Origin of the sequence: Plantibacter sp. CFBP 8798 (genome assembly GCF_014841195.1) — a bacterium.
GTDB classification, from domain to species: Bacteria; Actinomycetota; Actinomycetes; order Actinomycetales; family Microbacteriaceae; genus Plantibacter; species Plantibacter auratus.
Genome location: NZ_JACYTS010000002.1, coordinates 1,023,146 through 1,080,458, shown reverse-complemented (window position 1 = coordinate 1,080,458; position 57,313 = coordinate 1,023,146). Strand labels below are relative to the sequence as shown.

Annotated in this window: 49 protein-coding genes, 1 tRNA gene and 1 riboswitch (2 of these 51 cut by a window edge); of the genes, 32 read left to right on the top strand and 18 right to left on the bottom strand. The window is 68.9% G+C overall.

The features are described from left to right. Positions 1-21 carry the end of a sulfurtransferase gene (locus IFU30_RS12105; RefSeq protein WP_192005310.1) on the top strand. 831 nt of this gene lie to the left of the window's left edge, so 21 of the gene's 852 nt are visible here — the last part of the coding sequence; the start codon falls outside the window, past its left edge; the stop codon is at positions 19-21. Between the two features lie 66 nt (positions 22-87). On the opposite strand, the gene hrpA is transcribed toward IFU30_RS12105, so the two are convergent. After that, entirely contained in the window at positions 88-3,963 is a 3,876-nt protein-coding gene (gene hrpA / locus IFU30_RS12100; RefSeq protein WP_192005309.1) for an ATP-dependent RNA helicase HrpA, read from the bottom strand. A gap of 189 nt (positions 3,964-4,152) precedes the next feature. On the opposite strand from hrpA, the gene IFU30_RS12095 reads away from it, so the two are divergent. The 12 genes from IFU30_RS12095 to IFU30_RS12040 all read left to right on the top strand — a co-directional run bounded on the left by IFU30_RS12095 (position 4,153) and on the right by IFU30_RS12040 (position 16,591). Continuing rightward, a complete protein-coding gene (locus tag IFU30_RS12095; RefSeq protein ID WP_192005308.1) occupies positions 4,153-5,424 on the top strand; it encodes an HNH endonuclease signature motif containing protein in 1,272 nt (423 codons plus the stop codon). 340 nt (positions 5,425-5,764) lie between these two features. Then, complete coding sequence (locus IFU30_RS12090; RefSeq protein ID WP_124768930.1) at positions 5,765-6,427, top strand: hypothetical protein; 663 nt, start codon at positions 5,765-5,767, stop codon at positions 6,425-6,427. A 3-nt stretch (positions 6,428-6,430) separates the two neighbouring features. Next, the gene (locus IFU30_RS12085; protein ID WP_064296516.1) at positions 6,431-6,742 is read left to right on the top strand and encodes a transcriptional regulator; all 312 of its coding nucleotides are present in this window, start codon (positions 6,431-6,433) and stop codon (positions 6,740-6,742) included. Next, positions 6,739-7,650 carry an ABC transporter ATP-binding protein gene (locus IFU30_RS12080; RefSeq protein ID WP_192005307.1) on the top strand — a complete coding sequence of 304 codons (912 nt, stop codon included), beginning with the start codon at positions 6,739-6,741 and terminating at the stop codon, positions 7,648-7,650. Before IFU30_RS12085 ends, IFU30_RS12080 begins: the two co-directional genes overlap by 4 nt. Further along, positions 7,650-8,405: an ABC transporter permease gene (locus tag IFU30_RS12075; RefSeq protein WP_137242035.1), complete on the top strand. Its 756-nt coding sequence runs from the start codon at positions 7,650-7,652 to the stop codon at positions 8,403-8,405. Before IFU30_RS12080 ends, IFU30_RS12075 begins: the two co-directional genes overlap by 1 nt. A 199-nt stretch (positions 8,406-8,604) precedes the next feature. Continuing rightward, positions 8,605-10,104, top strand: a complete 1,500-nt coding sequence (locus IFU30_RS12070) for an aromatic amino acid lyase (protein WP_192005306.1) — start codon at positions 8,605-8,607, stop codon at positions 10,102-10,104. A gap of 217 nt (positions 10,105-10,321) precedes the next feature. Beyond that, positions 10,322-11,191: an ABC transporter ATP-binding protein gene (locus tag IFU30_RS12065; RefSeq protein WP_192005305.1), complete on the top strand. Its 870-nt coding sequence runs from the start codon at positions 10,322-10,324 to the stop codon at positions 11,189-11,191. After that, positions 11,188-11,898, top strand: a complete 711-nt coding sequence (locus IFU30_RS12060; RefSeq protein ID WP_079705429.1) for an ABC transporter permease — start codon at positions 11,188-11,190, stop codon at positions 11,896-11,898. Before IFU30_RS12065 ends, IFU30_RS12060 begins: the two co-directional genes overlap by 4 nt. Further along, positions 11,895-12,701, top strand: coding sequence for an ABC transporter permease (locus IFU30_RS12055; protein ID WP_192005304.1), 807 nt, complete (start codon positions 11,895-11,897; stop codon positions 12,699-12,701). The genes IFU30_RS12060 and IFU30_RS12055 overlap by 4 nt, the downstream gene beginning before the upstream one ends. 89 nt (positions 12,702-12,790) lie before the next feature. Then, positions 12,791-13,726, top strand: coding sequence for an ABC transporter substrate-binding protein (locus tag IFU30_RS12050; protein WP_079705431.1), 936 nt, complete (start codon positions 12,791-12,793; stop codon positions 13,724-13,726). Between the two features lie 132 nt (positions 13,727-13,858). Beyond that, complete coding sequence (locus tag IFU30_RS12045; protein ID WP_192005303.1) at positions 13,859-14,638, top strand: DUF1684 domain-containing protein; 780 nt, start codon at positions 13,859-13,861, stop codon at positions 14,636-14,638. A 21-nt stretch (positions 14,639-14,659) separates the two neighbouring features. Then, entirely contained in the window at positions 14,660-16,591 is a 1,932-nt protein-coding gene (locus IFU30_RS12040; RefSeq protein WP_192005302.1) for a thioredoxin domain-containing protein, read from the top strand. Positions 16,592-16,625: 34 nt separating this feature from the next. Here the strand turns inward: IFU30_RS12040 and IFU30_RS12035 are convergent, their stop codons facing one another. Both IFU30_RS12035 and IFU30_RS12030 read right to left on the bottom strand, forming a co-directional pair. Continuing rightward, complete coding sequence (locus IFU30_RS12035; RefSeq protein ID WP_192005301.1) at positions 16,626-17,087, bottom strand: rhodanese-like domain-containing protein; 462 nt, start codon at positions 17,085-17,087, stop codon at positions 16,626-16,628. 72 nt (positions 17,088-17,159) lie between these two features. Then, entirely contained in the window at positions 17,160-18,533 is a 1,374-nt protein-coding gene (locus IFU30_RS12030; RefSeq protein ID WP_192005300.1) for an L-serine ammonia-lyase, read from the bottom strand. A 179-nt stretch (positions 18,534-18,712) separates the two neighbouring features. Here IFU30_RS12030 and IFU30_RS12025 point away from each other — a divergent pair, with 179 nt between their 5' ends. Beyond that, on the top strand, positions 18,713-19,726 hold the full coding sequence (locus IFU30_RS12025) for an ATP-binding cassette domain-containing protein (RefSeq protein ID WP_085510429.1): 1,014 nt from the start codon (positions 18,713-18,715) through the stop codon (positions 19,724-19,726). Further along, a complete protein-coding gene (locus tag IFU30_RS12020) occupies positions 19,723-20,538 on the top strand; it encodes an ABC transporter permease (protein ID WP_064296503.1) in 816 nt (271 codons plus the stop codon). The genes IFU30_RS12025 and IFU30_RS12020 overlap by 4 nt, the downstream gene beginning before the upstream one ends. Positions 20,539-20,562: 24 nt before the next feature. Here the strand turns inward: IFU30_RS12020 and IFU30_RS12015 are convergent, their stop codons facing one another. The 3 genes from IFU30_RS12015 to IFU30_RS12005 all read right to left on the bottom strand — a co-directional run bounded on the left by IFU30_RS12015 (position 20,563) and on the right by IFU30_RS12005 (position 25,860). Then, positions 20,563-23,838 (bottom strand): BTAD domain-containing putative transcriptional regulator, encoded by a 3,276-nt coding sequence (locus tag IFU30_RS12015; RefSeq protein WP_192005299.1) that lies wholly within the window; start codon positions 23,836-23,838, stop codon positions 20,563-20,565. Between the two features lie 62 nt (positions 23,839-23,900). After that, the gene (locus IFU30_RS12010) at positions 23,901-24,419 is read right to left on the bottom strand and encodes a CoA-binding protein (protein WP_228501818.1); all 519 of its coding nucleotides are present in this window, start codon (positions 24,417-24,419) and stop codon (positions 23,901-23,903) included. Between the two features lie 151 nt (positions 24,420-24,570). Next, on the bottom strand, positions 24,571-25,860 hold the full coding sequence (locus tag IFU30_RS12005; RefSeq protein ID WP_079705440.1) for an O-acetylhomoserine aminocarboxypropyltransferase/cysteine synthase family protein: 1,290 nt from the start codon (positions 25,858-25,860) through the stop codon (positions 24,571-24,573). A gap of 108 nt (positions 25,861-25,968) precedes the next feature. Beyond that, positions 25,969-26,032, top strand: a riboswitch (guanidine-III (ykkC-III) riboswitch). Between the two features lie 14 nt (positions 26,033-26,046). Here IFU30_RS12005 and IFU30_RS12000 point away from each other — a divergent pair. Continuing rightward, positions 26,047-26,370, top strand: coding sequence for a DMT family transporter (locus tag IFU30_RS12000; RefSeq protein WP_192005297.1), 324 nt, complete (start codon positions 26,047-26,049; stop codon positions 26,368-26,370). Between the two features lie 28 nt (positions 26,371-26,398). Here IFU30_RS12000 and IFU30_RS11995 read toward each other — a convergent pair whose 3' ends face one another. Continuing rightward, positions 26,399-27,418: a YeiH family protein gene (locus tag IFU30_RS11995; protein ID WP_192005296.1), complete on the bottom strand. Its 1,020-nt coding sequence runs from the start codon at positions 27,416-27,418 to the stop codon at positions 26,399-26,401. A 13-nt stretch (positions 27,419-27,431) separates the two neighbouring features. After that, positions 27,432-28,994 (bottom strand): dolichyl-phosphate-mannose--protein mannosyltransferase, encoded by a 1,563-nt coding sequence (locus IFU30_RS11990; protein WP_342450856.1) that lies wholly within the window; start codon positions 28,992-28,994, stop codon positions 27,432-27,434. 68 nt (positions 28,995-29,062) lie between these two features. On the opposite strand from IFU30_RS11990, the gene rsmI reads away from it, so the two are divergent. The 6 genes from rsmI to IFU30_RS11960 all read left to right on the top strand — a co-directional run bounded on the left by rsmI (position 29,063) and on the right by IFU30_RS11960 (position 35,427). After that, positions 29,063-29,920, top strand: coding sequence for a 16S rRNA (cytidine(1402)-2'-O)-methyltransferase (rsmI, locus tag IFU30_RS11985; RefSeq protein ID WP_124768941.1), 858 nt, complete (start codon positions 29,063-29,065; stop codon positions 29,918-29,920). 41 nt (positions 29,921-29,961) lie between these two features. After that, positions 29,962-31,542: a methionine--tRNA ligase gene (metG, locus tag IFU30_RS11980; RefSeq protein WP_192005295.1), complete on the top strand. Its 1,581-nt coding sequence runs from the start codon at positions 29,962-29,964 to the stop codon at positions 31,540-31,542. Continuing rightward, positions 31,539-32,444 (top strand): TatD family hydrolase, encoded by a 906-nt coding sequence (locus tag IFU30_RS11975; RefSeq protein ID WP_192005294.1) that lies wholly within the window; start codon positions 31,539-31,541, stop codon positions 32,442-32,444. Before metG ends, IFU30_RS11975 begins: the two co-directional genes overlap by 4 nt. Before the next feature lie 75 nt (positions 32,445-32,519). Next, positions 32,520-33,371, top strand: a complete 852-nt coding sequence (gene rsmA / locus IFU30_RS11970) for a 16S rRNA (adenine(1518)-N(6)/adenine(1519)-N(6))-dimethyltransferase RsmA (protein WP_192005293.1) — start codon at positions 32,520-32,522, stop codon at positions 33,369-33,371. A 9-nt stretch (positions 33,372-33,380) separates the two neighbouring features. After that, positions 33,381-34,448 (top strand): L-glyceraldehyde 3-phosphate reductase, encoded by a 1,068-nt coding sequence (mgrA, locus tag IFU30_RS11965; protein WP_124768944.1) that lies wholly within the window; start codon positions 33,381-33,383, stop codon positions 34,446-34,448. A 40-nt stretch (positions 34,449-34,488) separates the two neighbouring features. Continuing rightward, positions 34,489-35,427 (top strand): 4-(cytidine 5'-diphospho)-2-C-methyl-D-erythritol kinase, encoded by a 939-nt coding sequence (locus IFU30_RS11960; protein ID WP_191940737.1) that lies wholly within the window; start codon positions 34,489-34,491, stop codon positions 35,425-35,427. Between the two features lie 123 nt (positions 35,428-35,550). Here the strand turns inward: IFU30_RS11960 and drt3b are convergent, their stop codons facing one another. The 5 genes from drt3b to IFU30_RS11935 all read right to left on the bottom strand — a co-directional run bounded on the left by drt3b (position 35,551) and on the right by IFU30_RS11935 (position 43,089). Further along, on the bottom strand, positions 35,551-37,617 hold the full coding sequence (gene drt3b / locus IFU30_RS11955; protein WP_342450855.1) for an antiviral reverse transcriptase Drt3b: 2,067 nt from the start codon (positions 37,615-37,617) through the stop codon (positions 35,551-35,553). Then, positions 37,610-38,944: an antiviral reverse transcriptase Drt3a gene (drt3a, locus tag IFU30_RS11950; RefSeq protein WP_192005291.1), complete on the bottom strand. Its 1,335-nt coding sequence runs from the start codon at positions 38,942-38,944 to the stop codon at positions 37,610-37,612. The genes drt3b and drt3a overlap by 8 nt, the downstream gene beginning before the upstream one ends. 65 nt (positions 38,945-39,009) lie before the next feature. Then, complete coding sequence (locus tag IFU30_RS11945) at positions 39,010-39,804, bottom strand: hypothetical protein (protein WP_079705450.1); 795 nt, start codon at positions 39,802-39,804, stop codon at positions 39,010-39,012. Beyond that, on the bottom strand, positions 39,794-42,190 hold the full coding sequence (locus IFU30_RS11940; protein ID WP_192005290.1) for an SDR family oxidoreductase: 2,397 nt from the start codon (positions 42,188-42,190) through the stop codon (positions 39,794-39,796). Before IFU30_RS11940 ends, IFU30_RS11945 begins: the two co-directional genes overlap by 11 nt. Beyond that, the gene (locus IFU30_RS11935) at positions 42,187-43,089 is read right to left on the bottom strand and encodes a hypothetical protein (protein ID WP_249404756.1); all 903 of its coding nucleotides are present in this window, start codon (positions 43,087-43,089) and stop codon (positions 42,187-42,189) included. The genes IFU30_RS11940 and IFU30_RS11935 overlap by 4 nt, the downstream gene beginning before the upstream one ends. A 79-nt stretch (positions 43,090-43,168) precedes the next feature. Here IFU30_RS11935 and IFU30_RS11930 point away from each other — a divergent pair, with 79 nt between their 5' ends. Genes IFU30_RS11930 through IFU30_RS11920 form a run of 3 tightly spaced genes read left to right on the top strand, consistent with a single transcriptional unit; the run spans position 43,169 to position 46,328 of the window. Further along, positions 43,169-43,966 carry an SDR family NAD(P)-dependent oxidoreductase gene (locus tag IFU30_RS11930; protein ID WP_159878143.1) on the top strand — a complete coding sequence of 266 codons (798 nt, stop codon included), beginning with the start codon at positions 43,169-43,171 and terminating at the stop codon, positions 43,964-43,966. Further along, the gene (locus tag IFU30_RS11925; RefSeq protein ID WP_192005289.1) at positions 43,963-44,667 is read left to right on the top strand and encodes a lysophospholipid acyltransferase family protein; all 705 of its coding nucleotides are present in this window, start codon (positions 43,963-43,965) and stop codon (positions 44,665-44,667) included. Before IFU30_RS11930 ends, IFU30_RS11925 begins: the two co-directional genes overlap by 4 nt. Beyond that, on the top strand, positions 44,664-46,328 hold the full coding sequence (locus IFU30_RS11920; protein WP_192005288.1) for an FAD-binding oxidoreductase: 1,665 nt from the start codon (positions 44,664-44,666) through the stop codon (positions 46,326-46,328). Before IFU30_RS11925 ends, IFU30_RS11920 begins: the two co-directional genes overlap by 4 nt. 76 nt (positions 46,329-46,404) lie before the next feature. Here the strand turns inward: IFU30_RS11920 and IFU30_RS11915 are convergent, their stop codons facing one another. The 3 genes from IFU30_RS11915 to IFU30_RS11905 form a co-directional block, all read right to left on the bottom strand. Beyond that, positions 46,405-47,436 (bottom strand): diacylglycerol/lipid kinase family protein, encoded by a 1,032-nt coding sequence (locus tag IFU30_RS11915; RefSeq protein ID WP_192005287.1) that lies wholly within the window; start codon positions 47,434-47,436, stop codon positions 46,405-46,407. Next, on the bottom strand, positions 47,433-47,963 hold the full coding sequence (locus IFU30_RS11910; protein ID WP_192005286.1) for a TetR/AcrR family transcriptional regulator: 531 nt from the start codon (positions 47,961-47,963) through the stop codon (positions 47,433-47,435). The genes IFU30_RS11915 and IFU30_RS11910 overlap by 4 nt, the downstream gene beginning before the upstream one ends. A 134-nt stretch (positions 47,964-48,097) precedes the next feature. Beyond that, positions 48,098-48,973, bottom strand: coding sequence for a fused MFS/spermidine synthase (locus tag IFU30_RS11905; RefSeq protein ID WP_192005285.1), 876 nt, complete (start codon positions 48,971-48,973; stop codon positions 48,098-48,100). Between the two features lie 61 nt (positions 48,974-49,034). Here IFU30_RS11905 and IFU30_RS11900 point away from each other — a divergent pair, with 61 nt between their 5' ends. From IFU30_RS11900 to IFU30_RS11885, 4 genes are all read left to right on the top strand, one after another. Next, positions 49,035-50,834, top strand: a complete 1,800-nt coding sequence (locus IFU30_RS11900; protein ID WP_192005284.1) for an ABC-F family ATP-binding cassette domain-containing protein — start codon at positions 49,035-49,037, stop codon at positions 50,832-50,834. Positions 50,835-50,972: 138 nt separating this feature from the next. Further along, positions 50,973-51,881: a MetQ/NlpA family ABC transporter substrate-binding protein gene (locus IFU30_RS11895; protein ID WP_192005283.1), complete on the top strand. Its 909-nt coding sequence runs from the start codon at positions 50,973-50,975 to the stop codon at positions 51,879-51,881. Between the two features lie 103 nt (positions 51,882-51,984). Continuing rightward, positions 51,985-53,013, top strand: a complete 1,029-nt coding sequence (locus IFU30_RS11890; RefSeq protein WP_079705461.1) for a methionine ABC transporter ATP-binding protein — start codon at positions 51,985-51,987, stop codon at positions 53,011-53,013. 1 nt (position 53,014) lies between these two features. Continuing rightward, positions 53,015-53,674 (top strand): methionine ABC transporter permease, encoded by a 660-nt coding sequence (locus tag IFU30_RS11885; protein WP_064296483.1) that lies wholly within the window; start codon positions 53,015-53,017, stop codon positions 53,672-53,674. 102 nt (positions 53,675-53,776) lie between these two features. On the opposite strand, the gene IFU30_RS11880 is transcribed toward IFU30_RS11885, so the two are convergent. After that, positions 53,777-54,271: a MarR family winged helix-turn-helix transcriptional regulator gene (locus IFU30_RS11880; RefSeq protein ID WP_064296482.1), complete on the bottom strand. Its 495-nt coding sequence runs from the start codon at positions 54,269-54,271 to the stop codon at positions 53,777-53,779. A 112-nt stretch (positions 54,272-54,383) separates the two neighbouring features. Here IFU30_RS11880 and IFU30_RS11875 point away from each other — a divergent pair. From IFU30_RS11875 to IFU30_RS11865, 3 genes are all read left to right on the top strand, one after another. Further along, a tRNA-Gln gene (locus tag IFU30_RS11875) sits at positions 54,384-54,455 on the top strand. Positions 54,456-54,502: 47 nt separating this feature from the next. Then, on the top strand, positions 54,503-55,984 hold the full coding sequence (gene glmU / locus IFU30_RS11870) for a bifunctional UDP-N-acetylglucosamine diphosphorylase/glucosamine-1-phosphate N-acetyltransferase GlmU (protein ID WP_124768955.1): 1,482 nt from the start codon (positions 54,503-54,505) through the stop codon (positions 55,982-55,984). Positions 55,985-56,019: 35 nt separating this feature from the next. Then, positions 56,020-56,997: a ribose-phosphate diphosphokinase gene (locus IFU30_RS11865; RefSeq protein WP_079705464.1), complete on the top strand. Its 978-nt coding sequence runs from the start codon at positions 56,020-56,022 to the stop codon at positions 56,995-56,997. Between the two features lie 76 nt (positions 56,998-57,073). Here the strand turns inward: IFU30_RS11865 and gndA are convergent, their stop codons facing one another. Next, positions 57,074-57,313, bottom strand: partial view of an NADP-dependent phosphogluconate dehydrogenase gene (gndA, locus tag IFU30_RS11860; RefSeq protein WP_079001993.1) — the 3' end only. Its footprint extends 1,221 nt past the window's final position; only the last 240 of its 1,461 coding nucleotides appear in the window; its start codon lies off the right edge, out of view — the gene reads right to left on this strand; it ends in the stop codon at positions 57,074-57,076.

The following is a 57,313-nucleotide window of genomic DNA, read 5'->3' as shown; positions in this document are numbered from 1 at the left end:
GCGACAGGACCCGGGGCCTGAATCACCGACTCCGGACATCGAGCTTGTCGAGATGCGCCCTTCGACAAGCTCAGGGACCGGGGATCGCTAGCCCGCGAGGACCTTCTGCAGGCGCTGCAACGACACCGACTCGGCCGTGCCCAGCTGCTGGGCGAACAGGCTGATCCGGAGCTCCTCGAGCATCCACCGGGCCTTCACGAGGTGCTCCGGAGCCTCGGCGGGCAGTGGGATCGTGCCGCCGGCGGCCTCGAACCGCGCCGACGCCGTCTGCGCCTCCGTCATCCACACCCGGTCGCGGTTCGGGTTGTCCGTCAGTCGCTCGGCGCGGTAACGGATGCCGGCGAGGTAGCGGGGCAGATGTTCGAGTCGTGCTGAGCCCGTCCGGGAGACGAAGCCCGGGAAGACCAGTCCGTCGAGCTGGCCCCGCATGTCGGTGAGCGCCGCGAGCAGCGTCATGCTCGTCGCCGCCTTCATGGCCTTCTCCGTGTCGCGCGCGGCCTGCAGGATGCGGGCGACGATGGCGACCGTCTGGAACATCCGGTCCATGACCGAGGCGGACACGCGGTCGCGCAGCGTCTCGTACTGCAGTCGGGAGAACACCTGTCCGTCGGGCACCACACGGAACAGGACGTCGTCGATGCAGGCGGCGAGGCAGTCCTCGAACAACGCCGGCGTCGACCGGTAGGGGCTCGTCGCGAGCGCGAGCTTCTCGTTGGCCTTGAGGTGCTGCTGCACGTAGGCCGTCGGGGACGGGATCGCGAGCAGGAGGAGGCGGCGCACCCCCGCGGGCATGGCGCGGGCCTGGTCGGCCTCCGTGCTCATGATCCGGATCGACACGCTCGTGCCGTCGTCGACGATCGCGGGGTAGCCGCGGATCACGCCGTCCTCTTGGCGGATGTCGATGAAGCGGGGGAGGTCGTCGAAGTCCCACCTGGTGAACCCGGAGCGCTCGATGGCGTTGGGCACTCTGGCGGCCGCGACCTTGGCGACGCTCGCCCGCGTGCGCTGCTTGAGGCGCTGCTGCAGCTCGACGAGGTCCTTGCCGCCGGCGAGCGTCCGGCCGCGCTCGTCGATGACCCGGAAGGTCACGAGCAGGTGCTCGGGGACGCGTTCCATCTCGAAGTCCGAGGCGGTGATGTCCATGTAGGAGAGCCGCTTGATCGCGTTCGCGAGACGGGTGGCGAACGAGTCCTCGGCGGCCGGACTGCCGGGGGCGACCGCCGGGACGTCGGCGGGGAGCTCGGCGAGCAGCTTCGCCGCCCAGTCGGCCGCAGGCACGATGTTTCGACGCAGGGCCTTCGGGAGCGCTTTGATCATCGCCGTGATGAGGTCCCGACGGAGACCGGGGACCTGCCAGTCGAAGCCCGCGGGCGAGAGCCGGTCGAGCAGGGCGAGCGGGACGATGACCGTCACGCCGTCGTCGTCGCTTCCGGGCTCGAAACGATAGCTGAGCTTCAACCGCTGGTCGGCCTGCACCCACTCGGCGGGGAAGCGGTCCTCATCCACCGCCGGAGCGTCCTCGGGAAGGAGGTCCTCCTGGCGCATCGTGAGCAGCTCGGGCTGGTCGACGCGCGTCTTGCGCCACCAGGACTCGAAGCCCCGCGTCGTCGAGATCTCGGCAGGGACGCGGGCGTCGTAGAAGTCGAAGACGGCTTCGTCGTCGAAGAGGATGTCGCGGCGTCGCGTCCGCTCCTCGAGCTCACTCAGCTCCTTGCGCAGCCGTCGGTTCGCGCGGTGGAAGTCGAACAGTTTGTCGCGACCGATGTCGTGGGTCCACTCGCCGTCGACGAGCGCGTGCCGCAGGAACAGTTCGCGGGCCTGCTCCTGGTCGATGCGACCGAACTGCACCCGGCGGCGCGGCACGATCGGCACGCCGAAGAGGGTCACCTTCTCGAAGGCGACGGCGGAGCCCTGGTTCTTCTCCCAGTGCGGCTCGCTGTACGAGCGCTTGCAGAGGTCGCCGGCGATCTGTTCCGCCCACGCCGGGTCGATCGAGGCGTTGGTGCGGGCGAACAGCCGACTCGTCTCCACGAGTTCCGCGCTCATCACGGCGTTCGGCTGCTTCTTCGCGAGCGCGGACCCGGGGAAGAGGACGAAGCGCGTCTGGCGGGCGCCGATGTAGTCGCCCTTCTTCGCGGTCTTCGTCGCCGGTGGAGCGTTCCGGCCCTTCACGACCGGAGCGACGGTCTGGTCCTTCAGTCCGATGTGCGAGAGGAGCCCCGCGAGGAGCGACTTGTGGATGCCGTCGGGGTTCACCGCCGGCTCGTTGATCGTCAGGCCGAGGGGCTTCGCGAGCTGGCGCAGCTGGCGGTAGACGTCGTGCCATTCGCGGACGCGGAGGTAGTTGAGGAACTCGTTCTTGCAGAGCCGACGGAACGCGCTCGACGACAGCTCGTCCTGTTTCTCCTCGAGGTAGTTCCAGAGGTTCAGGAGGGCGAGGAAGTCGCTCGTGGGGTCGACGAACCGGCGGTGCAGTTCGTCGGCCTTCTGCCGGTGCTCGAGCGGTCGTTCGCGTGGGTCCTGGATGGTGAGCGCCGCGACGATCGCGAGCACCTCCCGCGACACCCCGTGCTGCTTCGACTCCACGACCATGCGCGCGAACCGCGGATCGATCGGCAGGCGGCTGAGGTCGCGCCCCACCCGCGTGAGACGTGGACCGCCGCCGCGAGGTGAGCCGTCGGCGAAGGTGCGGGTCTCGATCGCGCCGAGTTCGGACAGCAGATCGACGCCGTCCTTGATACCGCGGGCGTCCGGCGGTTGGAGGAAGGGGAAGGCGGCGATGTCGCCGAGGCCGAGGGAGATCATCTGGAGGATCACCGCGGCGAGATTCGTTCGGAGGATCTCCGGTTCGGTGAACTCCGGGCGCTTCGCGAAGTCGTCCTCCGAGTAGAGCCGGATGGCGATGCCGTCGCTCGTGCGGCCGGATCGACCCGAACGCTGGTTCGCCGACGCCTGCGAGATCGCCTCGATGGGGAGCCGCTGCACCTTGGACCGCACGCTGTAGCGCGAGATGCGGGCGGTTCCGGCGTCGATGACGTACTTGATCCCGGGCACCGTGAGGCTCGTCTCGGCCACGTTCGTCGCGAGGATGATGCGCCTGCGGAGGCCTGCCACGGTCGACGGCTGGAACACGCGGTGCTGGTCGGCGGAGGAGAGCCGGCCGTAGAGCGGCAGCACCTCGGTGCCGGGCAGGTTGCGCCCGCGGATGGCGTCGGTGGCGTCGCGGATCTCCGTCTCACCGGACAGGAAGACGAGGACGTCGCCCATCGACTCGCGCGCCAGCTCGTCGAGGGCGGTGTTGATGCCTTCGAGGTAGTCGCGGTCGGCGGCCTCGGACTCGGGGGCGTCCTCATCGTCGTCCGTGGGCTCGTCGGCCACGAGCGGCCGGTAGCGGATCTCGACCGGGTACGTGCGGCCGGAGACCTCGACGATGGGCGCTCCGTCGAAGTGCTTCGAGAAGCTCTCCGGGTCGATCGTCGCGGACGTGATGATGACCTTGAGGTCAGGGCGCTGGGGGAGGAGCTGCTTGAGGTAGCCGAGCAGGAAGTCGATGTTGAGGCTGCGCTCGTGTGCCTCGTCGATGATGATCGTGTCGTACTTGCGCAGCATCCGGTCGCGGTGGATCTCGTTCAGCAGGATGCCGTCGGTCATCAGCTTGATCTTCGTCGCCTTCGACGCCTGATCGGTGAACCGGACCTGGTAGCCGACGACGCCACCGAGCTCCTGGCCGAGTTCCTCCGAGATGCGTTCGGCGATCGTGCGCGCGGCCAGTCGTCGGGGCTGCGTGTGCCCGATGGATTCGCGACCGAGCTCGAGGCAGATCTTCGGCAGCTGAGTGGTCTTGCCGGAACCCGTCGCTCCCGCGACGATGACGACCTGGTGCTCGCTGATGGCACGCGTGATGTCCGCGCGGGCGGCACTGACGGGCAGCTCGGGCGGGTAGGAGATTCGGAGGTCGGACATCAGCCCTCCATCGTATCGGGCTGGACCGGTCGTGCTGCCGCTCCGGGCCTCTTGATGCGGCGAACCCTTCCTCCGGTCCCTGAGTAACCTCCTTCGGTCCCTGAGCTTGTCGAAGGGCGCACGAGGAAACTTCCACAGTCACTTCGACTCGGCATCTGGAATGTCAGTGGTCCATGATGAACTTGTTCCATGACCGAGACCACGCCAGCCGCGATCCGCGTCGGCGACGAATACGCCGCGCAGCTGGCGGAGTTCTCGGACCAGTGGGCCGAGCTCCACCGGCAACAGGCCGTCCTGGACGCACGGAAGGCGCGCCTCCTGGCCCGCTCCGCCGCCTACGCCGACGCGTTCGCGGACGCCACGGTCCCGGCGATCTTCCCGCCGGCTGAACGTCAGGCGCTCTCACGCCGGTCGACGTGTGCGGCCCTCGCGATGGCGACCCGGATGCCGGAGCGGACGGTCCAGCTTGCGACGAACGACGCCGAACGTCTGGTGAATGACGCACCGGCCGTGCTGGCGTCGCTGGAGGCCGGCCACATCTCGGCGCGGCATGCGCAGGTGATCACCGACCAGCTCTGCGACGTCCCTGCTGCTGGACGGGCGGTGTTCCTCGACCGCGTCCTCGTCGTCGCCGAGCGCACCACGGCCGCTGGCCTCCGCACGAGCGCCCGCGTGCTGCGCGAGCGACTCCACCCCGAGTCGATCACCGCACGTGCAACCCGCTCCGAAGCCGACCGCCGGGTCGCGTTCGAACCCGAAGCCGACGGCATGGCATGGGTGCACCTCTTCACCACCGCACCCATCGCCCAGGGCATCATCGAGCGCGTCGAAGCAGCGGCCTCGGAATCTCGCGCAGCTGGCTACACCCGCACCTGCGCCCAGCTGCAGGCCGACGCCCTCGCAGCACTCGCGCTCACCGGCGTCACGCCCGAGGACGTGATGTCGAGCCCGGTGCTTCCGCATCCGATCGAGGTGCAGGAGCACATCAAGCCGACGGTGCAGATCACGGTGCCGGCGCTCAGCATGGCGGGCGTGAGCGATGCCCCGGCGATGCTCGACGGGTACGGCCCGATCGACCCCGAGACCGCGGCTCGCATCGCGGTGAACGCACCAAGCTTCACCAGGATCCTCGTCCAGCCGGAAACCGGCGCCGTCCTCTCCGTCGGGCGGAATCAATACCGGGTCCCGGCTGACCTGCAGCGCGCGGTCCGCTTGCGGGACGGCACCTGTCGCGCACCAGGCTGCGGCAGGCGAGCCCGGGCCTGCGACCTCGACCACTCGGTCGCGTGGGACGACGGCGGGACGACAGATGTCGGGAACCTCGCCTGTCTCTGTCGACATCACCACCGGATGAAGCACCTCCCCGGGTGGAACCTCGACCACAAACCGGGCGGGGTTCTCGAGTGGACGACACCTGACGGGAAACGCCACCGGACCGAACCGGACCCCGCACCGTTCTGACGCCCGCCGGTCTCTGAGCTGCGCCGCACTGAGCCTGTCGAAGGGGGTGGGTCCTCGTGGGCACTTCGACAAGCGCAGTGACCGGGAGAGGTGTGCCAGGGATGATGAGCCGTCCTCGTGGGCACTTCGACAGGCTCAGTGACCGGGAGAGGTTCGCCGGAGATGATCCGGTCCCTGAGCTTGTCGAAGGGTGGGTGGGAGAGGGGCGGCCGGATGAACCCGGTCCCTGAGCCTGTCGAAGGGCAGTCGGGCTGTGGCACCTCGGCGTGAAGCGGGCAGGTCTGAACGCTGTATGGCAAACAGGGTTGCTTAGCAGAGTGGTTTGCGTTACAAAGTAGATATGACTTCACCGATGGAACCCACCGACGGCTCGGATGCGCTCGACCCGGCCGCCATGCTCGCTCTGCAGGAGCGACAGGCGAGCCGTGTCGACGACATCTTCACGAGGCCCACCATCGCGATCGTGTACATCTGGGGTGTCGCGTGGACCGTCGGGTTCCTCGCGCTCTGGTCCGCGAGCGACGAGAACCCCTGGTTCACCACCCCGCCGGCGGTCGCCGGGTGGCTCTTCGGGATCCTGATGGTTGGCGGCATCGTCTCGTCGTCGATCATCGGCTCCCGCGTGTCTCGCGGGATCCAGGGAGCACAGCAGGTGCAGGGGACCATGTACGGCATCGCCTGGGCGATCGGGTGCACGGCAGCGGCGGTGTTCGGCGGCGCTCTGTTCGCTGCCGGGATGGCACCCGCACTCGCCGCCATCTTCTACCCGGCCATCTACAGCCTCGTGGTCGGTCTGCTGTACCTCGCAGGTGGAGCAGTCTGGCGCGACCGCCTCATGTACGGCATGGGCATCTGGATCATCGTGGTCGGCATGGCCGCGCCGTTCTTCGGCTCGCCTGGCAACGCGCTCATCATGGCCATCGCCGGCGGAGGTGGGTTCCTCGTGTACGCGACCTTCCTCGAGGCGACCCGCCGTCGGCGTGCCCACCGATCGGCGGCGTGACCGATGGACGAACTCGACCCCCTCATCCATGCCCAGGCCCGCCTGCGCATCATGTCGACGCTCGCGGCGATCGATGCGGACAGCAGCATGTCGTTCCCCCGCCTGCAGGAGATGCTCGACATGACCGCCGGGAACCTGTCCACACACCTGCGGAAACTCGAGGACGGCGCCTACGTCCTCGTCACGAAGACCCACCGGGGACGCACCCCGGTCACCTACCTGGAACTCACCACGCTCGGGCGCCGCGCGTTCGAGGACTACATGACCGGCCTCCGAGCGATGCTCGGCGGCGCGTCGGGAACGGGGACATCATGACGATCACATCACTGGCCACCCTCGAGGGCGTGACACGACGCTACGGCGAGGTGATCGCGCTGGACGACGTCGACCTCAGCATCGAGCCGGGCTCGCTCGTCGGGCTCCTCGGCCCCAACGGCGCCGGCAAGTCCACGGTGCTCTCCCTGCTGCAGGGCACCCGACGTCCGACGACCGGCACGGTGACGCTCTTCGGCGGCGATCCCGCCCAAGCGGTCAACCGCACCAGGCTCGGATCGACACCGCAGGAGACGGCACTGCCGCCCACGCTCCGGGCGGGAGAGGTCGTCGACTTCGTCGGACGGCACTTCGCAGACCGCGTGCCGACGGCCGCCCTGGCGGAGCAGTTCGGTTTCGGCGACCTCCTCCGACGCCAGACGGGCTCGCTCTCGGGCGGCCAGCAGCGCCGCCTCGCGGTCGCACTCGCGTTCGTCGGCAGACCGCGTCTCGTGCTCCTCGACGAGCCGACGACGGGCCTCGACGTCGACGCCCGCCGGACCCTCTGGGACGCGATCCGCCGGCAACACGAGCTCGGGGCGACGATCGTCCTCACCAGTCACTACCTCGAGGAGATCGAAGCGCTCGCCGAGCGCGTCGTGGTGCTGGGGGGTGGACGGGTCATCACCGATGCCCCACTGCGCGACGTGCTCGGGCTCGTCGGCATCCACCGGGTACGGCTCCGGACCACAGACCCCGGAGCGGTGGAGCGGCTCGCCGGGGTCGTCCAGGCGAGTCGTGACGGCGACGCCGTCGAACTGGACGTCCGCGACGCCGACGCGTTCGTGCGCGATCTCGTCCGGTCCGAGGTCCCGTTCACCGATCTCGCCGTGCGCGGAGCGACCCTCGAGGAGGCGTTCCTGACCCTCATCGCGGATGCCCGGGCGGACGTCGAACGGAGCGCCGCCTGATGGCCACCACACTCCAGCTCACCGCCCTGCACGCGCGGTACTCCCTGCTCGAGACCGTACGCGTCCCGATCGCGCTGATCGGCTCGCTCGTCTTCCCCGCGCTCTCGCTGCTGTTCTTCGTCGTCCCGCAGGCGCAGGTCGCCGGCGATCCGGTCATCGCGACCCAGGCCGTCATCTCCCTGATCGTCTTCGCGGTGCTCGCCAACTCCCTGTTCGGCTTCGGCCTGACCATCGCCCAGGCGAGGGAGCAGGCGTGGGATCCGTACCTCCGCACCCTTCCGGTGACAGGAGTCGCCCGTGTCCTCTCGCACCTGTGCTCGGTCGGTCTCCTCGGGTTCGCGGCCGTCATACCGGTCGTCGTGCTCGGTGCGCTCCTGACCGCCGCCACCACGACTCCGACAGGACTGCTCGGTGGCATCGTGGCGCTCCTGGTGGGTGCCCTGCCGTTCATGCTCCTGGGCACCGCGATCGGGTACGCCCTCCCCAGCAAGGCCGCGATCGCGGTGGTGCAGGTGGTCATGTTCTCGCTGGCCTTCGCCGGCGGACTGTTCATCCCACCGTTCCTCTTCGCCCCGTGGCTCGACCGGCTGTCGATGTTCCTCCCGAGCCGCCAGACCCGGGAGCTCGTCGTCTGGGCGGTCCAGGGTGGCGAGTTGCCGTGGTGGTCGTGGGTCGGCGTCCTGGCCTGGACCCTCGTCCTGACCGTCGTGGTCCTCGCTCTCTACCGCCGCGACGAGGGCCGCCGCTACCGCTGAGGTCGACGGACACCTCGCCGAGCACCGACCGTCCCCGTGTGCTGTCACACGTCGACACACACCGTGCACCGGCCGCCAGGCGCTCGTACGCTGACGTCCATCCCGGCCGGACCACGGCCCATGACGAGCGGATGGAGCGACCCGTGTCCAACAGTGCAGACCAGACGAACGCCGCCGACCGATCGACGGGCGCGCACTGATGGGAGCCCCGGTCGTGTTCGGCATCGGCCCGATCTCGGTCGACGACCTCGTGGCCGTGTCCCGCGACGACGCCATCGTCGTCCTCGACACCCCGGCGCTCGACCGCATCGGCGCCGGCCGGGCCGTCGTCGACCGGCAGACGACGCCGATCGGCGTCGGTGCGCCTGGTCCTCGGTCCCAGGGGCCACGGATCCCTGGTCCCGCCGGGGGACGAGCGGCTCCGCGCACCGCGACGCTCGATGCCTCGGCGGTGGAGGAGCGCGTCGTCCATGACCGCCGTGGCGGCATCGGACTGCCGCTCTCAGTGGACCGTGCTCGGGCGGTGGTCGCCGCCCGGCTCGCCGGATGGACCCGTGGCGCATCCGGGATCCGCCTCGAGACGGCCGTGTTCGTCGCGGAGCTCCTCAACCGTGGGGTGACCCCGGTGATCCCGTCCGTCGGCTCCCTCGGCGACGGCGACGAGACCCACCTGGCGTCCGTCGCGACGCTCGTGATCGGGCAGGGGGAAGCGGTCCTCGCGGGTGAGCGGCTCTCCGCCCAGGTCGCTCTGTCGCGGGTCGGGCTCGCACCGCTCGACCTCGCTGTGCACGAGGGCTTGGCGTTCGTCCACCACAACGCCTACTCCCTCGGCGTCGGTGCGCTCGCACTCCACCGGCTCGGCGCGCTCAGCCGACTGGCGGACACCACGAGCGCGCTCTCGTCGAGGGCCGCTGCGCGGTCCGGGCTCGGCGGGCGAGGACCGGCGTTCGACGCGAGGGTCCTCGCCGGCAGCCCGTCGGCGGGCACCCGGGCGAGCGGCGAGCGGATCTCCGAGTTGTTGGCGACGCCGGTCGGCCCGGAGGGTGCGCGCGGCGGACGGGACCGGGACGGACTGCGGCTCCGGGCGACCCCGCAGATCAACGGTGCGCTCGCCGACGAGGTCACGGCGGCCGTCCAGCTCGTGGAAGCGACGCTCGGAACGGCTTCGGAGGATCCACTCGTCGATCAGGCGTCGGGCGTCCTGCGGACGGGCGGGCTGCTGCATGGCGCGCGGCTCGCCCGCGCCTTCGACGGGCTCCGCGCGGCCATCGCGCACACCGCTGCTGCCGCCGAGCGACGGCTCGGACGCATCACCGGAGGCGGGGTCGACCCGCGGGGGACCGGGCACGGGCTCGTACCGGGTCGGCTCGGTCAGTCGGCGGCGGACCTCGTCGCTGAACTGCGCGTGCTCGCGACCCCGGTCGTCACCGCCGGCGTGCCGGACGAGGACTCGGACGACCCGGCCTCCTTCGCCGGGACCTCGTTGCGACTGCTGGAACGCTCGACCGCCCTCCTCGCGGACGTGCTGGCGGTCGAGGCGGTCGTCGCGGCGGACGCGCTCGGCCCGGCGGAGCACGACGGATGGTCGGTCGGGTTCTCCGTCGCCCACGCCGGCCTCCGGTCGGCGATCGAGCAGGAGCTGCACGGTCAGCAGCTCGTCACGGCGGCGCTCGCCGCGTTGGGCGTCGACCGATCCTGAGCGACGGCGGCCGGCCGGCGAACGTGCGCGGGCGCACCCACGTCGTCGCATGCCATGTATTTCGACACGTGTCGAGGGGGTGGGCGATGTCAGTGCCCTCCGGTAGGTTCGGACCACCGACCGAGAGACGTTCAGCGAGCCACCGACCGCGGCGGCGACGACCCTTGGAAGACGACCTGTCACGAACAGCCGTGCAGAGAAGAGGCATCGGTCCAGCATGATCTCCTTCGAACACGTCTCCAAGCGCTTCGACGACGGCACCCTCGCGGTCGACGACTTCTCCCTCACGATCCCGTCGCGGTCCACCACGGTCTTCGTCGGGTCCTCAGGCTGCGGCAAGACCACGCTCCTGCGGATGATCAACCGCATGGTCGATCCGAGCGAGGGACGCATCGTCATCGACGACGAGGTCGTCTCCGCCGTCGACCCGGTCCGTCTCCGTCGCCGCATCGGCTATGTCATGCAGAACTCCGGTCTCCTCCCGCACCGCACCGTGATCGACAACGTGGCCACGGTGCCCATGCTCACCGGCGTCAACAAGAAGCAGGCCCGGGCGGACGCCCTCACCCTCCTCGACACCGTCGGACTCGACCGCGCGCTGGCCGACCGGTACCCGAGTCAGTTGTCCGGCGGCCAGCAGCAGCGCGTCGGCGTGGCACGAGGCCTCGCGATCGACCCGAACATCCTGCTGATGGACGAGCCGTTCGGCGCCGTCGACCCGCTCGTGCGTGCCGAGCTCCAGCGGGAGCTGCTCCGACTGCAGCGCGACATCGCGAAGACGATCGTGTTCGTCACCCACGACATCGACGAGGCGTTCCTCCTCGGCGACCAGGTCGTCATCCTGCAGAAGGGTGGCCACATCGCCCAGGTCGGCACGCCGGCCGAGATCGTCGCCAACCCTGCCGACGACTTCGTCGCCCAGTTCATCGGCGCCGATCGTGGCCAGCGGACGCTCCACGTCGAGCGCGTCGACGGACGCGACGTGGTCGTCGACGAGTCGGGCCGCCCCGCCGGCGTCCTCGGAGCCTGGCCCGGCGCAGGCGACCGCCCCGGCCTGGACGTCCGGAAGGACGGCGCATCCACATGAGCTGGGTCATCGCGAACTGGGACATGATCTGGGACCTCACGCTCACTCATGTCCAGCTGAGCCTGCCCCCGATCATCCTGGGGTTCCTCATCTCCCTCCCCCTCGGCTGGCTCGCACACCGGTACCGGTGGTCGCGAGGCGTGCTGCTCACACTGAGCGGCATCCTCTACGCGATCCCGTCCCTCCCGCTGTTCGTCCTCATGCCGTCCCTCATCGGCACGAAGATCCTCGATCCGGCGAACGTCGTGATCGCGCTCACCATCTACGCCGTGGCCCTGCTCGTCCGAACGGTCGCCGACGCGCTCGACGCCGTCGACGCCGGGGTCCGGCAGTCGGCACAGGCCGTGGGGTTCTCCACCGGCCAGCGGTTCTGGAGGGTCGAGTTCCCGCTTGCGGGTCCGCTCATGCTCGCCGGCATCCGGGTGGTCTCCGCGAGCACGATCAGCCTGCTGAGCGTCGGCGCCCTCATCGGCGTCACGAACCTCGGCTACCTCTTCACCGACGGCTACAACCGGCAGTTCCCGATCGAGATCCTGACCGGCATCGTCGGGACGGTCGTGATCGCGATCGTGTTCGACGTCCTGCTGGTGCTCCTCGGCCGACTCCTCATGCCGTGGACGCGGATCAGCTCGAAAGGCGCGATCCGTCGTCGTCGCGCGGCCACCGAAGCCCGTGAGCTGGCGACCGCCGGGGGAGGAGCAGCATGATCAACTTCCTCGCCGCCTTCGCCTGGATCTTCGACCCCGCGCACTGGGAGGGCCCAGGCGGCATCCCCGTGCGGGTGCTCCAGCACCTGGCCGTGACCGGCCTGACCGTCCTCATCGCGTGCGTCATCGCGATCCCGCTCGGGCTCCTCATCGGGCACACCGGGAAGGGACGGGAGATCGCGGTCGCGATCACCGGCGCGCTCCGGGCGCTGCCGACCCTCGGTCTGCTCTCACTCCTCGCGCTCATCACGCTCGGGTGGGGCTTCTCCAGCACGAGTCTCGTCCCCGCGATCACGGCCCTCGTCGTGCTCGCCGTCCCGCCAGTCCTGGCCGGCGCGTACGGCGGGGTCGAGTCGATCGACCGCCAGACCATCGACGCCGCGCGTGCGGTCGGGATGAACGAGTGGCAGATCCTCGGCAAGGTGGAGATCCCGCTCGCCCTGCCACTCATGATCGGTGGCGTGCGCTCGGCGGTCCTGCAGACGATCGCGACCGCCACCGTCGTCGCGTTCCTCACCAACGGCCCCGGTCTCGGTCGCTACATCCTCGACGGCCTCCCGGTACGCGACTATGCGCAGATGCTCGCCGGCTCGATCATCATCATCGTGCTCGCCCTCCTCCTCGAGGGCGTCTTCTCGCTGCTGCAGCGCGCCGTCGTGCCGCGCGGTGTCCAGGCGACCCACGCGCGGGTCGACGAGACCCGGGGTCACGCCGCCACCGGCGGCGACCGCTCCACCGCACCAGACCCCGTCGTCGCAGAAGCGGAGGCGAACATGCAGACCGCGGCATACCGCAACAACTGACGCGTCCCGTCATCCCGGGTGACAGCACCGCCCGGCTCCCAGACCCACAACGGCACCACCGTTCTCGCCCATCACAGATAGGAAACACCATGTTCACAGTTCGACAGGGTCGACGCCTCGCCGTCGGCATCGCCGCGACCGCCGTCGCGGCCCTCGCGCTCAGCGCCTGCTCCGCAGGCGACCCGACCGCCGGGGAGACCGCGGCATCCGACACGATCACGGTCGGCTCCGCCGGATTCCCCGAGTCGGAGATCATCGCCCAGATCTACATCCAGGCGCTCGAGGCCAACGACATCAAGACGGCCGAGTCCCTCAACATCGGCGCGCGCGACGTCTACATCGCAGCGCTCGAAGACGGCTCGATCGACCTCGTCCCCGACTACAGCGGCAACCTGCTGCAGTTCTTCGACGACTCCGCCACGGCCACGTCGAGCGACGAGGTCTACTCCGCCCTCCAGGAGGCCACGCCGAAGGGCTACGAGGTCCTCGACCAGTCCAAGGCGGAGGACAAGGACTCCTACAACGTCACGAAGGAGTTCAGCGAGGCGAACAACGTCACGAGCCTCGCCGACCTCGCGGCCCTCACCATCCCGCTGGCCATCGGCGGCGCACCCGAGTTGGCCGAGCGTCCGTACGGCCCGAAGGGCCTGACCGAGGTGTACGGCGTCCCCGCCGACAAGCTCACCTTCGTCCCGATCAGCGACGGCGGCGGCGCACAGACCACCGCGGCCCTGCTCGACGGCACGGTCCAGCTCGCCGACATCTACACCACGACCCCGTCGATCACCGAGAACGACTTCGTCACGCTCGAGGACCCGGAGAACCTGATCCTCCCGCAGAACGTCCTGCCGCTGATCAACTCGGCCAAGGCCAGCGACAAGGTCAAGGAGGTCTTGAACGCCGTGTCCGCGGAGCTGACCACCGAGGACCTCATCGAGCTCAACGCCCGCAACCAGGGCGACGAGAAGGCCGCTCCGAAGACCCTCGCGGCCGACTGGCTGAAGGACAAGAAGCTCTTCAGCTGAGCAGCAGCCACACGTCGATGGCGTCGTCCGGTTCTCCGGGCGGCGCCATCGCGCTGTTCGCGGGGAGCGCATCCGGCTGCAGCCGGATGTCCAGGGGGTCTCCGACACCTGAGGAGTTGATAGCGTCAGGGTATGAGTTCCGAGACCCCCGCAGAGTTCATCGCGTCCTGGACCGCCTGGCACACCGCTCGCGAGCGTTCCGTCCGAGCACCCCACGGTATCGCCGCCCTCCGGTTCACCCACTGGCTGACCGAGGAGGCGACCGCTCTCGAGGGCGCGCCAGGCACCTGGCGTGCGGACGCGACCGGCATCGTCGGTGAGCGGCTCACGGGCACCGGACTGACCACGCCGAGTGGCGCGCAGATCATGACCGACCGCGTCGAGCTGGTCCACGGTGACGAACTGCACTTCGGCGACGCGCTCCTCCGAGGTATGGAGCGAGACGGCGTCTACGCCCTCCGCGTGCTCGACCCGGAGGCGCCGACGCGGACCTCGCTCGCGGGCATCAGCGCGTTCGCCCCCGACGTCGCCTGGATCCGGCCGGCGCGGTTCGTGCCGTCCCCGGACGTCACGGTCGAGACCGAGTCGATCGACGGCCACGTCACGACCGAGACCCCTGTCGGCCGGGTCGAGTTAGAGCTCGGTGATGAAGCGGTCTCGCTGACGGTCACGGGCGGCCCGAACGGACTCTGGGCGGTCTTCGCCGACGGCACGAGTGGCGACGAGAGCTACCGGTTCCGGTTCATCAGCATGCCGGCCCCGACCGCGGACGGCCACGTCCTCGTCGACTTCAATCGCGCGTACCTGCCTCCGTGCGCGTTCAGCGACCACTACGTGTGCCCGCTGCCTGCGCCGAACAACCGGCTCCGCACCCGGATCACGGCGGGCGAGCGACTGCCGCTCGGCCAGTAGGTCCCGGGCCACGGATCCCGCATGACGAACCGGCTCGCCGAGGCGATGAGCCCGTACCTCCGCTCGCACGCCGAGCAGCCGGTCGACTGGTACCCCTGGGGGCCGGAGGCCTTCGCCGAAGCGGCCCGTCGTGACGTCCCCCTGCTCGTCTCGATCGGCTACTCGACGTGTCACTGGTGTCACGTCATGGCACGCGAGTCGTTCTCGGACGAGCACATCGCCGAGCTCCTCCGCCGCGATTTCGTGGCGGTGAAGGTCGACCGCGAGGAACATCCCGACGTCGACGCCAGCTACCTCGCCGCCGCCGGCGCGTTCACCCGTGACCTGGGCTGGCCGCTGAACGTGTTCGTGACGCCGCGCGGACACGTCTTCCACGCGGGGACCTACTCGCCTCCCGTCCCGCTCCGCGGGCATCCCTCGTTCCCGCAGGTGCTCGAGGCCGTCCGCGTCGCGTGGGCCGAGCGACGGGAGCAGGTCGTCGCGAGTGCCGACGGACTCGCGCGGGCGATCGCCGAGACGATGTCGTCCACGGATGACGCCCCACTGCCGGAACCCGGAGACCTCGACGCGTCGATCGTGGCGGTCGAGGCGCTCGAGGACCAGGAGCTCGGCGGCTTCGGCACGGCTCCGAAGTTCCCGATGGCCCCGCTGTTCGACTTCCTGCTGACGCCGCGCGAGGGGGAGGTCGCCCGCCGCGGTGTCGACCTCGCGCAACGCACCCTCAGGACGATGGGGGCCTCAGCGCTCCGAGATCCGGTCGAAGGCGGGTTCTTCCGATACGCGGTCAATCGGGACTGGACCGAGCCGCACTACGAACGCATGCTGACCGACAATGCGCTCCTGCTCACCGCGTACACGCGGGCCTGGGCCGAGCGCCCGAGCTCGTGGGCGGCCAGTGTCGCCGCCGGGATCGCCGAGTTCCTCATCGGCACGCTGCAGCAGCCGAGCGGCGGCTTCGGGTCGGCGCAGGACTCCGAGAGCGTCGTCGACGGCATCGGATCCGAAGGTGGCTACTATCGACGCGATGCCGACGGCCGGGCGACGCTGACCCCGCCGGCCGTTGACCGCAAGGTGCTCACCGGTTGGAACGGGCTCGCGATCGGCGCGCTGGCGGAGGCCTCGACGGTCTTCGACCGCCCCGAATGGATCGAATCAGCGAGGTGGGCGGCGGACGCGGTGGTCGAGAACCACCTCGCCTCGGACGGCACGCTCGCCCGGGCCTCGCTCGACGAACGGCGGTCGGGTGCGGCTGCGGCCCTCGAGGACTACGGGATGCTCGCGGAGGGGCTCCTGCGCCTCGGCCTCGCGACGGGCGAGGTCCGCTACGCGGAGGTCGCCCGCGACCTCGTCGACCGGTGCTTGCCGGACGAGACCGTGACTGACGAGACCGTGACCGACACCTCCTCCGCCACGGTGGCCGGCTTCATCCTGCCCGGTGGTGGCGACCCGGTGCTGTCGGCCCAGGGCATGCGGATCGACGGCGACCCGTCGGAGGGCGCGTATCCCTCGGGGATCTCCTCGCTCGGACGCGCGTCGCTGCTGCTGTTCCAGCTGACGGCAGACGGCCGGTTCCGGGACGCCGCCGAGAGCGCGGTCCGGTTCGCCGCGTCGGCTGCGCTGTCGGCACCGACCGCGTTCGGCGCGAGTCTGGCCCTCGCGGCATCGCTCACCGGGCCGGCGTCGCAACTGATCGTCGTCGGGCCGGATCGGGCGGATCCGGATGAGGACGAGGCTCGCGCAACGGCGGACCGGGCGATGCGCGACGCGGTCAGGACGCGCCGGGACGACGTCGTGGCGGTGGTCTCCGAGCGGCAGGCGGTGGCCTGGGCGAGGAGCGGGTTCGACGTCTTCGCCGAGCGGACGAGTCGGGACGGCCGGTTGACCGCCTACCACTGCCGGGACTTCGTCTGCCGCCTCCCCGTGACGGATGTGGCGCAGCTCGACGCCCGCTGAACCAGCGTGCCCGTCGCTCCGACACCTGGGTGGGTCAGGCTCCGAACGTGCCGTCCGGTCGGCCGAAGCGCAGCTCGCGGGCTTCGGAGCGCCAGCGCCCGAGGCCGCCGTCGAGGAGCGCGACGCGCTTGTATCCAGCTCCGGTCAGCGCCGCACGAAGGCGCTCGGCGGAGCGCCCGTCCAGCTGGTCGTACAGGACGACCGTGTGCTGCTCCGTGACGCCGATGGCGGCCGCGCCGCGTCGGACCTCGTCCGGTGAGGATGCTCCGAGCCCCTGGCGCGCGTCCAGCAGCTCGACGAACACGGCACCGGGCACATGGCCGTCGAAGAGGTACAGGTCGTAGCCGCTCACCAGTCGCACCGGGCCGCCGTCCAGCGCAGGCAGCTCGAAGACGCTCGCGTCGAGGACGATGAGGCTCTCGCTGCCGAGATGGTCCGCGAGCCACTGGGTGGAGACGAGCGGTTCCACCAGGAACGGCGCGTGCGTGGAGGTCATGCGCCCACCGTAGGAGGCCGCGGCCCGGATGACCACGGTGGTCGGCAACACGCGGTCACACGACGCCGCGGTTCAGCACTCGATGACGTTGACCGCGAGACCGCCCTCGCTCGTCTCCTTGTACTTCGTCGACATGTCGACGCCGGTCTGGCGCATGGTCTCGATCACGGTGTCGAGCGACACCAGGTGCGTCCCGTCGCCGTGCAGGGACAGGCGTGCGGCGCTGACGGCCGTCGAGGAGGCGATCGCGTTGCGTTCGATGCACGGGACCTGGACGAGCCCGCCCACTGGGTCGCACGTGAGGCCGAGGTGGTGCTCCATCGCGATCTCCGCGGCGTTCTCGACCTGGCGCGGTGTGCCGCCGAGGACGGCGCACAGGGCGCCGGCGGCCATGGCGCAGGCCGATCCGACCTCGGCCTGGCAACCGCCCTCGGCGCCCGAGATGGACGCGTTGGCTTTGAAGAGCGAGCCGATGGCGGTCGCCGTGAGCAGGTACCGACGGATGCCGTCGAGCGAGGCGCCCGGCACGAACCGCAGGTAGTAGCTCCCGACCGCCGGGATGATCCCCGCGGCCCCGTTCGTGGGTGCGGTCACGACCCGCCCGCCCGAGGCGTTCTGCTCGTTGACCGCCAGGGCGAACGCGTGCAGCCACTCCGTGGGGAGCTCGCGCCCGCTCTCGGCCTCGGCCACGTCGAGGCGCTCACGGACGGCTCGCGCCCGGCGCTTGACGCCGAGACCGCCCGGGAGTGTGCCGGTGTCGGAGAGCCCGGCGGTCACGCACTCGTGCATGGCCGTCCAGATGGCGTCGAGGCCGGCGTCGACCTCGACCACGGACCGCAGGGCCTCCTCGTTGCGTCTCGCGATCGCGTCGATCGGCAGCCCCGTCTCGTCGCAGAGCCCGATGAGCGTCTCAGCGGTCCGGAACGGCATCGGCACGGGGGTCGACGGCAGCACCGTGCTCGGGTCGTCGCCGTCACGACGGATGAAGCCGCCGCCGACCGAGTAGTACGTCTCGGAGCGCACGGGGAGGTCGCTCCGCTGATCCCAGGCGTGGAGCGTCATGGCGTTCGGGTGGCCAGGCAGCCTCGTCCTGGGCACGAACGAGACGTCGTCCTTCGAGAACGCGATGGCACGCGTCCCGGCGAGCGTGAGCGGAGCGCCGTCGGGGTGGTCGCTCCAGGCCCGTCGGACCTCGGCGGGATCGCACCCTTCGGGGGTGAGCCCCTGGAGTCCCGCGACGACAGCGTCGGGGGTGCCGTGGCCGATGCCGGTCGCGCCGAGCGATCCGTACAACGAGCACGTGACGCGGTCGACCCGGTCGAGCAGTCCGTCGTCCGCGAGCCCGGTGGCGAAGGCCAGGGCCGCCCGCATCGGTCCGACCGTGTGCGAGCTGGACGGCCCGATCCCGATGGAGAAGAGGTCGAACGCGGACACGTATGCGGTCACTGGACGACCCCCTTCGGTGCGACTGGCTCCTCTCACTCTAAGCGTCCTCGGCGCCGGGTGCGGTGTCAGCGGCCGTCAGCGGGTGTCAGCGGCAGGTGAGCGATCCGTGAGTGCCCCCGCCCACACTGTTGTCCGGGTCGCCCACCGGCGGCCCACACCTGATTTCGAAAGGCATCCGCATGAGCATCAGCTCCGACTGGGCGATCGAAGCCCACGGCCTCGTGAAGACCTTCGGCGACAACCGGGCGGTCGACGGCGTCGACCTCTCGGTCCGCACCGGCACCGTCTACGGCGTCCTCGGCCCGAACGGCGCCGGCAAGACCACCACCATCAGCATGCTGGCGACGCTCCTGCGTCCTGACGCCGGCACCGCCACCGTCTTCGGACACGACATCCAGCGGGAGTCGCAGGTCGTGCGCCAGCTCATCGGCGTGACCGCGCAGTTCGCGTCCGTCGACGAGAACCTCTCGGCCACCGAGAACCTCGTCATCTTCTCGCGACTGCTCGGACTCGGCCGCGCGGAGGCGAAGCGCAAGAGCGCGGAACTCCTCGAGGAGTTCGGCCTGAGCGACGCGGCGTCGCGACCCCTGAAGAAGTTCTCCGGCGGCATGCGTCGTCGTCTCGACCTCGCGGCGAGCCTCATCGCCCAGCCGCCCCTCATCTTCCTCGACGAGCCGACCACGGGCCTCGACCCGCGGACCCGCGCGCAGATGTGGGACACGATCCGCCGCCTGGTCGCGACGGGCTCGACCGTCCTCCTGACCACCCAGTACCTCGACGAGGCGGACCAGCTCGCCGACCGGATCGCCGTCATCGACCGCGGTCTCGTGGTCGCCGAGGGCACCTCCGACGAGCTGAAGGCCTCCGTCGGCGAGTCGTCGCTGCAGCTGCGGCTCGCGGACCCGGCCGACCTGGAGGATGCGCGACGGGTCATCTCGAGCGTCCTCGGCGTCGACACCGTCGTCTCGCCGGAGGCCACCCGCATCACGGCCCCGATGCGCGACCCCGACGCCGTGACCGACCTCTTCATCACGCTCCGGGAAGCCGGGATCCGGCTCGCGGAGATGAGCGTCCAGAAGCCGACGCTCGACGAGGTCTTCCTCACCCTCACCGGGCACGGCGTCGAGGCGGACGACGCCGACGCCACATCCGACACCGATTCCCTCGACACCGCAGAGCAGGTCCACGCATGAGCACGATCACCATCACCCCGGCCGCAGACCGGTCCCTCCGGAACCACGTCAGCCTCTCGCAGACGGTCCGCAACTCCTTCACCATGGCGTACCGCGGACTGCTCAAGATCAAGCGCACGCCCGAGCAGCTGATCGACGTGACGGTCCAGCCGATCATCTTCACCCTGATGTTCACGTACATCTTCGGCGGCGCGATCGCCGGCGACGTCGCGAGCTATCTGCCGATCATCATCCCGGGCATCCTGGTCCAGACCGTCATCACGACCTCGGTCGTGACCGGCATCCAGCTGCGCGAGGACATGGACAAGGGCGTGTTCGACCGCTTCAAGTCGATGCCCATCGCCCGCATCGCACCGCTGGCCGGTGCCCTCCTCGCCGACACGGTGCGGTACACGATCGCCACGACGCTCACCTTCGCGATGGGCTTCGTCATGGGGTACCGACCGGAGGGCGGCATCGGCTTCGTGGCCCTCGCCGGCCTCCTCGTGATCGTCTGCGCCTGGGCCATCAGCTGGATCTTCGCGTTCTTCGGGGTCATCGCCCGGAGCGCGAGCAGCGTGCAGGGCATCTCGTTCCTCGTCCTGTTCCCGCTGACGTTCCTGTCGAACGCCTTCGTGAACCCGGAGACGATGCCGAGCTTCCTCCAGGGCTTCGTGGACGTGAACCCGGTCTCGCACCTCGTGACCGCGGTCCGCGACCTCGCGAACACGGGTGTCTTCGGCGGCGACGCCTGGCTGGCGCTCCTCGGTGCCGCCGTCATCGTCGCGGTCTTCGCACCGCTCACCGTGCGGGCGTACATGCGCCGCGCCTGACGACGAGACGATCGCAGCGACCGATCAGCGCGCCGCCAGGGCAGGACTGCCGAGCAGTTCGAACGCCCTGGCGGCGCTCTCGTGCGCCTGCAGGGAAAGGGACCGCTCGGCGATGCGGTCGCGCTCGGTCGGCGTGAGTCGCGCCGCCGCTGCTGCCTCGTGTGGTGTGCGGACGAGCGAGGGGATGTCCTGACGGGAGGCGAGCGCACTGGCGAGCGCGATGAGCTCTGCGCCGATCAACCGCACCTCGTCGTCCTCCGAACGGACGTACCAGGCGCCGAGGGCGATGACGGTGGAACCCAGCACCGGTCGGTCGAACCGGTTCGGGAGGAGGCGTCCCAGCGCGATGGTGCGGGTGCGGACCCGCCGCGCGAGACCCTGGACCTCGGTGGCGTCCGGGACACCGTCCAGCACGGCGGCGGCGATCGCGGCGGAGCCGACGAGGGTGAACCACGGCGATCGGCGCGACTCACCCGGAGCGAACGCCACGAGCGCCTTCCCGTAGAGCTCGGCTCCCCGTGCGGCGTCGCCCTGTGCCCGCGCGATCTCGGCGAGACCGGCCCAGCCGATCGACCGCCGTTCGGGGAGCGGGGCGAACGCGGAGAACGAGACGTCGTCCGAGAGGAACCGGTCGAGCACGGTGGTGGCGGCGGCGTGGTCGCCGCGGGCGATGTCGCCGATCGCGATCAGCCACTCGAGTTGACGGAGGTCCGCCTCGGCACCGATCGCGGTCAGCCCCTCGGCAGCACGGGCCGCCCAGACGAGCGCCTCCTCCGGCTCGTCGTTCTGGCTGTGCAGTTGGGCGAGCATGTGCGCACTCATGGCGGCGCCCCAGACGTCGCCGAGCGTGAGCGAGAGGTCGTTCGCGCGCAGGGCGGCCGCTTCGGCGGCGCGGGGGTCGCCGTCGTTCTCCGCCGCCTGGGCCGACATGAGGTTCCCGAGGTTCGCGACGTGCGGGTCGGTCGACCGGGAGTACTCGCGGAGGAGGGCCCCCGCGCGTTCGGGGCGACCCGCGACCAGCAACAGGCCCACCATCGCGCGCATCCGTGGATCCTGTGTCGTGCGTACCCGTTCGAGTCGGCGGAGCACGCCGATCGCCCGCGCGGACGTCCGGGGATCGGTGGCGAGGAAGGTCACGGTGATGATGGCGACGGCGATGGCCGGGGTGTCGGTCGACACCGACTCCGGGTCCTGATGGCGGAGCACGTCGAGGACGGCCGTTCCGAAGACCAGGACCTCCTGATGCGCGCTGCGGATCGTCCAGAAGAGGGCGAGTCCTGCGAAGACCGGGGCGACGACGTCGGCACGATCGTCGGCGACGGCCCCGCGGAGCACGTCCACCAGGGTGTCCTGTTCGAGGGCGAGGCGCGCGAACGCCGCCACCTGTCGCGGTCCCTGCATGGCGGGGAGGAGCGTCTCAGCGAGTGCGACCGCCCACGTCCGAGTGCGGTCGAGTACGAGGTCGTCCTCGTGCGCCTCGGCGGACTTGATCGCGCCGAACTCGCGGACCGTCTCGAGCATCCGGAATCGGACGGTCCCGGTGACAAGGTCGTCCTGCACGGTGAGCAACGACTGGCCGACGAGCGCGTCGAGCGCCTCCTCGACCTCGACCTCGGGGGCGAGCGCTGCAGCCGCCTCCAGATCGAAGCCGTCGGGGAACCTGGACATGCGACGGAGGACGACACGTTCGTGCTCGCCCAGGAGGTTCCAACTCCAGTCGATGACGGCGAGCAGGGTGCGGTGGCGCTCAGGCGCACTGCGATCACCGGCGGTCAGCAGGGTGAAGCGGTTCCCGAGTCGTCGCTCCACCTCCTCGACCGACATGGATCTGGTGCGCGCCGCCGCGAGTTCGATCGCCAGCGGCAGGCCGTCGAGTCTCGCGCAGAGACGTGCCGCGGCGTCGAGTGGCACATGGAGTCCCGGACGGGCGGCGCGGGCACGCTCGACGAACAGCCGCACGGCCGGGCCCGCGTGTTCGAGGTCGGTGCCGTCCACGGCGGCGTCCAGCGGGTCGAGTTGGTAGACGTGCTCGGCGGCGATCGACAACGGGCTCCGACTCGTCGCGAGGACGCGGAGGTCACCGGCCCAGGCCAGCGCATCGGCGATCCAGCGCGCCGCCGCGTCCACGAGGTGCTCGCAGTTGTCCATCACGAGCAGCGTCGGCCGCTCCGAGAGCCGGTCGATGATGCGTTCGTGCAGTTCGACCGGTTGCACCATGATCGCTTCGCTCAGCCGACGCGGGGTCGGGGCTTCGCGGATGCCGAGTGCGGTCGCGACCGCGAGTGGCAGATCCTCCGGGTCCCGCACGCTCGCCAGTTCCACCACGACGACGCCGGGCGTGGTCGTGGTGGCACGCCGTGCGACCTCCTGGGCGAGTCGGGTCTTCCCGAGGCCACCGGGGCCGAGGATCGTGGTGAGGCGGACCTCGGACACGAGCGTGCCGATCGCGTCGAGGTCGGCGTCGCGACCGAGGAGCTCGTTCGGCGCCGTCCGGAGTCCGAGCACCATGCTGGAGACCCGGGCGGTCGCTGGTGTGGCCGCCGGCGGAGACGGCTCGACGGCGTCCTGCAGGAGCGACGCGTGTGCCGCGACCAGCGCCGACGTCGGGTCGGCGCCGAGTTCGTCCCGGAGCCGGTGACGGTGGTCTGCGAAGAGCTGCATCGCATCGGAGCGACGTCCGCTCTGCGCGTAGGCGTTGAAGAGCATCAGCTGGGTGGTGTCGTCGAGCGGCTCGGCGGCGACGAGCGCCTCGAGATCGGTGATGACGGCCGCGCCGTCGCCGAGTTCGAGGCGGCTCTGGGCGCGCACCCGGCGGAGCTCGTCGCGGAGCCGCGCCGCGCGGTGCGCCAGCGCGTCGCCGAGCGGGCCGTCCAGTTCAGCGCCTGGATCACCGGTCCAGAGGAGGAGCGCGTCCCGGGCGAGCGTGCCCGCGGTGTGCGGGTCGGCGGCGCGGATGGCCGTCGACGCCGCATCGGCCGCCTGCGCGGCGACGTGGAGGTCGACCAGGGACTGGTCGACCTCCAGTCGATACCCGGCAGCCGAGGAGTGGATGAGGTCCGGCGCCGACACGGCGCGCACCCGTGAGACCAGGGTCTGCAGAGCGGCTTTGGCACCTGCGGGCGGTGCGTCGTCCCACAGCTCGTCGATGAGGGCGGCCGTCGACACGGCGCGCCCGTCCGCGAGCACCAGGATCGTCACCAGCGCTTTGGCGAGCCGGCCGCCGGGTTCGACGAGCCGACCGGTGCGTCCCTCGACGAGCACCGGCCCCAGGACGGTCACTCGGAGGTTCGACGCAGGCACGTCACGAGTGTATCCAGGGCTGTATCCCGGAGCTGTTCCAGTCGTCGTGAGCCGGACTGCCGTCAGCGCAGGGTCTTGCGGGCGGTGATCTGCCCGGTGTCGAAGCCGAGCAGGTGGAGGCCACCGTGGAACCGGGCGTGCTCCACCTTGATGCAGCGGTCCATCACGACGTTCAGACCCTTCGACTCGCCGTACTCGGCGGCCTCCTGGTTCCAGATGCCGAGCTGCACCCAGACGGTCGGTGCTCCGATGGCGACGACCTCGTCGATGACCTGGGGGATGTCGCTCGCCTTGCGGAAGACGTCGACGATGTCGGGTACCTCCGGCAGGGAGGCGAGGTCGGGGTAGGCGGGCTGACCGAGGATCTCCGTGGCGTTCGGGTTCACGAAGTAGATCGTGAAGTCGCTCGACTGCTGCAGGTAGGTGCCCACGAAGTACGAGGAACGCGCCGGGTTCGGGGAGGCGCCGACGATCGCGACGGACTTCGCCTCGCGGAGGAGCTTCAGGCGGGCCTTCGCGTCGGGGCCCGCCCACGTGCGCTGCGAACGCAGCAGCTTCGCGAGCGGCGAATCGGCGGGCAGCGAGCAGGTGAGACCGTTGGTGAGCCGGACCGTCTCGGTCGCTTCCTGGTCGGTCTCGGTCGCGGTCGCATCCACACCGGTCACTGTCGCGTCCACACCGGTCACTGTCGCGTCCACACCGGTCACTGAGCTTGTCGAAGTGCTCATGCCACTACTCCTTCACCGCTGCGGCGAGCGCCTGGTCGAGGTCGTAGATGATGTCGTCAGGGTCCTCGATACCGACGCTCAGCCGGACGATGCCCGGCAGCACACCGGCGTCGACGAGCTGCTGGTCGGACAGCTGCGCGTGCGTCGTCGATGCGGGGTGGATGATGAGCGTCTTCGCGTCGCCGATGTTCGCCAGGTGGCTCGCGAGGTCGACGGACTCGATGAGCTTCTGGCCGACCTGACGGCCACCCTTCACCTCGAAGCTGAAGACCGAGCCCGGTCCCTTCGGCAGGTACTTGTTCGCGCGCTCGTGGTGCGGGTGGGCCGGGAGTCCGGCCCAGTTGACGGCGGCGATGCGCGGGTCGGCGTCGAGCCACTCGGCGACGATCCGCGCGTTGTCGACGTGGGCCTGGATCCGGAACGGCAGTGTCTCGACACCCTGGGCGAGGAGGAATGCCGAGTGCGGTGCGAGCGCCGGACCGATGTCGCGGAGTTGCTCGGCGCGCAGCCGGGTGAGGAAGGCGTATTCGCCGAAGTTGCCCGACCACTGCAGGCCGCCGTAGCTCGGGACAGGCTGACCGAACAGTGGGAACTTGTCGGTGTTCCAGTCGAAGCGCCCGCTTTCGACGACGACGCCACCGAGGGTCGTGCCGTGGCCGCCGAGGAACTTGGTGGCCGAGTGCGTGACGATGTCGGCGCCCCACTCGATCGGTCGGTTGAGGTAGGGCGTCGCGATGGTCGAGTCGATGATGAGCGGAATGCCGTGTGCGTGCGCGACGTCGGCGAGGCCCTCGATGTCGGCGATCTCGCCCGAGGGGTTCGCGACCGTCTCGGCGAAGACGAGCTTCGTGTTCTCCTGGATGGCGGCGGCGTAGTCGGCGGCGTCGGAGGACTGCACGAAGGTGGTCTCGATGCCGAACCGGCGGAGGGTGACGTCGAGCTGGGTGATCGAACCGCCGTAGAGGTTGGCCGAGGCGACGATGTGGTCGCCCTGTCCGGCCAGCGAGGCGAAGGTGATGTACTGCGCGGCGAGGCCGGAGGCGGTCGCGACGGCACCGAGGCCGCCCTCGAGGCTGGCGATGCGCTCCTCGAAGCTCGCGACCGTCGGGTTGGCGAGGCGGGAGTAGATGTTCCCGTACTTCTGCAGGGCGAAGCGGGCGGCGGCGTCGGCGGTGTCGTCGAAGACGAAGGCGCTCGACTGGTAGATGGGCAGCGCCCGTGCGCCGGTCACCTGGTCGGGGATGTTGCCCGCGTGGATCGCACGCGTGCGGAAGCCATACTCACGATCTGCCATGCGTTCACGCTACCGGAGCACCGTCGAGCGCTTCACCGTGCTGCAACATTGCGTCGCATTCGGCCGCACTGCACAGGGCCTGCCCAGGGCGTCGGCGTATCGTGTGGGACACAGTCCTCATCGGGCTGCCGGACGAGGGCGCAGTACCCGGAACGCGACAAGACTGACCACTTGGGAGTGATCGTCATGTCTTGGATCGTACTCATCGCGTCCGGGGTCCTGGAAGCCGTCTGGGCCACCGCGCTCGGCAAGTCCGAGGGCTTCACGAAGCTCTGGCCGACCGTGACGTTCGCGGGGGCGCTCGTGCTCAGCATGGTCGGCCTCGCCTGGGCCATGCGCGACATCCCGGTGGGCACCGCCTACGCGGTCTGGGTCGGGATCGGCGCAGCGCTCACCGTCGGATACGCCATGACCTTCGGCGGCGAGCAGCTGTCGGTCGTCAAGGTGCTGCTCATCCTCGGGCTCATCGGCTGCGTCATCGGCCTGAAGATCGTGGGCGGCGAGCACTAGCCGCGCTGGTCGGGCACGCACCCCTTCCTCAGGCCAGGTGCACCGCTCCGAGCGCGAGCACCGCGATGAGGAGCCAGGAGACGAGCCCGACGACGAGCGCGCGCCACCCGGTGGTGACGAGTGTGCGGACGCGGATCGCAGCGCCGAGTGCGAAGAGCGCCATCGCCAGCAGTGCGGTCTGCACGCCGTCGGCGACGTTCAGGACGAGCTCGGGCACCGGGAGCAGGGTGCGGACGAGGACCGCGGCGATGAAGCCCGCGACGAACAGCGGGACGATCGGCGGTCGGGCTGCGGTCGCGGTCCCGTCGGCATCGACCTGAGCACCGGCGCCGGCCGACACCGCCAGGAGTCGGCGGCGCTCGATCGTCGCGGCGGCGGCGACCATGGGGGCGAGGAGCACGACGCGGGTCAGCTTGACGACGACGGCGATCGCGAGTGCGCTCGTGCCGGCGATCTGGGCGGTCGCGACGACCTGACCCACGTCGTGCACGCTCGCCCCCACCCAGTGACCGAACTGCTCGTCACTGAGCCCGAGTGGGCCGCGGAGTGCCGGGAGGACGAAGATCGCGAGGGTCCCGCAGAGGGTGACGAGCGCGACGGGCGTCGCCTGCTCCTCGTCCTTCGCCTTCACGACGCCGCTCATCGCGCCGATGGCGGAGGCGCCGCAGATGGAGAAGCCCGTGGCGATGAGGAGCGGTTCGGGGCCCGCGAGCCCGAGTCTCCGGCCGAGCCAGAGGGTGACGAAGAAGGTGACGACGACGATCGCGACCGTGGTGGCGAGCGTGACCCACCCCAGGCCGGCGATGTCGACGAGGCTCAGCTTCAGCCCCAGCAGGACGACACCGATCCGCATGAACCGTTTCGCGCTCATGCCGAGTCCCGGCTTCAGGACGCCCGCCGCGAGCCGCTGGAACGCGGGGAGCTGGCCCACCACCATGCCGAGCAGGACGCTCGCGGTCAGCAGCGGGACGACCGGCAGGAGGGTGTGGAGGCCCAGGGCGGCGAGCGCCGCTGCACCGGCGACGAGCACCCCTGGGAGCGTCTTCATCGTCGTCCTCCCGTCACACCCATGACGGCAACCAGGCGTGCAGGTGCCAGAACCAGTAGGGCACGGTGATGGCGGTCCAGAGCGGATACCAGAAGATGCTCAACAGCGTCGTGATGGTCACGAACACCCCGATGACGCCGACGCCGGCGAACCGTCGTTCCTCCGGGTCGTCGCGGGACCCGAGGATCTTCCCGATCGCGAAGACGAGCGCCAGGATGAGGTACGGCTCGAAGACGATCGTGTAGAACTGGAACACCGTCCGGTTCAGGTAGAGCAGCCAGGGCAGGTAACCCGCTGCGACCCCGAGGACGATGAGCCCGACCTGCCACTCGCGGTGCCGGAGGAGCCGGTAGACGCAGTACCCGAGCGCGACGGCGGCGCCCCACCAGATGAGGGGGTTGCCGATCGAGGTGATCGCGGAGGAGCAGGCGTCCCACGCGCAGCCGTCGGTCCCGGTGACGGGGGACTGGTAGTACATGCTCGTCGGCCGGATCATGAGCAGCCAGCCGAGCGGGTTCGCGGCGTAGGGGTGCGGGGTGCTGAGGCCGACGTGGAAGCTGTAGGCGCTCTGGTGGTAGTGGAGGAGGCTCTGGAACCAGTGGGGGACCCACGCGAAGGTGCCGGTCCAGGCGTTGCCCACCGCGTCCGCCCACTGACGGTCGTACCCGCCGGACGTCCTGATCCATCCGGTCCAGCTGGCGAGGTACACGACGGCGGCCACGGGGACGAGGGTCACGAAGGACACCGGGCCCTGCTTGAGGACCGCCGCGCTCGCCCACAGGCTGAGGCCCAGTCGGCGGCGGAGCAGCAGATCCGTGACGATCACGTACACGCCGAACGCGGCGAGGAAGTACAGTCCGTTCCACTTGACCGCGGTGGCCGCACCGAACGCGACCCCTGCGGCGAGCAGCCACGGCCGCCACCGGAGGACGGGACCCCAGGCCGGATCGGCGCCCCTCGCCCGGGCTGACGCGACCTTCGCCGCCAGGCGTGACGCGTGCCACGACCGGTCCAACAGGATCGCGCCGAATCCCGCGAGCACGAAGAACATCACGAAGTTGTCGAGCAGCGAGACCCGGGCCATGACGATCGCGTGCCCGTCGATCGCGAACAGGAACCCGGCCAGGACGGCGAGGATCGACGAGGTGAACAACCGCTTGGCGATGAGCGTGACGAGCAGGACCGCGAGCGTTCCGGCGATCACGGTGGAGATGCGCCACCCGGTGCTGTCGTCGATGCCGAACACGGCGATGCCGAGCGCGATCAGCCACTTGCCGAGTGGTGGGTGCACGACGTAGGAGGGATTCGTGCTCGGGCTGCCCGCGTCGCCGTTCGCGAAGCCCTCGTCGGCCCCGTCCGGCCAGGTGCTCTCGTAGCCGTTCAGCCACAGCGACCACGAGTCCTTCACGTAGAAGGTCTCGTCGAAGACGAGCGAGTGCGGGTGACCGAGGTTCCAGAACCGCAGCACGAACGCGAGGAGCGTCACGGCGGCCGGGCCGCCCCAGACCCAGAGCTTCCGGCGGCGCTCGGTGCGGAGCATCCGCTCCCACCAGCGGTCGAGGCGGGATCCCGTCACAGGGGCTTCCAGAAGATCGACCGACACCGTCTCATCTAACCACCCCGACCGGATGGGAGACTGGTCCGGTGATCATCCTCGGAGCGACCCCCATCGGCAACCTCGGCGATGCGTCGCCACGACTCCGGGAGGCGCTGGCCGCGGCGGAGGTCATCGTCGCCGAGGACACCCGGACGGCCATCCACCTGCTGCGCGCCCTCGGTGTGGAATCGCGGCCGCGGCTCATCGCCATGCACGACCACAACGAGCGCGAACGCGCGGCCGAGATCGTCGAACTGGCCCGTGAGACCGACGTCCTCGTGCTCAGCGACGCCGGCATGCCGACCGTGTCCGACCCCGGCTTCCACCTCGTCGACGCGGCGGCGGCCGCAGACGTCCAGGTCACCGCGATCCCCGGACCGTCGGCGGTCGTGACGGCGCTCGCCGTGTCCGGCCTCGCGACCGACCGCTTCACCTTCGAGGGGTTCCTCCCGCGGAAGCCGGGCGACCGACGCAGCAGCCTGCGAGCGCTCGCGACCGAGCCGCGCACGATGGTGTTCTTCGAATCGCCCAACCGACTCGCCTCCTCCCTCGAGGACATCGCCTCCGTGCTCGGAGCCGATCGTCGCGTGGCGGTGTGCCGGGAGCTCACCAAGCTGTTCGAGGAGGTCAAGCGGGGGACGGCCGCTGAACTGGCCGAATGGGCGTCCGGGGGTGTGAAGGGCGAGATCTGCATCGTCATCGCCGGTGCTGAGGCCGTCGAGGCCGATCCGGCCACCGCGCTCGAGCAGGTACTCGCGCTCGTGGCCTCGGGCACACGCCTGAAGGACGCCTCCAACGAGGTCGCCGAGGCCACCGGCCTCTCGAAGCGCGACCTGTACCAGGCGGCCCTCGCAGCCCGGCCTCCGAAAGCGTCGCCGGACGCGCAGGTGCGTCCCGCGCCGTAACAGGCACGGTGGCCACGCCCGCTCGTCCTAGGATTGACCCCATGGCCGACGGCACCTCGTTCTACATCACCACGCCCATCTTCTACGTCAACGATGCCCCGCACATCGGGCACGCCTACACGGAGGTGGCCGCGGACGTCCTCGCGCGCTGGCACCGTCAGGCCGGCGACCGCACCTGGTTCCTGACCGGGACCGACGAGCACGGCCAGAAGATCCTGCGCACGGCGACCGCGAACGGCGTGACGCCGAAGGAGTGGGCCGACAAGCTCGTGAGCGAGTCCTGGTACCCGCTGCTCGACACGATCGACATCTCGAACGACGACTTCATCCGCACGACGGACGTGCGGCACGAACAGAACGTCCAGCTCTTCCTCCAGCGCCTGTACGACGCCGGCTTCATCTACACCGGTGAGTTCGAGGGGTACTACTGCGTCGGCTGTGAGGAGTACAAGCAGGAGAGCGACCTCGTGCAGGGCACCGGTGAGTACGTCGGGCAGCTGGTGTGCGCGATCCATTCGAAGCCGGTCGAACTGCTCCAGGAGAGCAACTACTTCTTCCGCATGAGCGACTTCGCCGAGCGCCTGCTGGCCCTCTACGAGGAGCGACCGGAGTTCGTGCAGCCGGAGTCGGCGCGCAACGAGGTCATCCAGTTCGTGCGCCAGGGGCTCAAAGACCTGTCCATCTCCCGCTCGACCTTCGACTGGGGCATCAAGGTCCCGTGGGACGAGAGCCACGTCGTCTACGTGTGGTTCGACGCCCTGCTCAACTACATCACCGCCGCCGGGTACGGCTCCGACGAGGAGGCGTTCGCCGAGCGCTGGCCCGCCACGCAGATCGTCGGCAAGGACATCCTGCGGTTCCACGCGGTCATCTGGCCGGCCATGCTCATGGCCGCCGGGCTCGAGGTCCCGAAGCGGGTCTTCGGTCACGGCTGGCTGCTCGTCGGCGGCGAGAAGATGTCGAAGTCGAAGCTCACCGGTATCGCACCGAGTGAGATCACCGACACCTTCGGCTCCGACGCGTTCCGCTACTACTTCATGCGCGCCATCGCCTTCGGGCAGGACGGTTCGTTCAGCTGGGAGGACCTCTCCGCGCGGTACCAGGCGGAGCTCGCGAACGGCTTCGGCAACCTCGCGTCGCGCGTGCTCGCCATGGTGACGCGGTACTTCGACGGCGTCGTGCCGGCGAGCGGCCCTGCCGAACCGGCCGACGTGGCCATCCAGGAGACGGTCGCCCGGGCGGCTGCGGACGCCGACGCCGCGATCGAGCGCCTCGCCATCCAGGACGCGCTCGCGGCCATCTGGCGGATCGTCGACGAGCTGAACGGCTACATCACCGAGCAGGAGCCGTGGGTACTCGCGAAGGACGAGGCCAAGCGGGAGCGGCTCGGCACCGTGCTCGCCACGGCGGTCGAGGGCCTGCGCGCCCTGTCGGTCCTGCTCCACCCCTTCGTCCCGAAGGCGACCACCAAGCTGTGGTCCGCCCTCGGCGCTGAAGCCGCCCTCGGCGAGCTCGGCGCACAGCGCATCGGCGATGTCGGCACCTGGGGGCAGCTGCCCGCCGGCACCTCGGTGGCAGGGCTCGAGCCCCTGTTCCCGCGGATCGAGGCCGTCGCCGAATGAGCGGGGGCGTCGCGCCGGATCCGGCCGCCACACCGCACCTGCGGCAGCGCGAAGCGGGGGAGCGGAAGCAGCTGAGCTACCCCGAGGTTCCTGAGGCGCTGCCGGTCGCGGTCTACGACAACCACACGCACCTCGAGCATGCCGACGGCGACGCCCCGCTGACCCCGTCGGAGCACTTGGACCGCGCGGCCTCCGTCGGGGTCCGCGGCATCGTGCAGGTCGGCACCGACGTCGAGACCTCCCGTTGGTCGGCGGCGATCGCCGCTCGTGACCCCCGCGTGCTCGCGGCGGTCGCGATCCACCCCAACGACGCACCGGACCTCGACCGCGCGGGCACCCTGGACGAGGCGCTGGCCGAGATCGACCGTCTGGCGGCGGAGCCTCGCGTCCGCGCCGTCGGCGAGACCGGCCTCGACTTCTTCCGCACCGAGGAGGACGGCCGCGCGGCGCAGTTCGCATCGTTCGAAGCGCACATCGCCATCGCGAAGCGCCACGGTGTCGCGCTGCAGATCCACGATCGGGACGCCCACGACGAGGTCGTCGAGACGCTCCTCCGGGTGGGCGCTCCGGAACGCACCGTCTTCCACTGCTTCTCGGGCGGCCCGGAGCTCGCCGAGCTGTGCGCCGAGCACGGCTGGTACGCCTCCTTCGCCGGGACGGTGACGTTCAAGAACGCCGCACCGCTGCGTGAGGCGCTCGCGATCCTGCCCCGCGAGTTGATCATGGTCGAGACCGACGCGCCCTACCTCACGCCCGCCCCGTTCCGTGGTCGTCCGAACGCGCCGTACCTCCTCCCGTACACGGTGCGCGGTATGGCCGAGCACCTGGGCGAGGACGTCGCCGCGTTCGCGACGCAGCTCGCGACGAACACCGAGCGCGTCTACGGCTCCTGGGCCGACTGAGCGACTGAGCCCGTCACCGAGCCTCGCGCCCGTCGCCCGACGAGGACCGGCTCCCCGATCAGGGATACTGGAGGGATGACCGCCTCCGTCGCCCTGCTCGGCCCCGCCGAGATCCGAGATCTCGCCACCCTGCTGGACGTGACGCCGACGAAGAAGCTCGGTCAGAACTTCGTCATCGACGCGAACACCGTCCGCAAGATCGTGTCGGTCGCACACGTCGCTCCGGGCGACGTCGTCGTCGAGATCGGCCCTGGACTCGGTTCGCTGACCCTCGGCCTGCTCGAGGCCGACGCGAGCGTCGTCGCCGTCGAGATCGACGGCCGGCTCGCCAAGCAGCTGCCGCTCACGGTGGGGGAGATGGCACCGGGCATGATCGACCGGTTGTCGGTCGTCCACGAGGACGCGATGCGCATCGAGGAACTCCCGGCGCAGCCCAACCGACTCGTCGCCAACCTGCCGTACAACATCTCTGTGCCCGTCCTCCTGCACTTCCTGGAGCACTTCACCTCGCTGACGGCCGGTGTCGTCATGGTGCAGGCCGAGGTCGGCTACCGGCTCGCCGCCGGCCCGGGGAGCAAGGTCTACGGCGCCCCGAGCGCGAAGGCCGCCTGGTACGGCGCGTGGCGCATCGCCGGCCAGGTGAGCCGCCAGGTGTTCTGGCCCATTCCGAACGTCGACTCCGTGCTCGTCGGATTCGAGCGACGCAGCGACGTCATCGGCAGCGAGGAGGAGCGCATCAAGACCTTCGCGCTCATCGACGCGGCGTTCCAGCAGCGTCGCAAGATGCTCCGGCAGGCACTCGGGAGCGTCCTCGGCAGCTCCCAGGCCGCGACGGAGCAGATGGAGGCCGCCGGAGTGAAGCCGACGGCCCGCGGCGAGGAGCTCACGGTCCACGACTTCCTGTCGATCGTGCGTGCGGGACGATAACGTTGGCGCATGACCGCTGATGCTCGATTCCCGCTGAACGTCCCCGACATCCACCGCCCGTACGCCGCGGCGGATGACCGCTACGCGCGGAACGACTACCGCCAGGTCGGCACCTCGGGGCTCTTCCTCCCGCCCATCTCGCTCGGCCTCTGGTACAACTTCGGCGACAACCGGCCGTTCGACGGGCAGCGCGCGCTCCTGCGCCACGCGTTCGACCACGGCATCACGCACTTCGACCTCGCGAACAACTACGGCCCGCCCTACGGTTCCGCCGAGACGAACTTCGGTCGGATGATGCGCGAGGACTTCGGTCCGTACCGCAACGAGCTCATCATCTCCTCGAAGGCCGGCTACGACTTCTGGCCAGGCCCGTACGGCAACTTCGGTTCGAAGAAGTACCTGACCGCGAGCCTCGACGAGTCGCTCGAGCGGATGGGTCTCGACTACGTCGACGTCTTCTACTCGCACCGGGTCGACGAGGTCACGCCCATCGAGGAGACCGTGGGCGCGCTCGACGCGATCGTGCGCTCCGGCAAGGCCCTGTACGTCGGCATCTCGTCGTACTCGGCCGAGCGGACGGCCGCCGCACACGCCGTCGCTCGCGAGCTCGGCACGCCGCTCGTGATCCACCAGCCGTCGTACTCGATCCTCAACCGCTGGGTCGAGGACGGCCTCACCGAGGTGCTGACCGAGACCGGCCTCGGCGCGATCGCGTTCGTGCCGCTCGCGCAGGGGCTGCTCACCGACAAGTACCTCGGCGACGGCCCGGCCGAGCGTGCGACGAACCGTCCGTCCCTGCCCGACCGGCAGGTGAGCGAGGAGATGGCGACCCGCCTCCGGTCCCTCAACGACATCGCCGTGGAGCGCGGGCAGACCCTCGCGCAGATGTCGCTCGCCTGGGTCCTGAACAACCCCGCGATCACCTCCGCCCTCATCGGTGCCTCCCGCCCCGAGCAACTGGACGAGAACCTGGCGGCGCTCGACGGCCCCGCGTTCACGACCGAGGAGCTCGAGGAGATCGACCGACTCGCGGAGGGCGCCGACGTCAACATCTGGGCGGACTCCTCCGACAAGTGACGCGGTCTGAGGCGCCTGCTCGATCGACTAACTTGGAACAATGACCACCGAGGCCATCCTCAAGCACGTCCACGTGCGAGCACCGGGGAAGATCAACGTCTTCCTCAAAGTCGGCGAAGTGATGGACGACGGCTACCACGACGTCGCGACCGCGTACCAGGCGATCTCGCTGTACGAGGACGTGCACGCGTATCCGGCCGACGACTTCAGTGTGTCGTTCTCCGGCTCGGTGGACGTGTCGGGTGTGCCGACCGACACGAGCAACCTCGCCATCCGCGCCGCGAAGGCCCTCGCGAGACGGACCGGGTACCGCGGCGGTGTCCGGCTCGAGATCGAGAAGCACGTGCCGGTCGCCGGCGGGATGGGCGGCGGCTCAGCCGACGCCGCGGCCACGCTGCTCGCCTGTGACGCCCTCTGGGGGACCGAACGCAGCCGCGACGACCTCCTGGCGCTGGCGGCACGCCTCGGCGCCGACGTGCCCTTCGCCCTGCTCGGCGGCACCGCTGTCGGCACCGGCCGCGGCGACCAACTGAGCAGCGCGTTGGCCAAGGGGCAGTTCGAGTGGGTGCTCGCCCTCGCCGACTTCGGCATGTCGACCCCGCAGGTCTACCAGGAGCTCGACGCCCACCGTGCGCGGCACATCCTCGACATCTCGCCGTCCGGTCGTCAGCCGACGGTCGACGCCGCGGTGCTCCAGGCGTTGCGGGCGGGCGACGCCCACCTCCTCGGAGAGGTCCTCCACAACGACCTGCAGGCCGCCGCGCTGCAGCTGCGCCCGGTGCTGGGCGAGGTGCTCGAGTTCGGCGACTCCCAGGGCGCCCTCGGCAGCCTCGTCTCCGGCTCCGGCCCGACGATCGCCTTCCTGGCGGCCGACACCGACGACGCCGTCGAACTGCAGGTGACGCTCGCCTCGTCCGGGCTGAAGGTCATCCGTGCCCACGGACCGGTCCACGGCGCCCGCATCGTCTCGCAGAGCTGAGACGCTGGATTCGCTCTTGTGGGGTGTTCAAGGTTCTGAACACTCCACAAGAGCTGGCGATTCTCCAGGCGTCACGCTCTGCGTTGGTGTGTGCCGCTAGGAAGCGGTTGCAAGGACGCCAGATCAATATACCTCGTAGAGCCTCTTCCGCTGAAGCGCTGAATACAGGTCGAATCCACGCCAGTCGACGTTCGCGTACGTTGCTCCAGACCGGATAGCCGAGGCCGCTTGAGCTGGAGTGCTCGTGTAGTCGCGAAGCAGTGAGGCTGCGAAAGCTGGTTCCAGAAACGGACAGGAAACCATATTGAGAATCATGATGGATCGTTCCGCATCTCGCATAGGACGAAGAGAAACGCCAATCATCCACGCCTCGCAGGCCGAGCGGACGCGCTCGAAGCCAATGGAATCTCGAATGTGAAGGTAAATGCTGAACAGAAGGAGGACATTCATCCCCTTCGGGGTTCGGAGAGTCTCGTCAATATCGTGGAAACCTAAAACATCGATCAAATCTCCCTCCGACAGCCTCAGATCGGGTTCGAGGTCTGACAGGCAGTCCAAAAGTGTCGCCGTAGTACTAGAAGGGCTCTCCACGCGAATTGATCTTCGCAATTGGTTGAGCACCGCAGATCTGACCCGAGTAGCGACCTCCTCCCTGCAGTGTGTTGGGATATAGTCAAGTGCCGCATATTTCATGATAGATGAGACAATGCGCGCGACCTTTACTGCCGGAGTCATTCGGGGTGCGCCAGAATAAGCAAAGAAAACGAATTCTAGCAAAGATACCAATGCAGCAACGGTTGACTCGGCATGGGCGTGCTTCTCCTCAGTTGCTACTAAGGGCCTGCTCGATACTTCATTCATGGAACTGCGCATGATCTTCTCTGCTAGGCGCTCAACCTTGGCCAAGGAGAAGTTCGCCAGGTCGAAATGACTTACACCAGTGTCCAATAGCGTGCTCTTATACTTAAGGACTAGCTTTGATGCGTTCACCTTCGGGCGCGTGAGCCTGGTGGGGTCATCGTCAAGGTCTGGAGCACCTCGCTTAGCGGCCTTTCTGACTAAGCGAGATGCCTCCGACTTTGCAATTGTTAGAGGTGACAGCCACGGTGTGTGTTCCCCTTCCTGCTTCGAGGGGTTCAGGTGAAGCTTGTATCGTCTCAGGCCGGAGGCGAGTACTTCTAAGATGTGATGCTGGTTTGAAGCATCTGCAAGGAAAATGAAATAGTCGTCCACGTACCTCAAAATCTGGTAGTCGACACCACTCTTGAGACCGTCGCTATCAAGTTCGTGCAATATGTCACGGTCAATGGCTTGCAGAATGGTCTCCGCAAAAATCCGCGACAGTTCGGAGCCGATCAAGATTCCACTTGTTTCGTTGTGATTGATCCGCTGCATCAAGGTGTCGAACTGGTCGCCAAAAGATCCTTGGATGTTTGACCGCTTCTTGGTTCGGCGACCAACGTTATCCTTCACGACCCCATGGCCATGTGCGGCCCAGGCAACGGTGTGCGTATAGATGCTGTCAAAGCACTTCGTGACGTCAGCCTTCAACAGATACCCAAACTTCTGTTCATAGAATCTATACTCAGCGGAGTCATAGAACTTATAGACGTTCGAGTATCTATCGTATGTGAAATACGACCGTATCCATTCTTGATCTGTGTTTTCAATTTCTACGCCACTCGCGGTCCGCTTCTGCTCCTCGAACAACCAATCGCGAATCACGCTATAGCGCGCAGGTCGTGCGGGTCGGCGAAGCGAGAAGCTACCTCGTCCTGTATTGAAAATCATCATGTCGGCGTTCTTGCGATAGAAATCGACGATAGCCAACTGACCAGCAGGGTGGGGGATGCTCAACGTGCGAAACGCCGCTTCACGTTGGCGAATGCTGTATTGAAAGGGGACGGTGGCTTGACTGGCACTCCCAGCGAGGCTGAGCTCGCAATCTTCGCCCACCTTTGCGTCTGAGGGAAAGGTGGCTCTCCGTCCTAGAATTACCGAGATTATCGTTTCGGAAGCTCGATCTCTGAAGCGAGCGCGCGCCGTTTGTTCGAGGACTTTTAGATCGTACTGGTTTACTAGATCGTAGAATCCCTTGTTCGAAAAGCTTGGCGGTAGCTCGTAAGGGAGCACCTCGGAAAGCAGTACTCTCGAGTATCGCTTCCTGATACTACGTCGGCGCTTAGTCACTCCAAGCTCCCCTGATCATGGTCAATTGACGTGGCGTAAAGCGGTGGATGCGTCGTGACTTGTACCCATCGGCGAACGACAAAGTAGCGACTTTCGCCGCTAGCTCGGGCTGAAGTGCCGAACTGCTAGCCCGTGACTGCAGATGTAAATCCAACTCAATCAGGCAGCTGGGATCTGTGATGTGTGGGTTAGAGAAGTAGATGCCAACCATTGCATTTCGTTTGTTGTTGCTGAGCCGGGCATTGCCGGTAAGGAAGCGCAATCGGTCCAACAGGAGTCGCCGCGCCCCATGGTCGGTGGGTGTCCTTTTGTCCCAAACATCAAATGTTCGATCCACTCGTCCACAGATTTCATCGAGACGCCTCTGGGTGAGAACGGCGGCTGGGGAGTTCGAGTGCGAAATTCTATAGCCAAGGAACTCGAAGCTTGGTAGGTCACCGTTGCTAGCACGTCTCGTGACGGCGGTCTTTGTTGCATTTGATTTGAGGCCGAGCGCGTTCAATGATGCATTTATTGGCGCTAGCATTTGTAGATCGGTCGACTTGTCCGCATTTTCTAGGCCGCGTACAATGAGTATGTCGTCTACGTAGCGCGCGTAGTAGCTTGTGCGTGAATCGCTCATCAATGTGTAGTCCAGTGCCTGCAAATACATCTCGGCCAGGCGCGAGCTGACCCCTACTCCTGTAGGAACTCCCTTCGGTGAGCCAGTCAGGGCAGTGAACTCAGATAAAAGCAATCGAACGAGGCGCTTGTTTGTCGGCGGTAGTTCTGAAGTGTCTAGTAGTCTGAGTAGCGTCGCGTGATCGATCGTCTCATAGAAGCGCTCTATATCAACTCTGATAATTGCAGTCGGCATGAAATTGTCGATCGACCGTAAGATGTTGGCAACTATGGAGTGTCTAGACGAAGGCTGGAGGCTGTGGTGAGCGCTGAGAGATTGTTGCAGGATCTTGTCAGCGAAATAGTGGCTCGGTGTTTGGCCTATCGTGTAGGTCTGACGGGTGCCAATGCTTCTCCCCGGGGTGAGATTCCAGGAAAACTCGCCACTTGAGATCTCCGCTGTGAGAGTGAGGCTGGTGCCAGAGAGGCATTCGCCGAGGACGCGTTCGGCATTTTCTTCTAGCGCTTTCAGGCTCTGGTCAGTTGCAACAGCACCGAGGGCGACGACGTTAGGGCTGCTCGCCACGTTGGCGGCGAGGTTCTTCGCGTCTCGCACCTCCAGAAATGCTCTTTCCACCTCAGCGTAGAAGCGGGTAAGGGCGTGTCCTTTTCGAGTCTGACGATCCCACGTACGCCGAAGATTCGACACAGCGAAGTTGTGTTCCACTTTTTGGACCGTTCTGGAAGCCGTACGTTCGCCGGAAGCCTCCTCTGTGGGAAAGGTGGCGCGGTTCAGGCCGCGACGCCGCGCACGCGGAGCGAGTTCTCGATGATCGTGAGCCCCTCCATGCCGGGGAGCTTGGCGATGTGCCCGTCGATGCGGCGCACCTCGGCCAGGCCGTCCTCGTCGCCGAAGAGGTGGCCCATGACGTGCGTGACCTCGGAGTCGGGCATGACGCCCGAGCCGACGGGGCCCCACACCTTGCGGAGCAGGAAGCGGGTGAGTCGACGTGCGCTCTTCGACGACTCCAGGCGCGCCTTGGCCTGGCTCGCGTAGAACGCCACGTGACGCGTCTCCTGCTTCGCGATCCGCTTGAGGAGCACCGAGAGCACCGGGTGCCGCTCCAACTGCGCGAGGCGGGTGTACGCGGCGGTCGCGGACCACTCGTTCGCCGCGCCCCAGCTCATGTGCACCGCGATGAAGTCGGTGCCAACGAGGTTGCCGAGGATCGACTGCTTGATGGGGTCGAGGCGGTCCTTCCAGCCGAGCTTCAGGCGCGTCGCCTTGAGCTCGTCGAAGTCGACCGTGATGTCGTGGGCGGCGAGGACGGCGGCGAGCGCCTCCCCGTGCCAGAACTCCTCACGGTTCCACATCGTCATGAACGCGCCGACCTCGTCGTCCTCGTGGGACGGCGTCATGAGCATGTCGCGCAGGTAGCAGACCGTGTGGTACTCGATGTCGCACATGTAGCGCAGGCTGCGCAGGGTGGAAGCGGGGAGCGGGTTCGTCTTGAACTCGTCGAAGTCGAGGTCGCTCCAGTTCACCGAGACACTCGTCTCGGTGAACTTGTCGATGTCAAACGCCATGTGCGGTGGGGCGGTCGGGGATCGTGTCCTCGGCCGTCCGCTCTCCTCTCGGCTGTGCGGGGCGCGGTGCGCGGGTCAGTTCGTCTTCGGAGCGGACGCCTCCGGTGGTTCGTGCCCATTCTCGCACCGTCCACCGGCCGGCCTGCGCCAGCTTGTACAGGGTGTGGTCGGGGTTGACGGCGACCGGGTTCCCGACCAGCTGCAGCCAGGCGGCGTCCGCATGGGAGTCGCCGTAGCCGTAGGAGTGCGCGAGGTCCATGCCGTGCTGCTCGGCGTACTGCGTGAGCCAGGCGCCGCGCGCTTCGTCGACGAGCGGCGGGCTGTCGAGGTAACCCGTGAGGCGTCCGTTCTCGGCGTGCATCGCCCCGGCCACGACCTCGTCGAAGAACGGCTCGAGCGGAGCCGTCATGAGGTCGATGGTGCCGGTGACGAGGATCGTCCGGTGACCGGCCGCCCGGTGCGCGGCGATCTGCTCGAGCGCCTGGGGGAGGAGGCGAGACCGGACGGCCTTGCCGAAGCCGCCCCGGACGATCTTCTCGAGCTGCGCCACGTCGACGCCCTCGTAGCGACGCATGAACGTGCGGATGAACTCACCGCGGTCGCGGAGTTCAGCACCGATGTACCCCGGCATGGACGCGCCGAGCGCGGCGATCTCGATGGGCCAGCGCGACCGCGAGGTCGCGGCGAGCCGCAGCCAGAGGTACTGCTCGATGAGGTTCCAGGCGAGCACCGTGCCCTCGAGGTCGAACACCGCGAGGACGTCGTCGCGCACGGGCAGGATCTTCTGCTGCTTCGCGGCGCCCGCCTTGCGGTTGGCGAAGGCGCGGGTCAGGGTCGTGACGGCGGGGAAGTGGATGCGCTGGAAGTAGTCGTCCCAGTCGATCGTGGTGACGTCGAACCCGCGGTCCGCCTGCTGCTCGGGCGTCAGCGAGGCGTGCAGGGCACGGGTGCGCTGGTCGTCGAACACGATCTCGCTCTGCACGTAGGAGCGGTAGAGCCCGGTGAAGTCGCGGAGCGAGCCGAGGTCGCTCGACGCCTTGCGGATCCGGTCCTGCCACCCGCGGGTGGTCGCGCTCGCCGGCAGGTGGGAGACGACTCGGCCGGCCGCCGTCGTCGCCTTCTGCCGCCGGTCGATGGAGCGCTCGATCGCGCGCCCGCCGGGGAAGTTCCAGGTCGGCACACTGATGTCACCGGCGTCCGCCGGGATCGGGTGCTCCGTGAAGTAGCTGTGCACGTTCGCGTACATCTTGTGGAACGGCAGCGGGTTGCTGGCTCCGGAGCTCACGTGGAAGTAGCGCGCCGCAGCCGGCTCCGGCGGGGTCTGGGCCGCAGCGAGGATCGCGTTGACGACGAAGTCGACGGGGATGATGTCGAGCACGCTGTCGGGGAGGCCCGGGAAGTCGGGCAGCTGTCCGCGCCCGTAGGCGATGATCAGCGGGTCGGCGACCTTGTAGCCGTCGATCCAGCCGGGGAACGGGTGCGCGAGCGCGCTCTCGATGATCGACGGACGCACGACGGAGAGCCGGTTGCCCTCGCCGGCCCAGCGCTCTTCGGCGACCCGCTCGGCCATCGCCTTCGTGAAGGTGTAGACGTCGGTCCAGCCGAGGCTCTCGGCGCGTGCACGGCCGTGGGCGACGAGTCGGGCGTCGACCCAGGCGATGCGTGCAGCCTCGGCGGCGTTCGAGACGGCCTGGGGGCCGGCCTTGCCGTGCTCGCGACGGGCGGTCTGCATGAGCTTGCGCAAGACCTCCGGACGACGGGACGACTCCTCGGTGCGGACGCGTGCCGAGCGGGCGGCCTCGGCCTCGACGCGCCAGTCGACGTCGTGCGCGAGGCTGCGTTCCGGCTGGATGCCCTTCCGCGTGCCGCCGACGTAGGCGGTTGAGACGTGGACGACGTGCGGGGTCGCGCCGCTCTTCGCGAGCGCCGCGTACAGGGTGGTCGCGCCGCCGACGTTCGTGGCGAAGGCCTCGTCGATCGGCGGGTCGAAGGAGACGGTCGACGCGCTGTGGATGACGACGTCGAGGTCGGCCGGCAGCGCCATCTCGTCGAGGCCACCCTCGATCACACTGACGCGCTCGGCCACGATCGCCGCAGCGGCTTCGGCGCCGACGCGTTCGCGCCAGGCCTTGAACACCGGCTTGCGGAGCAGGGTCTGGAGACGGTCGCTCCCGCGGACCGACCCCTTCTTCCGGATGAGCAGGCTGACGCGGGTGGTCGGGTGATCGGCGAGCAGGCGCTCGAGCACCGCCTGCCCGAGGAAGCCGGTGCCGCCGGTGACGAGCACGTGCGCGCCGTCGAGGGCATCCGGGGCGGTGGCGGGCTGCTGAGCCTCCGGCTCCTGGGCGTCGGGCTGTTCGGCGTCTGGGGTGGGGTTGTCGGTCATCGGTTCTCCTCGAGGCTGCCGCGGCGTCCGCGGCGGGCAAGTCTGGCGGCGAGATGGAGGCCCGACTGACCGGGCAGCGCGTCGATCGACGCGTCGATGCCGAGGACGGCGGGGTCGCTCCAGGTGGCGGTGCTGCGGAACACGAGCGCGGCGAACCGCGCCGTCTGTCGGGGGCCGTTCGCATCGGAGCCTGTGGGCCACACGGCGTTCCGGATGCGGCGACGGGTGATTCCCTGCGCACGGGGCGATGTGGCGAGGCGGTCACTCGCCTGAGCGGTGAAGAACTCGAGGTGCCTGGCCTTCGTCTCGAGGATCTCGTCGACGAGGCGGTCGAGCACGGGGTGCGGCTCGCGCTCGCGCACCGCACGGTAGGCCGCGTGGGTGATGAGGTCGTCGATCGTCCCGATCGTCATGTGCCAGGCGATGATGTCCTCGCCGAGCACGTTCGCGATGAGGGCCTGGCCGATTGGCGCGAAGCGGTCGCGCACACCGTGGACGGTGCGCCGGAGACCCGTCGAACGCGTCTTGTCGCGCGGGGTCCCGTTCGCCTTGAGGACGGTGTCGAGGGTGTCGGTGATCCAGTATTTCTCGTACGCCCAGGTGATCAGGAACGCGGTGACTCTGGCGTCCTTATGGGTGGGGGTGACGAGCACCCCGCGGAGGTACTGCATGGTCGCGCGCTCGATGTCCGACAGGGCGCGGAGCAGTGCGACCGTCTCAGCACTCAGCGGCGTCTCGGCGAAGGCCGCGGCGTCGATCTCCTTGCGACGACTGCCGACGGCGGACTTCGCGTAGTCGCGGACGCTGAACCCGTGGGCAGGCCGCAGCATGGCGCTCTCCTGCTCCGCGTTCTCGAGGGCCGCGGGTGCTGTTCCGCGCGGCGAATCCCGGTTCACCATGGCGTCTCCGTTCCGTGACGATCCGACCTCATCACTGTAGCTTGCAACGATACGCAACGCGTAGCGTATTCTGATCCCCATGGCTACAGCTCTCGTCACCGGTGGGACGTCCGGCATCGGTGCCGCGTTCGCCACGGCGCTCGCCGGACGGGGCTTCGACCTGGTGCTCGTCGCCCGTGACGTCGGGCGGCTCGAGCGATCGGCCGAGCGGCTGCGCGCGACCGGTCGCACCGTCGAGGTGATCAGTGCCGACCTCTCGGACCGCGCCGACGTCGCGAGACTCGCCGCACGGATCGAGGATCAGGCGTCGCCGATCGAGGTCGTCGTGAACAACGCCGGGTTCGGTGTGCACGCCCGCCTCACCGATCCCGACACGAGCGAGCTCGACACCGCGATCGAGGTCATGTGTCGGAGCGTCGCCACGCTTTCGGGCGCCGCGGCCCGCGCCATGCGGGAACGCGGACGCGGCACCATCATCAACGTCTCGAGCACGGCGGGGTACATCACCACCGGCGGCTACTCGGCGGTGAAGGCGTTCGTCACCACCTACACCGAGGCGCTCGCGGTCGAGCTCGCCGGCTCGGGTGTCCGCGTCACGGCCCTGTGCCCCGGGTGGGTCCGCACCGAGTTCCACGATCGCGCCGGTATCAGCACCCGATCGATCCCGTCGGGTCTGTGGATCGATGTGGACCGGCTCGTCGCCGACGCCCTCCGCGACGCCGGGAGAGGGGTCGTCGTCTCCATCCCGAGCTTCCGCTTCAAGGCCCTCATGGCCCTCGTCAAGTTCGCGCCCCGTGCGTCCATCCGGTGGATCTCCGGCCGGATGTCCTCGAGCCGTCGAGCCGCCAACGCCGCCCAGTCAGGAGCCCACCGATGACCGCAGAGCCGCGGTTCACCTCCTCCCTCCACGCCAACGCGCGGTTCGTCGCCCAGCGTCTGCTGTTGAAGCCGCTCGTCTGGTCGCTGACCCGCGTGACGGTGACGGGTCGCGAGCGCCTGTCGGGCGTGACCGGTCCGTACATCGTCGTCGCCAACCACCAGTCGCACCTCGACGCACCGCTCGTCGTCGGGGCGATGCCACGTCGGCTCTCGCGCTACCTCGCCGCCGGTGTCGCCGCCGACTACTTCTTCGACGTCCCCGCCCGCCGCATCTTCGCCGCGCTCTTCTTCAACGCGTTCCCGGTCGACCGCTCGGGTGACCGCAAGCGTGCAGGCGTGTCACGGGAGCTGCTCGAGGCCGGCGTCCCGATCCTCATCTTCCCCGAGGGCGGCCGATCGCGGACGGGTGAGCTCGGCCGGTTCAAGCCCGGTGCCGCGGCACTCGCCACGCGCCAGGGCATCCCCTGCCTCCCGGTGGCTGTCCTCGGCACCCACTCCGCCATGCCGAAGGGTCGCAACTGGCCCGTCCCCGGACGACCGCCGGTGCGTGTCGTCTTCGGGCAACCGATCCACCCGCAGCCGAACGAGACGCCCGTCCAGCTCATGGACCGCGTCGTCGCCGAGATCGTCGCGCTGCGCGCTTCGGTCGAGCCGGGAGCACACGTTTCGATCGACACACCACGAAAGGAAGCCGGATGACGTCTGTGGAGCACATGAAGTGGTGGGGCTGGGGAGTCGAAGGGGTCGCCTTCGAGCACAGCAACAAGCCGGACTTCGCGCCGTTCGTGAAGCAGGCCGTCGGTCTCGACCTCCGGAAGCCGGCGCAGGCACACCTCAGCTTCGACGAGCTCACCGTCCCAGCATCGCGCGCGTCCGAGGAGTTCATCGCCGAACTCTCGACGCTCGTCGGTCAGGGTCACGTGACCACGGACGACCAGGAACGCGTCGTCCACACTTACGGCAAGAGCATCCGCGACCTGCTCCGGATCCGCGCGAACGACCTGCCCCGCACGCCCGACCTCGTGGTCTACCCGGCTGACGAGGCCGAGGTCGCGTCGGTCGTCGCTGCAGCCGTCGCCGCAGACGCCGTGATCATCCCGTTCGGCGGTGGCACCAACATCGCCGGCTCGCTCGACCCGCAGCCGACGGAGGAGCGGGTCATCATCTCGCTCGACCTCGGCCGGCTCGACCGCGTCCTGTCGATCGACGAGGGCTCCGGTCTCGCCACCATCCAGGCCGGTGCGCAGGGCCCCTCGATCGAGGAACAGCTCGGCGCCAAGGGCTGGACGATGGGCCACTTCCCCGACAGCTTCACGCACTCCACGCTCGGCGGATGGGTCGCGACCCGCTCCTCGGGCATGCAGTCCGACAAGTACGGCGACATCGCCGACATCACCAAGGGCCTGCGGATGGTGCGCCCGAACGGCATCGTGGCGATCCGCCCCGTGCCGAGTGCCTCGACCGGGCCGAGCGTCCGCGAGATGATCATCGGCAGCGAGGGTCGACTCGGCATCATCACCGAGGTCACCGTGCAGGTCCACCGGACGCCCGCCGTCCGCGAGGTCCTCGGCTACTTCTTCCCCACCTGGGAGGCCGGGCTCGCGGCGATGCACGAGATCGCGGAGAGCGACGCCAGCCCCTCGGTCACCCGGGTGTCGAACGCCCGGGAGAGCGGCTTCTCGCTCGCGACCCGCAAGGCCAGCACCGGCGTCTCGGCGCAGGTCACCAAGGGCCTCATGAAGGTGCTCACAGCCAGAGGCTGGGATCTCGAGCAGCTGTGCCTCTCCTTCATCGGCTACGAGGGCAGCGCGTCCCATGTGCGATACGAGAAGGGCCTCGTCGGCTCGATCGTCCGGAAGCACGGCGGCATCGGCGTCGGCAAGGGCCCCGGTGCCCTCTACGACCAGAAGAAGTTCGACACCCCGTACCTGCGCGACTTCCTCCTCGACCGCGGAGCCGCGGCCGACGTCTCGGAGACCGCAGCGCCCTGGTCGCGCCTGCAGGAGGTCTACGACGCCGCGAACGACGCCGCCAACGCCGCGTACGACAAGCTCGGGGTGCACGGGTGGATCATGTGCCACCTCTCGCACTCGTACCACTCCGGTGCGTGCCTGTACTTCACCTTCGCGTTCATCACCGGCGACGACCCGATCGGCGAGTACGAGCAGGTCAAGTCGGCGATCCAGCAGGCCTTCGTCGACCACGGTGGCACGCTCTCGCACCACCACGCGGTCGGTGTCGAGCACTCGCCGTGGATGGAACAGGACATCTCGACCGAGGGCGTCGCGATCATGCGCGGCCTCTTCGACAGTGCTGACCCCGGCTCGAACTTCAACCCCGGCAAGATCCTCGCGGACTGAGCCGTTCCTCCGGTCCATGCGCGGTCTTCGGTCCCTGAGCCGTTCCTCCGGTCCCTGAGCCTGTCGAAGGGCGGGCTCAGGGCCGGAGCCGACCCGAGCGCGCCGCCGTCGCGGGTAGTCGGACGATGAGCGCACCGGGGTCGACGGTCAGCCTGGCCGCCGAGACCAGGCCGATGCCGTCGCCGTCTGCCTGGAACTCGGCGGGCGGTGAGACCGTCACGTCGATCCGTCGCACGCGCAGGTAGCGGAGCGCACCTCCGGCGGAGCCGGCCGTCTCGACGGCACTCGGCTGCACGCGGCTGCCCCGTGTCCGTCTGCCCTTGGAGAACCGGGCGACGGGATTGTTCGCGCGGTGCAGCCAGCGCGTGACCCGGACCCCGTCCCACCCCTCGAGGGACCGCACCATCAGGACGTCGAGTACACCGTCGTCGAGGAGTGCGTCGGGGAGGACGTCGAGGCCCGCCGAGACCGTGCCGCAGTTCCCGACGAACATCGTGTGCGTCCGTCCGCTCCGGATCGGTCCGCCGTCCTCCTTCCAGGAGACGCGAGGGCGCTCGCGGCGGAAGAGCCCGCGGATGATCGGGACGACGTAGGCGATCCAGCCGAAGCGGCGCTTCAGGACGGGGTCGGCGTAGGCCACCATGTCCGCGTCGACGCCGAAGCCCGACATGACGAGGAACGGGGTGCTGCGCCGGACGCCGTCGGGGTTCCGGTATTCGATGACCCCGACGTCGACGCTCCGGTCCTCTCCGGTGAACGCGGCCCGCACCGCGGTGGCCGTGTCGATCGGGATCCCGGCGTTCCGGGCGAAGAGGTTCGCGGTGCCGACGGGGACGACGGCGAACGGCGTCCGGGTGTGACGCATCGCCCCGGCCACCTCGCGGACCGTCCCGTCGCCGCCGGCGGCGATCACGAGCGACGCGCCGTCTCCGAGCGCCTCCGCGACCTGGTCGACCGCGGTCGACCGCTCGCGGGTCGGGATCCAGCTCGTCGGGCCCCAGCCGGCCTCGGCGGCCGCGGCGTCGACGAGCCTCGTCACGCGCTCGAGCTGGATGCGCGTCGGGTTGTAGATCACCGCAGCGTGCGGCGGGGTGCTGCCTCGCGTCATGCGGCCAGTGCCGGCCAGAGGACGGACAGGACCTGGTCCGCCCAGTCGTCGTCCATGTCGGCGCCGCGGACGAGCTGTCCGAGGACCGCGCCGAGGAGGAGGGTCGCGACGAGGCGGCCGTCGAGTCCGGGCTTCAGATCGCCGGTGGAGATCCGTTCGTCCACCAGGTTGGACAGCGCGCGCGCCCGGTTCCTCGTGAGGTCGCGGAGCAGCGTCGAGAACTCCGGGTCGTCCTGGAGCAGGATCGACGCGATCGTGCCCCGGCCCACCACGTCCTCGATCATCGCGCGGGCTTCATGGAGCAGCCAGGTGAAGGTGTCGTAGGTCGAGAGGTCCTCCGGGATCTCGACCGGGGTCTCCATGGCGCGCGCAACAGCCGCCGTGAGCAGCTCGGAGCGGTTGCGGTAGCGCCGATAGATCGTCGTCTTCGCGACACCGGTGGTCTCGGCGACCGCCTCGATGTTGACGGCGACGGAGCCGCGGGATCGCATCAGGTCGAGCGCTGCGTCGAGGATGCGGTCACTCATCTGTTGAGCGCGGGAGACGCGTCGGGAGACGGGCACCGACCAACCTCCTCCGTGCGCGGCAGGATCCGGTCGGGTCGGTCCGTTGCGCTACGCCCACCGTAGCGCAATCGTGGGGGCGCGCAAAGGGAGGGCGCTCAGTCCCAGCGGGGGTCGTCCGGGTCGGGGGAGTCCTCGCCGTCGGCGTCGGTCATGATCGTCGCTCCGTCGATCCAGGCGGCCAGGGCATCGCCGTGCAACTGGACGGGCGCCGGCGCGCCGAACAACTGCGGGTGCGTGACGGCGGCAAGCTGGCTGTCGCTCGCGAAGATCACGACGTTGCCGAGCGGGCCCTCGTCGTCGACCGGATCGAAGTCGAGGACGACGGCGACGTGAGCGAACACCGTCAGGAGGGTGGCCGCCTGGCGCCGGGAGTAGTCGAAGGGGCTGCCGTCGAGGAGGTTCACCGCGATCACGCCGTCGGCCGCGGACCGCGCCGCCACCCGGCGGTAGAACTCGAGGCTCGCGACCCGACGATGGATCACCGCGGCGTCCCAGAGGTCGACGACGGTCACCTTCGCGTCCCGCCACGCCGTGACGTCCGCGTCGGTGGTGGTGGCTTCGTCGATCGGCTCGTCCGCGACGGCCCTGGCATCACCGAAGCGGACCTCGACCCGGTGGCCGTCCGGGAGCGGCAGCGCGTCCAGCATCCCGGTGTACAGCTCCGGCTCGAACTCGACGACGAGCTGTGGCGATCCCGGACGGGTCGCCTGGACATAGCGGGGGAGCGTCAGCGCGCCGGCACCGAGGTGGACGACGAAGAGCTCCTCGCCCGCCGGCGCCTCGGCGTCGATCACGCGGGCGATGTGCCGGATGTACGGGTACTCGAGCAAGCGGGGATCCGCGAGGGAGACCACCGACTGCGGGATGTCGTCGACGCTGAGCTCGTAGCGCAGCGTCCGCTTGTCGAGGAGGGTGATCCGGGCGTCGCGACGGCCGAACGGGAGCCGGCGGGAACGGGAGAACAGAGGCACCCGTGCAGCCTACGGTGCACGGGCGGTGGTCGACGCCCGGGCCCGGTATCGTTGACCGGATATGGCACACCTTCTCGGCGCTGAAGCGCTCCACCTCGAGTACCCGACCAAGGTCGTCTTCGACGGCATCACGATCGGGGTGAACGAGGGCGACCGCATCGGCATCGTCGGCCGCAACGGCGACGGCAAGTCCACGCTCCTCGGCCTCCTCGCCGGCCGCAAGGAGCCCGACTCCGGACGCGTGACGGTGCGCAACGGCGTCACGGTCGGCGTGCTCGACCAGTCCGACACCCTCGACCACGACAAGACCGTCGGACAGACCATCGTCGGCGGCTTCGACGAGCACGAGTGGGCGGGCGACCCGAAGGTCCGCGACGTCATCTCCGGCCTCGCCTCCGACATCGCCTGGGACGCCCTCGTCGCCGACCTGAGCGGTGGTCAGCGCCGCCGGGTCGCGCTCGCGGCCCTGCTCGTGGGCGACCACGACATCCTCTTCCTCGACGAGCCGACGAACCACCTCGACGTCGAAGGCATCACCTGGCTGGCGCAGCACCTCAACCGCCGCTGGTCGAAGAACTCCGGCGGCCTGCTCGTCGTGACCCACGACCGGTGGTTCCTCGACGCCATCTGCACGGCCACGTGGGAGGTGCACGACCGCATCGTCGAGCCCTTCGAGGGTGGGTACGCGGCGTACGTCCTGCAGCGCGTCGAGCGCGACCGCTCCGCCGCGGTGTCCGAGGCCAAGCGCCAGAACCTCATGAAGAAGGAGCTCGCCTGGCTGCGCCGTGGCGCTCCCGCCCGCACGGCCAAGCCGAAGTTCCGCATCGAGGCCGCCAACGCGCTCATCGCCGACGAGCCGCCCGTGCGCAACACGGTCGAGCTGGCCGGCATGGCGACCGCCCGCCTGGGCAAGGACGTCGTCGACATCCTCGACGTCACGGTGTCCTACGGCGACCGGACGGTCATCAAGGACGTCGAGTGGCGCATCGCCCCGGGCGAGCGCACCGGCATCCTCGGCGTGAACGGCGCCGGCAAGTCCACCCTCCTCGGGCTCGTCACCGGCGAGGTCGAAGCGACCGAGGGTCGCGTCAAGCGCGGCAAGACCGTGCAGGTCGCGACACTCACGCAGCAGCTCGACGAGCTCGCCGAGTACGAGCAGGACCGCGTGAGCGACGTCATCGGGCGCAAGCGCACGAGCTACGTGGCCGGCGGCAAGGAGATGACCCCGGGGCAACTGCTCGAACGCCTCGGCTTCACGAGTGCGCAGCTGTCGACGCCGGTGAAGGACCTCTCGGGTGGCCAGCGCCGCCGCCTGCAGCTCCTGCTCATCCTGCTCGACGAGCCGAACGTCCTCGTGCTCGACGAACCGACCAACGACCTCGACACCGACATGCTCGCCGCCATGGAGGACCTCCTCGACTCGTGGCCGGGCACCCTGCTCGTCGTCTCGCACGACCGGTACTTCCTCGAGCGGGTGACCGACCAGCAGTACGCGATCATGGACGGCCACTTCCGGCACCTGCCCGGCGGCATCGACCAGTACCTCGAGCTCAACGCCGGGACGGCCGGCAGCCGCTCCCAGGAGCACGACCGCCCGACGGCCTCCGGCGGTGGCCCGACCAAGAAGACGCCGAAGCTGAGCGGTGCGGAGCTCCGGAACGCGCAGCAGGAGATCAAGGCGATCGACCGCAAGCTCCACAAGCTCAACGGTCAGATCGAGCAGGCCCACGAGAAGGTCGCGGTCCACGACCAGAGCGACTTCGCCGGGATCACCGCGCTCGGCGCCAAGATCCAGGCCATGTACGGCGAGATCGCCGAGCTCGAGGTCCGCTGGCTGGAGCTCTCCGAGCTCGTCGAGTAGTCCACTCGCGGCGGCCGGATCACCTCGATCGTCGCTCTGTTCCGAAGTGTTACGCACCGGTTCGTCATCCCTGCTAGGCCGACGTACCGTCGAATCAGCGTCCACCGGCGCGCACCACCCGAAAGAGGAATCACAGCAATGACCTTCTCGAAGAAGCTTCTGGCCGGACTGGCCATCATCCCCGCCATCGCGCTCCTCGCCGGATGCGCCGGCGGCTCGGGCGCAGGCGCCGCCGCTGAAGACAAGGGCACCGAGGCGAACCCCGTCAAGATCGGCGTCGTCGGCGCGAGCGACCCCTACTGGGAGACGTACAAGGAGGCCGCCGAGAAGGACGGCATCTACGTCGACATCGTCGACTTCGGCGAGTACACCCAGCCGAACCCGGCACTGACCGAGGGCGAGATCGACCTCAACCAGTTCCAGCACATCGTCTACCTCGCGCAGTACAACGAGGCGTCCGGTGAGGACCTCACGCCGATCGGTTCGACTGCGATCTACCCCCTCGGCCTCTACTCGACCAAGGTCGACAGCGTCAAGGACATCAAGAAGGGCGACACGATCGCCATCCCGAACGACGAGAGCAACCAGGCTCGTGCGCTCCTCGTCTTGCAGTCCGCAGGCCTGCTGGAGCTGAAGGACGGCGGCAACATCTTCTCGACGCCGGACGACATCATCGCCGACAAGTCGAAGGTCACCGTCACCTCGCTCGAGGCCTCGCTGACGCCGACCTCGCTGCCTGACGTCACCGGCGCGATCATCAACAACGACTTCATCAACGACTCCGGTCTGAAGGCGTCCGACGCGATCGCCGAGGACGACCCGTCCGACCCGAACGCGCTGCCGTACGTCAACATCTTCGCCGCGAAGGCCGCCGACGCCGACAACGAGACCTACGCGAAGCTCGTGAAGATCTACCAGGACACGAAGTCCGTCGTCGCCGGCGTCGTGGAGAACTCCGGCGGTACCGCGGTTCCGCTGAAGACCCCGGTCAAGGACCTCGTGAAGTCGCTCGAGACCGTCCAGAAGGACATCAAGGCCAAGGGCTGATCCGACGTTCAGAGCGTTCCTGTGGGAGGCTGTCATCCGCTTCCACAGGAACGCTTCGTCGTTTCACCGCCTCCTGATCACCCGACACACCGAGGACACCCCCATGCCACTCGTCAGCCTCCGAGACGTCGCGAAGCGGTACCCGTCTCCGCAGAAGGGCGCCGCACCGATCGCCGCGATCGACGGCGTCGACCTCGACATCGAGGCCGGTGACGTCTTCGGGATCATCGGCTACTCGGGAGCCGGCAAGTCGACGCTCGTCCGCCTCATCAACGCGCTCGAGCCCGCGACGTCGGGGAGCATCGTCGTCGACGGCACCGAGGTGACGACGCTCTCGGAGCGCGGTCTCCGCGACCTCCGCCTCGGCATCGGGATGATCTTCCAGCAGTTCAACCTCTTCAACTCCAAGTCGGTGCGGAAGAACATCGCGTACCCGCTCGAGGTCGCCGGACGTCCCCGCGCGGAGATCCGCACCCGGGTCGATGAGCTGCTGAAGTTCGTCGGGCTGTCCGACAAGGCCGACAACTACCCCGACCAGCTCTCCGGCGGCCAGAAGCAGCGCGTCGGCATCGCTCGCGCGCTCGCGACCTCGCCCCGGATCCTGCTCGCGGACGAGGCGACGAGCGCCCTCGACCCCGAGACCACCCAGGAGGTCCTCGCGCTGCTCAAGCAGGTGAACCGCGACCTCGGTGTGACCATCGTCGTCATCACCCACGAGATGGAGGTGATCCAGTCGCTCGCGACGAAGGTCGCCGTCATGGAGCGCGGCAAGGTCATCGAGCAGGGCGACGTCTTCGAGGTGTTCTCCGACCCGCAGCACGCCGCGTCCAAGCGCTTCGTGTCGACGGTCATCAAGGGCGTCCCGTCACCGGCCGAGCTGGCGGTGCTCAAGGAACGACACGTCGGGCGCATCGTCACCCTGTCCTTCCGCGACGGCGACGCGTCGCAGGCGGGCGTCTTCCTCACGCTCGCGCAGGCGGGCGTCGACTTCGAGCTCGTCTACGGTGGGATCAACGACATCCAGGGTCGCGCGTTCGGCCACCTGACCCTCGCCCTCCGCGGCGACGACCAGACGATCGACGGGGCGCTGACCGCCATCGGATCCCAGGCAACCGTGACGGAGGTGCGCTGACATGGATGCACTGATCGATCTGCTCCCGAAGCTCGGCGACGCGACCGTCGAGACCCTCTACCTCGTCTCCTTCAGCCTGCTCTTCGGTGGGATCGCTGGACTCGTCGTCGGCACCGGCCTCTACGTGACGCGGCCCGGCAACCTGTACTCGCACCCGGTGCTCTACGGTGTGCTCAACGTGATCGTGAACATCTTCCGGCCGATCCCGTTCATCATCTTCCTGGCCGCCGCCCAGCCGCTCTCACGACTCGTGATCGGCACCGGCATCGGTGCGAACGCGTTCATCTTCATCATCTCCCTGGCGGCGACCTTCGGCATCAGCCGGATCGTCGAGCAGAACCTGCTGACGGTGTCGCCCGGCGTCATCGAGGCCTCGCGTGCCGCGGGTGCGAGCCGGCTCAGGACGTTGCTGAGCATCGTCCTCCCGGAGGCGCTCGGTCCGCTGATCCTCGGCTACACCTTCGTGTTCGTGGTCATCGTCGACATGTCGGCGGTCGCGGGCTTCATCGGCGGCGGTGGGCTCGGTGCCTTCGCGATCCAGTACGGCTTCCGGCAGTTCGAGCCGGTCGTCACGTGGGCCGCGGTGATCATCATCATCCTGCTCGTGCAGCTCATCCAGTTCTTCGGCAACTGGCTGGCCCGGAAGATCCTCCGCCGCTGACCGGTCCCTGAGCCCCCCGGTCCGGTCCCTGAGCCACCCCACCCGGTCCCTGAGCTTGTCGAAGGGCGCACTTCGACAGGCTCAGTGACCGAGCGTGCTCCGCTAGTCGAAGTCGAGGCTGAGCTTCCGCAGCAGGACGGTCAGTCGGGCCTGTTCGGTCGAGCTCAGGCCGTCGAGCAGGTCCGCCTCGGCGTCGACGAGGCGTGTGATGGCCGCGTCGACCGTGTTGAGTCCCGCGTTCGTCATCTGCACGAGGATGCCGCGGCCGTCGTTGGGGTCGCCCTGGCGTTCGACGAGTCCGCGCTCGACCAGGCGGTCGATGCGGTTCGTCATCGTGCCGCTCGAGACGAGCGTCTGGAGCAGCAGGGCCTTCGGACTCAGTCGGTAGGGGGAGCCGGCGCGCCGGAGTGCGGCGAGGACGTCGAACTCCCACGGCTCGAGGTTCGACCGGGTGAAGGCCGCCCGACGCGCCCGGTCGAGGTGGCGTGACAGCCGGGCGACACGGGAGAGGATCTGGAGGGGCGAGAAGTCGAGGTCCGGGCGCTCGCGGTTCCAGGCGTCGACGATCCGGTCGACCTCATCGGTGCTAGCTGGCATCCCACCATTATCGAGGCACGCGGGCGTCGGGGCTCGATCGGCCGCCGCGAGCTGATTCCGAGGCGGCACATCCATGGCAGAATTGACCACGCTCCGCCGTCAGGCTGAGTGGTCCGCCATAGTGTAACGGCAGCACGGCAGCCTTTGGAGCTGTTCGGTCCAGGTTCGAATCCTGGTGGCGGAGCGACCGATCACCGACCGGGCGAGTGCCCGGACCGAGGGGGAGCACACGTGACCGACGACCGTCTGGCCATCATCATCCTGGCTGCTGGCCAGGGAACCCGCATGAAGTCGGCGCTGCCGAAACTCCTGCACCCGCTCGGCGGCGTGCCGATCGTCGGCCACGTGCTGGCGACCGCCCGGTCGCTCGACGCCGGGCACGTCATCGCCGTTGTCCGCCACGAGCGCGACCGCCTCGTCGAGGCCATCGAGTCGGAGCTCCCGGGCGCGACCATCGTCGACCAGGACGAGGTGCCCGGCACCGGTCGCGCGGTGGAGCAGGCGCTCCTGGCGCTGCCCGACGACTTCGACGGCGACGTCCTCGTGGTCAACGGCGACGTCCCGTTGCTGAACGCCGCCACGCTCACCACGCTCATCGAACGCCACCGCAACCACGACGTCGCGGCGACGATCCTCTCGGCCATGCCCGACGACGCGACCGGCTACGGACGCATCATCCGCACCGAGGCCGGGGCGCTCGACTACATCGTCGAGCAGAAGGACGCCACCGACGCCGAGCGGGCCGTCAACGAGATCAACGCCGGGGTCTACCTCTTCGGCGTGAGCCAGCTCCGCGACGCGCTCGCCGAGGTCACCACCGACAACGCCCAGGGGGAAAAGTACCTCACGGACGTCATCGGCCTGCTGCGACGCGCGGGCTCCGAGGTCTCGGCGCTCCCCGTGAGTGACTCCTGGCTGGTCGAGGGCATCAACGATCGCGCCCAGCTGAGCGCCGCCGCTGCCAAGCTGAACGCCCTCCTCGTGCGCGCCTGGCAGCTCGCCGGCGTGACCGTCCAGGACCCGGCCACGACGTGGATCGACATCAAGGCGCGGCTGCACGCCGACGTCACTCTGCTTCCCGGGACGCAGATCCTCGGCGCGACGGTCGTCGAGTCCGGTGCGACGATCGGTCCGGACACCACGCTCATCGACACCGAGGTCGGCGCTGGTGCGCGCGTCCGCCGCACGGACGCGACGCTGTCGGTCATCGGTGCCGGTGCCGAGGTCGGGCCGTTCGCCTACCTGCGACCCGGCACGGTGCTCGGCGAGCGCGGCAAGATCGGCACCTTCGTGGAGACGAAGAACGCGCAGATCGGTGAGGGGAGCAAGGTCCCGCACCTCAGCTACATCGGCGACACCGAGATCGGCGTCGAGTCGAACGTCGGTGCCGGAACGATCACCTCGAACTACGACGGTGTGCACAAGCACCGCACGACCATCGGATCGCACGTCCGTACCGGCGCGCACAACACGCTCGTCGCCCCGGTCAGCGTCGGCGACGGCGCCTACTCCGGAGCCGGCACCGTCATCCGCAAGGACGTCCCGGCAGGGGCGCTGGCGTTGACGGTCGCGCAGCAGCGCAACGTCGAGGGCTGGGTCGAGCAGAAGCGCCCGGGTACGGCGGCTGCAACGGCTGCCGGCGCTGCCTCGGCGGCACCGACCGTGGATGCCGTGTCGGACGACACGGCTGCGGCTGGTAACGTCGACTCGTGAGTGAGGCCGGAGGATTCCGGCAGAAGGCAGGGTCTGTGTCAGGCATCACGGCGGACAACAAGAAGCAGCTGGTTCTCGTCTCCGGACGAGCCCACCCGGAACTCGCCGAGGCGATCGCGGCGGAGCTCGACTCCGAGCTCCTCCCCACCGATGCCAGGACCTTCGCCAACGGCGAGATCTATGCCCGGTACGACGAGAGCATCCGCGGCACCGACGTCTTCGTCATCCAGTCGCACACCGCTCCGATCAACGAGTGGCTCATGGAGCAGCTCATCATGGTCGACGCGGCCAAGCGGGCGAGCGCCAAGCGCATCACCGTGGTCGCCCCGTTCTACCCGTACGCGCGCCAGGACAAGAAGGGTCGCGGACGCGAGCCGATCTCGGCCCGCCTCGTCGCCGACCTCTTCAAGGCCGCCGGTGCCGACCGCATCATGTCGGTCGACCTCCACGCCGCGCAGATCCAGGGCTTCTTCGACGGTCCCGTCGACCACCTCTTCGCGATGCCGGTCCTCCTCGAGCACTTCCGAGCGAAGCTCGACGCGTCGACGCTGACGGTCGTCTCGCCCGACATGGGCCGCGTCCGTGTGGCCGACATCTGGAGCGACAAGCTCGGTGCGCCGCTCGCCATCATCCACAAGCGCCGCGACCCGCTGGTCCCCAACCAGGTCAGCGTCCACGAGATCGTCGGCCAGGTCGAGGGCCGGGTCTGTCTGCTCGTCGACGACCTGATCGACACCGGACGCACGATCGTCAAGGCGGCCGAGGCGCTCAAGAACGCCGGCGCCATCGGCGTCGTCGTCGCGGCCACCCACGCGGTGTTCTCCGACCCGGCGGTCGAGCTCCTGCAGAGCGACGCCATCGACTCCGTCGTCGTCACCGACACGCTGCCGGTCGACGAGGCCAAGCGTTTCGACAAGTTGACCGTCCTCTCGATCGCGCCGCTCATCGCCCGCGCGATCCACGAGGTCTTCGACGACGGCTCCGTGACGAGCATGTTCGACGGCGCCGCGTAATCCCGTCACCCTCCGCTGGTACGCAGAACGCCCGGTCCGAACTCGGCCCGGCCGTTCTGCGTCTGCAGGCCGTGGGCTAGTGGCTCGAGCCCGCCTGCTCGACCTCGCTGCGGTCGCCCGACCAGAGGGTGTGGAACGTGCCGTCGAGGTCGACGCGCTTGTAGGTGTGCGCGCCGAAGAAGTCGCGCTGGCCCTGGACGAGCGCTGCGGGCAGACGCTCGGCGCGGAGGCCGTCGTAGTACGACAGCGACGACGAGAACGCCGGCGAGGGGATGCCCGCCTGAGCGGCTGCGACGACCACGCGGCGCCAGCTGTC

Bases quoted from the DNA above. Each gene is read 5' to 3' on its own strand.
- mgrA (WP_124768944.1), top strand. From the start codon at position 33,381: ATGACCGCTGATGCTCGATTCCCGCTGAACGTCCCCGACATCCACCGC.
- rsmA (WP_192005293.1), top strand. From the start codon at position 32,520: ATGACCGCCTCCGTCGCCCTGCTCGGCCCCGCCGAGATCCGAGATCTC.
- IFU30_RS11885 (WP_064296483.1), top strand. From the start codon at position 53,015: ATGGATGCACTGATCGATCTGCTCCCGAAGCTCGGCGACGCGACCGTC.
- metG (WP_192005295.1), top strand. From the start codon at position 29,962: ATGGCCGACGGCACCTCGTTCTACATCACCACGCCCATCTTCTACGTC.
- IFU30_RS12045 (WP_192005303.1), top strand. From the start codon at position 13,859: ATGAGTTCCGAGACCCCCGCAGAGTTCATCGCGTCCTGGACCGCCTGG.
- IFU30_RS12075 (WP_137242035.1), top strand. From the start codon at position 7,650: ATGGCCACCACACTCCAGCTCACCGCCCTGCACGCGCGGTACTCCCTG.
- IFU30_RS12065 (WP_192005305.1), top strand. From the start codon at position 10,322: ATGATCTCCTTCGAACACGTCTCCAAGCGCTTCGACGACGGCACCCTC.
- IFU30_RS11975 (WP_192005294.1), top strand. From the start codon at position 31,539: ATGAGCGGGGGCGTCGCGCCGGATCCGGCCGCCACACCGCACCTGCGG.
- IFU30_RS11890 (WP_079705461.1), top strand. From the start codon at position 51,985: ATGCCACTCGTCAGCCTCCGAGACGTCGCGAAGCGGTACCCGTCTCCG.
- IFU30_RS12035 (WP_192005301.1), bottom strand. From the start codon at position 17,087: ATGACCTCCACGCACGCGCCGTTCCTGGTGGAACCGCTCGTCTCCACC.
- IFU30_RS12040 (WP_192005302.1), top strand. From the start codon at position 14,660: ATGACGAACCGGCTCGCCGAGGCGATGAGCCCGTACCTCCGCTCGCAC.
- IFU30_RS12085 (WP_064296516.1), top strand. From the start codon at position 6,431: ATGGACGAACTCGACCCCCTCATCCATGCCCAGGCCCGCCTGCGCATC.
- IFU30_RS12050 (WP_079705431.1), top strand. From the start codon at position 12,791: ATGTTCACAGTTCGACAGGGTCGACGCCTCGCCGTCGGCATCGCCGCG.
- IFU30_RS12060 (WP_079705429.1), top strand. From the start codon at position 11,188: ATGAGCTGGGTCATCGCGAACTGGGACATGATCTGGGACCTCACGCTC.
- IFU30_RS11995 (WP_192005296.1), bottom strand. From the start codon at position 27,418: ATGAAGACGCTCCCAGGGGTGCTCGTCGCCGGTGCAGCGGCGCTCGCC.
- IFU30_RS11940 (WP_192005290.1), bottom strand. From the start codon at position 42,190: ATGACCGACAACCCCACCCCAGACGCCGAACAGCCCGACGCCCAGGAG.
- IFU30_RS12055 (WP_192005304.1), top strand. From the start codon at position 11,895: ATGATCAACTTCCTCGCCGCCTTCGCCTGGATCTTCGACCCCGCGCAC.
- IFU30_RS11900 (WP_192005284.1), top strand. From the start codon at position 49,035: ATGGCACACCTTCTCGGCGCTGAAGCGCTCCACCTCGAGTACCCGACC.
- IFU30_RS12000 (WP_192005297.1), top strand. From the start codon at position 26,047: ATGTCTTGGATCGTACTCATCGCGTCCGGGGTCCTGGAAGCCGTCTGG.
- IFU30_RS12080 (WP_192005307.1), top strand. From the start codon at position 6,739: ATGACGATCACATCACTGGCCACCCTCGAGGGCGTGACACGACGCTAC.
- IFU30_RS11880 (WP_064296482.1), bottom strand. From the start codon at position 54,271: ATGCCAGCTAGCACCGATGAGGTCGACCGGATCGTCGACGCCTGGAAC.
- IFU30_RS11925 (WP_192005289.1), top strand. From the start codon at position 43,963: ATGACCGCAGAGCCGCGGTTCACCTCCTCCCTCCACGCCAACGCGCGG.
- hrpA (WP_192005309.1), bottom strand. From the start codon at position 3,963: ATGTCCGACCTCCGAATCTCCTACCCGCCCGAGCTGCCCGTCAGTGCC.
- IFU30_RS11935 (WP_249404756.1), bottom strand. From the start codon at position 43,089: ATGGTGAACCGGGATTCGCCGCGCGGAACAGCACCCGCGGCCCTCGAG.
- IFU30_RS12095 (WP_192005308.1), top strand. From the start codon at position 4,153: ATGACCGAGACCACGCCAGCCGCGATCCGCGTCGGCGACGAATACGCC.
- IFU30_RS11915 (WP_192005287.1), bottom strand. From the start codon at position 47,436: ATGACGCGAGGCAGCACCCCGCCGCACGCTGCGGTGATCTACAACCCG.
- IFU30_RS11895 (WP_192005283.1), top strand. From the start codon at position 50,973: ATGACCTTCTCGAAGAAGCTTCTGGCCGGACTGGCCATCATCCCCGCC.
- IFU30_RS11960 (WP_191940737.1), top strand. From the start codon at position 34,489: ATGACCACCGAGGCCATCCTCAAGCACGTCCACGTGCGAGCACCGGGG.
- IFU30_RS12070 (WP_192005306.1), top strand. From the start codon at position 8,605: ATGGGAGCCCCGGTCGTGTTCGGCATCGGCCCGATCTCGGTCGACGAC.
- IFU30_RS11920 (WP_192005288.1), top strand. From the start codon at position 44,664: ATGACGTCTGTGGAGCACATGAAGTGGTGGGGCTGGGGAGTCGAAGGG.
- IFU30_RS12020 (WP_064296503.1), top strand. From the start codon at position 19,723: ATGAGCACGATCACCATCACCCCGGCCGCAGACCGGTCCCTCCGGAAC.
- IFU30_RS11910 (WP_192005286.1), bottom strand. From the start codon at position 47,963: ATGAGTGACCGCATCCTCGACGCAGCGCTCGACCTGATGCGATCCCGC.
- IFU30_RS12005 (WP_079705440.1), bottom strand. From the start codon at position 25,860: ATGGCAGATCGTGAGTATGGCTTCCGCACGCGTGCGATCCACGCGGGC.
- IFU30_RS11945 (WP_079705450.1), bottom strand. From the start codon at position 39,804: ATGGCGTTTGACATCGACAAGTTCACCGAGACGAGTGTCTCGGTGAAC.
- IFU30_RS11930 (WP_159878143.1), top strand. From the start codon at position 43,169: ATGGCTACAGCTCTCGTCACCGGTGGGACGTCCGGCATCGGTGCCGCG.
- IFU30_RS12090 (WP_124768930.1), top strand. From the start codon at position 5,765: ATGACTTCACCGATGGAACCCACCGACGGCTCGGATGCGCTCGACCCG.
- IFU30_RS12025 (WP_085510429.1), top strand. From the start codon at position 18,713: ATGAGCATCAGCTCCGACTGGGCGATCGAAGCCCACGGCCTCGTGAAG.